General features: G+C 51.7%; 51 protein-coding genes and 1 riboswitch (2 of these 52 cut by a window edge). Of the genes, 32 read left to right on the forward strand and 19 right to left on the reverse strand.

All coding sequences use genetic code 11. From position 1 onward, the window contains the following. Window positions 1-465: the 5' portion of an autoinducer 2 ABC transporter substrate-binding protein gene (locus tag LDL70_RS17240; protein WP_075656504.1), read on the reverse strand. 582 nt of this gene lie to the left of the window's left edge; the window shows 465 of its 1,047 coding nt (coding positions 1-465); its start codon is at window positions 463-465; its stop codon lies beyond the left edge, outside the window. Window positions 466-705: 240 nt separating this feature from the next. Here LDL70_RS17240 and LDL70_RS17245 point away from each other — a divergent pair, with 240 nt between their 5' ends. The 7 genes from LDL70_RS17245 (at window position 706) to LDL70_RS17275 (ending at window position 7,596) form a co-directional block, all read left to right on the forward strand. Continuing rightward, window positions 706-1,458, forward strand: coding sequence for a DeoR/GlpR family DNA-binding transcription regulator (locus LDL70_RS17245; protein ID WP_022709629.1), 753 nt, complete (start codon window positions 706-708; stop codon window positions 1,456-1,458). Between the two features lie 98 nt (window positions 1,459-1,556). After that, window positions 1,557-2,687 (forward strand): HPP family protein, encoded by a 1,131-nt coding sequence (locus LDL70_RS17250; protein WP_116088327.1) that lies wholly within the window; start codon window positions 1,557-1,559, stop codon window positions 2,685-2,687. Between the two features lie 150 nt (window positions 2,688-2,837). Next, window positions 2,838-3,629 (forward strand): siderophore-interacting protein, encoded by a 792-nt coding sequence (locus LDL70_RS17255; protein ID WP_225688688.1) that lies wholly within the window; start codon window positions 2,838-2,840, stop codon window positions 3,627-3,629. Window positions 3,630-3,693: 64 nt separating this feature from the next. Beyond that, window positions 3,694-4,596 (forward strand): siderophore ABC transporter substrate-binding protein, encoded by a 903-nt coding sequence (locus LDL70_RS17260; RefSeq protein WP_370637865.1) that lies wholly within the window; start codon window positions 3,694-3,696, stop codon window positions 4,594-4,596. A gap of 279 nt (window positions 4,597-4,875) precedes the next feature. Beyond that, window positions 4,876-5,835, forward strand: coding sequence for an ABC transporter permease (locus tag LDL70_RS17265; RefSeq protein ID WP_225688690.1), 960 nt, complete (start codon window positions 4,876-4,878; stop codon window positions 5,833-5,835). A 109-nt stretch (window positions 5,836-5,944) separates the two neighbouring features. Then, window positions 5,945-6,841: an iron chelate uptake ABC transporter family permease subunit gene (locus tag LDL70_RS17270; protein ID WP_083647156.1), complete on the forward strand. Its 897-nt coding sequence runs from the start codon at window positions 5,945-5,947 to the stop codon at window positions 6,839-6,841. Beyond that, complete coding sequence (locus LDL70_RS17275; protein WP_022711980.1) at window positions 6,838-7,596, forward strand: ABC transporter ATP-binding protein; 759 nt, start codon at window positions 6,838-6,840, stop codon at window positions 7,594-7,596. Before LDL70_RS17270 ends, LDL70_RS17275 begins: the two co-directional genes overlap by 4 nt. A gap of 48 nt (window positions 7,597-7,644) precedes the next feature. Here the strand turns inward: LDL70_RS17275 and LDL70_RS17280 are convergent, their stop codons facing one another. Beyond that, window positions 7,645-8,622 (reverse strand): MBL fold metallo-hydrolase, encoded by a 978-nt coding sequence (locus tag LDL70_RS17280; protein WP_225688692.1) that lies wholly within the window; start codon window positions 8,620-8,622, stop codon window positions 7,645-7,647. 408 nt (window positions 8,623-9,030) lie between these two features. Here LDL70_RS17280 and LDL70_RS17285 point away from each other — a divergent pair, with 408 nt between their 5' ends. The 4 genes from LDL70_RS17285 (at window position 9,031) to LDL70_RS17300 (ending at window position 13,347) form a co-directional block, all read left to right on the forward strand. Beyond that, a complete protein-coding gene (locus LDL70_RS17285) occupies window positions 9,031-10,125 on the forward strand; it encodes a carboxynorspermidine decarboxylase (RefSeq protein WP_225689261.1) in 1,095 nt (364 codons plus the stop codon). Between the two features lie 137 nt (window positions 10,126-10,262). Further along, the gene (locus tag LDL70_RS17290; protein WP_225688693.1) at window positions 10,263-11,498 is read left to right on the forward strand and encodes a saccharopine dehydrogenase family protein; all 1,236 of its coding nucleotides are present in this window, start codon (window positions 10,263-10,265) and stop codon (window positions 11,496-11,498) included. Window positions 11,499-11,617: 119 nt separating this feature from the next. Then, a complete protein-coding gene (locus LDL70_RS17295; RefSeq protein ID WP_225688694.1) occupies window positions 11,618-12,187 on the forward strand; it encodes a hypothetical protein in 570 nt (189 codons plus the stop codon). A 113-nt stretch (window positions 12,188-12,300) separates the two neighbouring features. Next, the gene (locus LDL70_RS17300; RefSeq protein ID WP_225688695.1) at window positions 12,301-13,347 is read left to right on the forward strand and encodes a polysaccharide deacetylase family protein; all 1,047 of its coding nucleotides are present in this window, start codon (window positions 12,301-12,303) and stop codon (window positions 13,345-13,347) included. Window positions 13,348-13,604: 257 nt separating this feature from the next. Here LDL70_RS17300 and LDL70_RS17305 read toward each other — a convergent pair whose 3' ends face one another. The 6 genes from LDL70_RS17305 to LDL70_RS17330 all read right to left on the reverse strand — a co-directional run bounded on the left by LDL70_RS17305 (window position 13,605) and on the right by LDL70_RS17330 (window position 21,216). Next, complete coding sequence (locus LDL70_RS17305) at window positions 13,605-14,666, reverse strand: sn-glycerol-3-phosphate import ATP-binding protein UgpC (protein WP_225688696.1); 1,062 nt, start codon at window positions 14,664-14,666, stop codon at window positions 13,605-13,607. After that, complete coding sequence (ugpE, locus tag LDL70_RS17310) at window positions 14,666-15,514, reverse strand: sn-glycerol-3-phosphate ABC transporter permease UgpE (RefSeq protein ID WP_022711987.1); 849 nt, start codon at window positions 15,512-15,514, stop codon at window positions 14,666-14,668. Before ugpE ends, LDL70_RS17305 begins: the two co-directional genes overlap by 1 nt. Window positions 15,515-15,523: 9 nt before the next feature. After that, window positions 15,524-16,405, reverse strand: coding sequence for a sn-glycerol-3-phosphate ABC transporter permease UgpA (gene ugpA / locus LDL70_RS17315; RefSeq protein ID WP_028233882.1), 882 nt, complete (start codon window positions 16,403-16,405; stop codon window positions 15,524-15,526). Window positions 16,406-16,716: 311 nt separating this feature from the next. After that, window positions 16,717-18,027 carry a sn-glycerol-3-phosphate ABC transporter substrate-binding protein UgpB gene (ugpB, locus tag LDL70_RS17320; RefSeq protein WP_121993539.1) on the reverse strand — a complete coding sequence of 437 codons (1,311 nt, stop codon included), beginning with the start codon at window positions 18,025-18,027 and terminating at the stop codon, window positions 16,717-16,719. Window positions 18,028-18,603: 576 nt separating this feature from the next. Continuing rightward, window positions 18,604-19,530 carry a DMT family transporter gene (locus tag LDL70_RS17325; RefSeq protein WP_022711990.1) on the reverse strand — a complete coding sequence of 309 codons (927 nt, stop codon included), beginning with the start codon at window positions 19,528-19,530 and terminating at the stop codon, window positions 18,604-18,606. Window positions 19,531-19,785: 255 nt separating this feature from the next. Beyond that, window positions 19,786-21,216, reverse strand: a complete 1,431-nt coding sequence (locus LDL70_RS17330; protein WP_225688697.1) for an aldehyde dehydrogenase family protein — start codon at window positions 21,214-21,216, stop codon at window positions 19,786-19,788. A gap of 427 nt (window positions 21,217-21,643) precedes the next feature. On the opposite strand from LDL70_RS17330, the gene LDL70_RS17335 reads away from it, so the two are divergent. After that, window positions 21,644-22,729, forward strand: a complete 1,086-nt coding sequence (locus tag LDL70_RS17335; RefSeq protein ID WP_225688698.1) for an acyltransferase — start codon at window positions 21,644-21,646, stop codon at window positions 22,727-22,729. Window positions 22,730-22,798: 69 nt separating this feature from the next. Here the strand turns inward: LDL70_RS17335 and LDL70_RS17340 are convergent, their stop codons facing one another. Further along, entirely contained in the window at window positions 22,799-23,848 is a 1,050-nt protein-coding gene (locus tag LDL70_RS17340) for a dipeptidase (protein ID WP_225688699.1), read from the reverse strand. Between the two features lie 550 nt (window positions 23,849-24,398). Here LDL70_RS17340 and LDL70_RS17345 point away from each other — a divergent pair. From LDL70_RS17345 to LDL70_RS17375, 7 genes are all read left to right on the forward strand, one after another. After that, window positions 24,399-25,997, forward strand: coding sequence for an ABC transporter substrate-binding protein (locus LDL70_RS17345; RefSeq protein WP_225688700.1), 1,599 nt, complete (start codon window positions 24,399-24,401; stop codon window positions 25,995-25,997). Continuing rightward, the gene (locus tag LDL70_RS17350; RefSeq protein ID WP_022711996.1) at window positions 25,994-27,007 is read left to right on the forward strand and encodes an ABC transporter permease; all 1,014 of its coding nucleotides are present in this window, start codon (window positions 25,994-25,996) and stop codon (window positions 27,005-27,007) included. Before LDL70_RS17345 ends, LDL70_RS17350 begins: the two co-directional genes overlap by 4 nt. After that, window positions 27,004-27,906, forward strand: a complete 903-nt coding sequence (nikC, locus tag LDL70_RS17355; protein ID WP_116088316.1) for a nickel transporter permease — start codon at window positions 27,004-27,006, stop codon at window positions 27,904-27,906. Before LDL70_RS17350 ends, nikC begins: the two co-directional genes overlap by 4 nt. 8 nt (window positions 27,907-27,914) lie before the next feature. Then, window positions 27,915-28,742, forward strand: coding sequence for an ABC transporter ATP-binding protein (locus LDL70_RS17360; protein ID WP_075656534.1), 828 nt, complete (start codon window positions 27,915-27,917; stop codon window positions 28,740-28,742). Then, a complete protein-coding gene (locus LDL70_RS17365) occupies window positions 28,742-29,482 on the forward strand; it encodes an ABC transporter ATP-binding protein (RefSeq protein ID WP_225688701.1) in 741 nt (246 codons plus the stop codon). Before LDL70_RS17360 ends, LDL70_RS17365 begins: the two co-directional genes overlap by 1 nt. Window positions 29,483-29,573: 91 nt before the next feature. Further along, the gene (locus LDL70_RS17370; RefSeq protein ID WP_225688703.1) at window positions 29,574-31,085 is read left to right on the forward strand and encodes a serine hydrolase; all 1,512 of its coding nucleotides are present in this window, start codon (window positions 29,574-29,576) and stop codon (window positions 31,083-31,085) included. A gap of 164 nt (window positions 31,086-31,249) precedes the next feature. Further along, on the forward strand, window positions 31,250-32,167 hold the full coding sequence (locus LDL70_RS17375) for a LysR family transcriptional regulator (RefSeq protein WP_022712001.1): 918 nt from the start codon (window positions 31,250-31,252) through the stop codon (window positions 32,165-32,167). Window positions 32,168-32,193: 26 nt separating this feature from the next. On the opposite strand, the gene LDL70_RS17380 is transcribed toward LDL70_RS17375, so the two are convergent. From LDL70_RS17380 to LDL70_RS17390, 3 genes are all read right to left on the reverse strand, one after another. Then, the gene (locus tag LDL70_RS17380; protein WP_225688705.1) at window positions 32,194-34,242 is read right to left on the reverse strand and encodes a TRAP transporter permease; all 2,049 of its coding nucleotides are present in this window, start codon (window positions 34,240-34,242) and stop codon (window positions 32,194-32,196) included. A gap of 151 nt (window positions 34,243-34,393) precedes the next feature. Continuing rightward, window positions 34,394-35,383 carry a TAXI family TRAP transporter solute-binding subunit gene (locus LDL70_RS17385; RefSeq protein WP_075656542.1) on the reverse strand — a complete coding sequence of 330 codons (990 nt, stop codon included), beginning with the start codon at window positions 35,381-35,383 and terminating at the stop codon, window positions 34,394-34,396. Window positions 35,384-35,537: 154 nt separating this feature from the next. Beyond that, window positions 35,538-36,959 carry a short-chain fatty acyl-CoA regulator family protein gene (locus tag LDL70_RS17390; protein ID WP_022712004.1) on the reverse strand — a complete coding sequence of 474 codons (1,422 nt, stop codon included), beginning with the start codon at window positions 36,957-36,959 and terminating at the stop codon, window positions 35,538-35,540. Window positions 36,960-37,235: 276 nt separating this feature from the next. Between LDL70_RS17390 and LDL70_RS17395 the strand changes: the two genes are divergently transcribed. The 8 genes from LDL70_RS17395 to efeO (LDL70_RS17430) all read left to right on the forward strand — a co-directional run bounded on the left by LDL70_RS17395 (window position 37,236) and on the right by efeO (LDL70_RS17430) (window position 46,027). After that, window positions 37,236-38,750, forward strand: a complete 1,515-nt coding sequence (locus tag LDL70_RS17395) for an MmgE/PrpD family protein (protein WP_225688707.1) — start codon at window positions 37,236-37,238, stop codon at window positions 38,748-38,750. A 129-nt stretch (window positions 38,751-38,879) separates the two neighbouring features. Then, a complete protein-coding gene (gene prpC / locus LDL70_RS17400; RefSeq protein WP_225689265.1) occupies window positions 38,880-40,070 on the forward strand; it encodes a 2-methylcitrate synthase in 1,191 nt (396 codons plus the stop codon). Between the two features lie 23 nt (window positions 40,071-40,093). Further along, complete coding sequence (prpB, locus tag LDL70_RS17405; protein WP_225688709.1) at window positions 40,094-41,005, forward strand: methylisocitrate lyase; 912 nt, start codon at window positions 40,094-40,096, stop codon at window positions 41,003-41,005. Between the two features lie 120 nt (window positions 41,006-41,125). Continuing rightward, window positions 41,126-41,425, forward strand: a complete 300-nt coding sequence (locus LDL70_RS17410) for a zf-TFIIB domain-containing protein (RefSeq protein WP_075656552.1) — start codon at window positions 41,126-41,128, stop codon at window positions 41,423-41,425. Window positions 41,426-41,812: 387 nt separating this feature from the next. After that, window positions 41,813-42,634: an iron uptake transporter permease EfeU gene (efeU, locus tag LDL70_RS17415; protein ID WP_213600294.1), complete on the forward strand. Its 822-nt coding sequence runs from the start codon at window positions 41,813-41,815 to the stop codon at window positions 42,632-42,634. A 6-nt stretch (window positions 42,635-42,640) separates the two neighbouring features. After that, the gene (efeO, locus tag LDL70_RS17420) at window positions 42,641-43,822 is read left to right on the forward strand and encodes an iron uptake system protein EfeO (protein WP_225688710.1); all 1,182 of its coding nucleotides are present in this window, start codon (window positions 42,641-42,643) and stop codon (window positions 43,820-43,822) included. Between the two features lie 3 nt (window positions 43,823-43,825). Then, window positions 43,826-45,142 carry an iron uptake transporter deferrochelatase/peroxidase subunit gene (efeB, locus tag LDL70_RS17425; protein WP_225688711.1) on the forward strand — a complete coding sequence of 439 codons (1,317 nt, stop codon included), beginning with the start codon at window positions 43,826-43,828 and terminating at the stop codon, window positions 45,140-45,142. Between the two features lie 66 nt (window positions 45,143-45,208). Beyond that, a complete protein-coding gene (efeO, locus tag LDL70_RS17430) occupies window positions 45,209-46,027 on the forward strand; it encodes an iron uptake system protein EfeO (RefSeq protein ID WP_022712012.1) in 819 nt (272 codons plus the stop codon). Window positions 46,028-46,079: 52 nt separating this feature from the next. Here efeO (LDL70_RS17430) and LDL70_RS17435 read toward each other — a convergent pair whose 3' ends face one another. The 3 genes from LDL70_RS17435 to LDL70_RS17445 form a co-directional block, all read right to left on the reverse strand. Next, entirely contained in the window at window positions 46,080-46,439 is a 360-nt protein-coding gene (locus LDL70_RS17435) for a DUF1850 domain-containing protein (protein WP_225688712.1), read from the reverse strand. Then, a complete protein-coding gene (locus LDL70_RS17440) occupies window positions 46,439-48,544 on the reverse strand; it encodes a TRAP transporter permease (RefSeq protein ID WP_075656563.1) in 2,106 nt (701 codons plus the stop codon). Before LDL70_RS17440 ends, LDL70_RS17435 begins: the two co-directional genes overlap by 1 nt. Window positions 48,545-48,645: 101 nt before the next feature. After that, a complete protein-coding gene (locus LDL70_RS17445; RefSeq protein WP_028233887.1) occupies window positions 48,646-49,599 on the reverse strand; it encodes a TAXI family TRAP transporter solute-binding subunit in 954 nt (317 codons plus the stop codon). A gap of 507 nt (window positions 49,600-50,106) precedes the next feature. Between LDL70_RS17445 and LDL70_RS17450 the strand changes: the two genes are divergently transcribed. Further along, window positions 50,107-51,657: an acetolactate synthase large subunit gene (locus tag LDL70_RS17450; protein ID WP_225688713.1), complete on the forward strand. Its 1,551-nt coding sequence runs from the start codon at window positions 50,107-50,109 to the stop codon at window positions 51,655-51,657. A 147-nt stretch (window positions 51,658-51,804) separates the two neighbouring features. Here LDL70_RS17450 and LDL70_RS17455 read toward each other — a convergent pair whose 3' ends face one another. Continuing rightward, window positions 51,805-52,779: an SRPBCC family protein gene (locus LDL70_RS17455; RefSeq protein ID WP_225688714.1), complete on the reverse strand. Its 975-nt coding sequence runs from the start codon at window positions 52,777-52,779 to the stop codon at window positions 51,805-51,807. 78 nt (window positions 52,780-52,857) lie between these two features. Beyond that, window positions 52,858-52,956, forward strand: a riboswitch (TPP riboswitch). A 66-nt stretch (window positions 52,957-53,022) separates the two neighbouring features. Between LDL70_RS17455 and LDL70_RS17460 the strand changes: the two genes are divergently transcribed. Together LDL70_RS17460 and LDL70_RS17465 are read left to right on the forward strand one after the other, a co-directional pair. After that, window positions 53,023-53,802, forward strand: a complete 780-nt coding sequence (locus tag LDL70_RS17460) for a 3-oxoacyl-ACP reductase (protein ID WP_225688715.1) — start codon at window positions 53,023-53,025, stop codon at window positions 53,800-53,802. Continuing rightward, on the forward strand, window positions 53,802-55,091 hold the full coding sequence (locus LDL70_RS17465; RefSeq protein ID WP_225688717.1) for an LLM class flavin-dependent oxidoreductase: 1,290 nt from the start codon (window positions 53,802-53,804) through the stop codon (window positions 55,089-55,091). The genes LDL70_RS17460 and LDL70_RS17465 overlap by 1 nt, the downstream gene beginning before the upstream one ends. A gap of 124 nt (window positions 55,092-55,215) precedes the next feature. Here LDL70_RS17465 and LDL70_RS17470 read toward each other — a convergent pair whose 3' ends face one another. From LDL70_RS17470 to LDL70_RS17480, 3 genes are read right to left on the reverse strand one after another with little or no spacing between them, the layout of a single operon-like run. Further along, on the reverse strand, window positions 55,216-55,815 hold the full coding sequence (locus LDL70_RS17470) for an ATP-dependent Clp protease proteolytic subunit (protein ID WP_225688719.1): 600 nt from the start codon (window positions 55,813-55,815) through the stop codon (window positions 55,216-55,218). Window positions 55,816-55,856: 41 nt separating this feature from the next. Next, complete coding sequence (locus tag LDL70_RS17475) at window positions 55,857-56,213, reverse strand: SRPBCC domain-containing protein (RefSeq protein WP_075656575.1); 357 nt, start codon at window positions 56,211-56,213, stop codon at window positions 55,857-55,859. Further along, the gene (locus tag LDL70_RS17480; protein WP_225688721.1) at window positions 56,210-56,524 is read right to left on the reverse strand and encodes a helix-turn-helix transcriptional regulator; all 315 of its coding nucleotides are present in this window, start codon (window positions 56,522-56,524) and stop codon (window positions 56,210-56,212) included. Before LDL70_RS17480 ends, LDL70_RS17475 begins: the two co-directional genes overlap by 4 nt. A 157-nt stretch (window positions 56,525-56,681) precedes the next feature. Here LDL70_RS17480 and LDL70_RS17485 point away from each other — a divergent pair, with 157 nt between their 5' ends. Next, window positions 56,682-57,188 carry a molybdopterin-dependent oxidoreductase gene (locus LDL70_RS17485; RefSeq protein WP_151159648.1) on the forward strand — a complete coding sequence of 169 codons (507 nt, stop codon included), beginning with the start codon at window positions 56,682-56,684 and terminating at the stop codon, window positions 57,186-57,188. 8 nt (window positions 57,189-57,196) lie between these two features. After that, window positions 57,197-57,671: the start of a bifunctional diguanylate cyclase/phosphodiesterase gene (locus LDL70_RS17490; protein ID WP_225688723.1), read on the forward strand. The gene runs 1,457 nt beyond the window's last position; only the first 475 of its 1,932 coding nucleotides appear in the window; it begins with the start codon at window positions 57,197-57,199; its stop codon lies off the right edge, out of view.

Genomic DNA, 57,671 nt, shown 5'->3' on the forward strand with positions numbered 1-57,671 from the left:
CATCAGATTGGCACCGTAAGCCTTGTTGTCGAAGGCTTCGATGTCATAATCGACGTTTTTAATGTTGGATGCTTCGTGGGAGATAACCACGATGCCGCGTTCGCGGGCTTTTTTCAGAACCGGCTCAACCGCTTCAACCGAGAACGGTACGATGGTGATAGCGTCAACGCCCTGTGCGATCAGATTTTCAACGATCTGCACCTGAGCGGCCGCATCAGCCTGACTTGGGCCAACCATCCATACGTCATGGCCGGTTTCATCTTTAAACTGAGCCACACCGTCACGCATACGGTCGAACCATGCAATACCATCGACCTTAACAACGGTCGCAATGGTATATTTCTTGTCATTGGCTGTGGTGATGAGGTCTTTATTGACCTTGGATGTGTCGATTACACCTTCCGCGAAAGCGGATGGCATAGCGATGGACATTGCAACTGCAACAGAAGCGAGAAGTTTTTTCACGCGATCCTCCCTGAGAAACCCTACCTGTTAAACATCCTGTTATCCGATAATTTCCTTCACCCCCGGATCATGGAAATTATCTGACAATAAGACGGATATTATATTGTTAGTATCCGATCATTATGTTTGGATCGTTTCACTAAATAATTTAATGTGTCAAGTCTGCAAAGACTGCCGCTTCACGCAACGCACTATTTTTTGTAGGTGGGAGAGTAAAATGATTCAAAAAGGGGGAGAATCTTGAGCAGAACCAGCCGCAGGGACGAGCGTCTCACAGAACTCGCAGCATTGATGGAAAAACAAGGTGTGATGCGTTTGCGGGATGCGGCAGCGCAACTCGGTGTTTCTGAAATGACCATCCGTCGTGATATGGCGCAGCGGGATCTCAACGGCGGGGATCTGGCGCGCTCGGATAGTGATGTGCTCAAGGGGCTGAATTGTCTTGGCGGATATATTTTCTCTGCGCAGGATAATAATGGTCACAGCGATTACAGTCTTGACCACGAAAGTGATTGTCATGCAGGCGCCAAGGCGCAGGCCTGCGCGGAAGCTGCCGCGATGATTGAAGAACATGACACGATTTTCATCGATTGCGGTACGACCACACCGCATCTGGCGCGTCTGGTGCCAGAGAATAAGTCTGTTACGGTTGTTTGCTATTCGCTTAATGTTGCGGAAATCCTGTCATCCCGCGAGGATGTGCGCCTGATTGTGCTGGGCGGTCTGTTCCACCGTTCCGCTGCCTCTTTCTCCGGTGAGGAGGGGATTGAGACATTGAAGAAGATTATCATCAATAAGGCCTTTATCTCGGCGGGCGGTGTGCATGATGAACATGGCGTGACCTGTTCACATTTCCATGAGATTCCGGTCAAACAGATGGCAATTGCCCGCGCGATGGACTCTTATCTGGTGGTGGATGGTAGCAAATTCGGCAAAGTACGCTCGGCACCATTTGCGCAAATTATGCAATTCCGCAGGATTTTCAGCCATTAAAGCGGAGATTCTTAGTCAGTTATCTCTGGTTTGTCTGTTTATTAGGGTCTATGACTGCTAATCACGTTCAGCCCGAAATGTGATAGTGGTTTTCTCAAATGTCCTCGCCTGAAAAAAACGGCAGCCGTCTGAAACGCACGGCAGACCGTCTTTTTGCGCCCTTGCTGGCCGGTGCAACTTTTCGTTCCCGCCTGATTGCCAGTCTTGGTATTCTGCTCTGTGTTGTTGTGACCGGCATGGTCAGCGCATGGCTCTATGACCACACCACGCATTATGTATTTCTGATCGCACCGGTCGGTGCCTCGGCCGTATTGCTCTTCATCGTTCCGACCAGTCCGATGGCGCAGCCATGGGCAATTATCGGCGGGAACACGATTTCAGCCCTGATCGGCGTTATTGTCTATCAGTTGGTGAAAGAGCCGTTTCTGGCAGCCGGTCTGGCGGTTTCTTTATCTGTGCTTGCCATGTCGCTGGCACGTGCCATGCATCCGCCCGGCGGAGCGATTGCGCTTACTGCCGTCATCGGCGGTCATACGGTGACCGAGGCGGGCTTCTTGTTTCCGTTTACGCCGGTGGCGCTGGATTCTGCGATTGTGGTGCTGTTCGGCATTGTCTTTCACAGGCTGCTGAGACGCCCTTATCCGCACACAATACCGGTTATTAATCCGCACCAGACGCAGGATACGCCGACACAAATGCGCGGCGGCCCGACCTCCGCTGATATTGATGCTGCTTTGTCTGAAATGCAGGAGAGTTTCGACATCAGCCGTGAAGATCTGGAAGTTTTGCTGCGGCAGATCGAGATGCAGTCCGTCATGCGTAACAATGCTGCGGGTAAAGCGGGGCCCGATTGCGCGTCGATCATGTCACGGCACGTTGTGTCTGTGAAAGCGGATGATACGGATGATTATGCCCGTTCATTATTGCTCCGGCATAATATCCGCTCGCTGCCGGTGGTTGATGATCGCAATGTGTTGCTTGGCACGGTGGGCTTGCGTGAATTGCTGAAAGGCAAAGGGGCTGTTGCAGCGCTGATGACCAGTCCGCCTGTGGCTCAGCCGCAAGATACGGCTCTGAGTCTTTTGCCGGTGCTTACCAATGGCCGTTCTCATGCGGTGATTATTGTGGATCAAGACCGCCATGTGCAAGGTTTGATCTCGCAAACCGACCTGCTTGCAGCCCTCGCGCGACTGGTGCAGCCGGATATGCCGGTGAAAAGCTCCGGATAAGATAATACAAAGTTGATTTCTTTTATCCACTTATCTATAGCATAAGGCAAAGCGATGAGGCATCGTCAGAAATGATGTTTGCCTGCCGTGTAGCGAGTTTTGTACGCCCGATGGGGCGCACGGCGCTCTGAATGCCTATAGGGAGTGAATATGCAAATGACACCGGATCAGACGACACCAGTCCAGACATCGCCGGCAGGCCGTCCGCAACTACGTCAGTGGGAACTGACTGTAACCGCTGTGGCGGATGCTCCGGCCAATATGCGCCGTGTCACTTTTACCGCGCCGGATATTGCAGAATTCACCTATCGTGCCGGACAGGCCATTGTGATGATGCTGCCGACCGGCGATGGCGAATTTGGCCGCCGTGACTATACAATCCGCAGTCTTGATAAAGAAAAAGGCCTGCTGGATGTGGATTTCTTCATGCATGGTGACGGCACACATCTGACACCCGGACCGGCATTTGCCCGTGATGCCAAAATCGGCGACAAGATCAGTGTGCGTGGTCCGCGCGGTGGTGCCTCTTTCCGTGAGGATGCTGACTGGCATCTGATTACCGGTGATGAATGCTGCATTCCGGCGATTTTCCATATTCTTGAAACCATGCCCGCAAAAGCGCAGATGCATGTTCTGATCGAGGTGGACAGTGTGGCCTCGCAGATCGCGCTGAATGATGTCCGCGAAGGATTGTCAGCGACACAGATCACATGGCTGCATCGCGGCAATCAGAAAGCCGGTCCGAGCGATCTGATGGCAGAGGCGGTTGCCGGCTTCATGCTGCCGCATGGCCGTGGCCATGCCATTCTGATCGGTGAAACCAGCAATGTGCGCAAGCAGCGCCAGAATCTGATCTCGCGCGGCCTGACCCGCGAGCAGATCGCTTCTGAAGGTTACTGGCGTCCGGGTCGTATCGGCGGCCATGACCATGTTGAAGACTGATACGTGAAATTTCGAAAATCTGCCGGATAAATCAGGCTATTGAAGAGGAAAAGCAATGAAACGGATGACAGGACTTTTCGCAAGCATCGCTGCCGGTGCCCTAATGTTTGCAGGCGCGGCTCTTGCCGGTGAAGTCACCGTGAAACACGCACAGGGTGAAACCAAACTGCCGGATGTTCCGCAGAAGGTTATCACTTTTGACCTTTCATCCCTTGATACGCTGGATGCATTGGGCGTTAAGGTTCTGGGTGTTCCGACCATCAAAAAGCAGGATTACCTGACCAAATATGATGCCGATGAATATATCAAGATTGGTACATTGTTTGAGCCGGATTATGAAGCTGTCAACGCTGCGCAGCCGGATCTGATTATTGTTGGTGGTCGCTCCGCTGCCAAATATGCTGAACTGGCAAAAATCGCGCCGACAATTGACCTGACTGCCGACGCTGCAAATTTCGTAAAAAGCTCGGAAGACAATGTTCGCACTCTGGCCAATATTTTCGGCAAAGACAAAGAAGCTGAAGATGCGCTGACCAAGCTGAATGCCAAAAAAGACGAGCTGAAAGCGCTGACTGCAAAAGCAGGCACCGGTCTGCTGGTTCTGACAACCGGCGGTAAGATCAGCGCCTATGGTCCGGGCTCGCGCTTTGGTGTGCTTTATGACGATCTCGGTGTGAAGCCTGCTGCTGATGATATCAAGCCGGGCGGTCACGGCCAGCCGATCTCCTTTGAATATATCCTCGAAAAGAATCCAGACTGGCTCTATGTGATCGACCGTGACGCAGCGATCGGCCGTGAAGGTGTGGCTGCCGAGAAATTCCTCGACAATGCAGTGGTTGCCCAGACCAATGCCTGGAAGAACAAGCAGGTTATCTATCTCGACGGCTCCGCATGGTATCTCAATGCCAGCGGTCTGACCTCAATGGGCAATATTGTCGATGAACTGATTGCCGGTTTAAAGAAATAAGCCTGCGGAAATAAGATTCCGGACGGCTTTACGGATAAGCGGAGTAAATATGTCGTGTTTTGACTTTACCCCGCCGGTTCTTTCAGGTTAAAGCATCCGGATTGTCTGCAAGGATATCAAAAAAGGCGGCAATGCATTGTCACTGCTGCCTTTTGTTTGTCCTGTATTATGCCCGCCGCTGACCGCAATTGTCAGAGCCTCTCTGTCTGCGGAATAGCTTGTTGTGTGTCTGTGCATCCTGTTCCGTTTTTGGGATGCACCTAGAACGGTTGCCGCCTTGTGAAACTGATCGCTGCAACATGCCTGCTGGTTCTTCTTGCCCTGATAAGTCTGTTTATCGGGGTGAGCGACGTGTCTTTACAAAGCCTGTTCGGCGATGAGACCGCACGGCGTGCGCAATTCGTACTGGTGGAGACCCGCATTCCGCGCGCACTTGCGCTGATCCTTGCCGGTGCAGGCATGGCCGTCTCCGGTACAATCATGCAAATTCTCGCGCGCAACCGTTTTGTAGAGCCGTCAACGGCCGGTACGGTGGATTCTGCCTCACTCGGTATTCTCACCGTGATGATCCTTGCACCCGGTTTGCCGGTCTTTGGCAAAATGCTGGTTGCAACCAGTTTTGCACTCGCAGGCACTGCGCTGTTCATGCTGATTTTGCGTCAGATTCCGCTGCGCTCGCCGGTGATTGTACCGCTTGTCGGCATTATGCTCGGCGGTGTGATCTCGGCAATCACCACATTTTTTGCCTATCGTTTTGATTTGCTGCAATCCATGGGCGCATGGACGACGGGTGATTTTTCTGCCGTGCTGCGCGGGCGCTATGAGCTGTTATGGCTGTCTTTCGGCCTGACCATTGCCGCCTATATTGCCGCTGACCGTTTTACTGTTGCGGGTATGGGCGAGGCATTTACCACCAATCTCGGTCTGAATTACCGCCGCGTGATGACTTTGGGGCTGACCATTGTCTCCATGGTCACGGCCTGCGTGGTGACGACTGTTGGTATTGTGCCGTTTCTCGGTCTGATTGTGCCGAATGTGGTGAGCATGGTGATGGGCGACAGTATGCGCCGTTCGCTGCCGTGGATTGCGCTGCTTGGTGCAGGACTGGTGCTGATCTGCGATATGATCGGCCGCACGATTAACGCGCCTTATGAAATTCCTGTCGGTACAATTCTTGGCGTGCTGGGCAGTGCCTTCTTCCTGTATCTCGTTTTAAGGAAGTCCGCCCGTGGTGCATGAAACAATTTATCCGGTGCACAGTGAAGGCACGTTGCCGGTTGAAAATCCGGCCAATCGCAGAAGCGCTGTGAAGCGGCTGATCTTGCTTGGTGCATTGGCACTGATTGCGATGGCGGCTTTCATGACCATTGGTGCCAAGGGCAGCTGGAGCTTTGTCTTGCCGTTTCGCGGCACCAAGCTCGCGGCCATGATTTTGGTGGCCTATTCGATCGCTTTGTCGACGGTTTTGTTTCAGACCATTACCAACAACCGGATTCTCACACCTTCCATCATGGGCTTTGACGCGCTTTATGCGTTGTTGCAGACGGTGCTGGTGTTCTCGCTGGGTGCTCATGCGGTTTCAATGGCCAATCCGAAGCTGATGTTTCTGGTTGAAATCGCTTTGATGATGGGCTTTTCCGGTCTGCTCTATCGCTGGCTGTTTGCCGGTGAGGGGCGCTCGCTGCATCTTTTGATGCTGGTGGGGATTATTTTCGGCGTGTTTTTCCGCTCCGGTACCGGCTTTATGCAACGGATTATCGATCCGAATGATTTTGTTGTGTTGCAGGACCGGTTATTTGCATCATTCAACACGATTGACAGCCAGCTGCTCGGCCTCTCATCCCTTGTTGTCGGGCTGGTGTCTGTTGCGGCATGGCGCATTGGTCACCGGTTCGACATTCTGTCACTTGGGCGCGAGACAGCCATCGGCTTGGGTATTAATTACAAGCGCACAACAATGATCATTCTGATGATGGTGGCTGTGCTGGTTTCGGTGTCCACTGCCTTGGTGGGGCCTGTCACTTTCTTCGGGCTGCTGGTGGCCAATCTGGCCTATATGATTATGCCGGTTACCCGTCACCGTTACACAATACCTGCTGCTGTGCTGCTGGCTGTGATCGCTTTGGTTGGCGGGCAGCTTATTCTCGAGCGCGTTTTCGCTTTCAATACCGCCTTGGGTATTGTGATCGAATTTGTCGGTGGTCTGTTCTTTATTCTGATGCTGGTACGAGGAGTTGCCCGATGATCGAGGTCAAAGCCGTCAGTAAAACCTATGGCGAAACTCTGGTTGTGAATGATGTCTCACTGACATTGCCATCCGGCGGTATCACATCAATTATCGGCCCCAATGGCGCGGGAAAATCCACGCTGTTATCGATGATAAGCCGCCTTATTCCGGCTGATCAGGGGCAGGTGCTGGTCGACAATATGGATGTGGCGCGTACCGCCGGCGATGTGCTGGCCAAGCGTTTGTCGATCCTGCGTCAGGAAAACCATATGACGGCGCGTCTGACTGTGCGCGATCTGGTGACCTTCGGCCGTTATCCTTACAGCAAAGGCAGGCCGACTGCAGAAGATGCGCAATTCGTGGCGCGTTCTATTCAATATCTGAATCTGAATGATCTGGCTGATCGTTTTCTTGATGAGTTGTCCGGCGGTCAGCGTCAGCGTGCCTATGTGGCAATGGTGCTGTGTCAGGATACGGATTATACGCTGTTTGACGAGCCGCTGAATAATCTCGACATGAAACATTCTGTCGAGATGATGAAACTCTTGCGCAAAGCAGCGGATGATCTGGGCAAGACGGTTGTCGTTGTGCTGCATGATATCAATTTCGCATCCTGCTATTCCGACCATATTGTTGCAATGCAGCACGGCAAGCTCTTCTGTCAGGGTACGCCGGAAGAAATCGTTTGTCCTGTGGTGCTGGAATCTATCTATGGCACCGTGTTCAAAGTGCAGGATGTGGAAGGCAAGCGCATCGCTACCTATTTCATGTAAAATCACGCTGTTGATGAAAAACAGCGTGATGTATTTTGCTGCGCGCGCCTATAAATCGAGCTGATAGCTCTCAGGAACATACCGGTACCCCTGATCCATTGCCTGCAAATAGCCGATAGCCGGAAACGGCATATGATAACCGATAAATGGCAGGCGTTCCGAAGCGATCATATCAAAGATGCGCTTGCGGGTTGCAGCCGCCATTTCTTTGTCGGCATCAAAAACCACATGCCATTCCGGTCTTTGCAATGTGATGACGAAATGATTGGCTGTGTCGGCAATCAGGATGAGCTGCTTGCCGCCGGATTCAACGCGGAAAGCCATATGGCCGGGTGTATGGCCGAAAGCAGCAAGTGCCGTAATACCGGAAACAACAGCATCTCCGTCTTTAAGAAAACTGGTTTTGTCTGCCAGCGGTTTGACATTGGCGAGAACAATTTTCTGCACGCCTTCGGCCGGTGTGCCTGCACGGTCAGGACTGGTCCAGAAATCATATTCTGCCTGACCTGTAATATAGCGCGCATTGGCAAAGGCGGGAGCGCCGTTTTCCATTAACCCGCCAATATGGTCAGGGTGGAAATGAGTGAGTACCACAATAGTGATCTGTTCCGGTTTGTAACCGGCAGCTTCAATCATTGCCGGTAATTTTCCCTGTCCGTTTTCGCGGGCAGCGGCACCCATGCCGGTATCAAACAGGATCAGTTCTGAGCCGGTATTGATCAGTGTCGGTGTGAATCCGTTGACGAAACGATCAGCAGGCAGAAGATTGGCCTTCAACAAGTCTGCAACCGCTTCTTCCGGCTGATTGATGGCATAGGTTTTTTGCGGGGCTTCACCGGCGCGCAGGCCATCCAGTAAGACTGTGATCTGAAAATCACCGAGCATGAAACGGTGAAAACCGGGTGATGAGACACCGGAAAGCGGTACATCAGCAAAGGCCGCACGGGTTAAAATCTGCGGCGCAGCAAGGCCGGTGAGTGTTGCAGCCGTGGCAAGGCTGAAGATATTTCTGCGGGTAAGGGACATTCAATTACCTCATATCATTGGTTTTGATCGGGTCGAAAGAATGCTGCATTATCCGTCAGGATTGCGGGGCTGCCAACCGCACAGACAGATTTTTTAAATTTTTCCGGTAATAGCTGCATATTTGCGGGCACAAAAAGCGATTACGGCAAAGCTTTGTCAGCCCTTATTTAAAACGTCATATTAAGCCCCTATATAAAGGCAGATATAATCTGACACCCAAAGCACAGGCGGACGGAGGTTTTTTATATTGCGATCTGTATAAATTTATAAAATCAGTTTCGATTTTGAAGATTATGCAGTAAAGAAAGCTACCGCAGTCCGGCAGTCTTGCCGCGCGGTCTCCTGTTAACAGGATAAATTTCCCCGCCAAAACACGTAACAGTAACGGACCGGACAAACGAATTGACGATCAAGACCCCGTATTACCTCATTGATAAGACCAAACTTCTGCCAAATCTGGAAAAGATTAAATATGTGCGTGCGCAGTCCGGCGCGAAATCGCTGCTGGCACTGAAATGTTTTGCCACATGGTCCGTGTTTGATCTGATGAGTGAATATATGGACGGTACAACATCGTCTTCGCTCTATGAAGTGCGCCTCGGCAAAGAGAAATTTGCCGGCGAAACACATGCTTACAGTGTTGCCTATGCGGATGATGAAATTGAAGATGTGCTCGCGAACAGCGACAAGATCATCTTCAATTCCATTGGTCAGCTGACCCGTTTTGAAGAAGTATCCCGAAACCACATTCGTGGTCTGCGCGTGAATCCGCAGGTTTCCACTTCCGACTTCTCATTGGCCGATCCGGCGCGCCCGTTCAGCCGTCTTGGCGAATGGGATGCTGCGAAGATCGAAACCGTGATGGATAAAGTCTCGGGCTTCATGTTCCACAACAATTGTGAGAACGATAAATTCGAGCGTTTTGATGAGATGCTCGGCATTATTGAAGAGCGTTTCGGCCATCTGATTTCCCGCGTGAAGTGGGTCAGCCTCGGCGGCGGTATTCACTTTACCGGCGAAAACTATCCGCTGGATCAGTTCTGCGCGCGTTTGAAAGCTTTCTCCGAGAAATATGGTGTACAGGTCTATCTGGAACCGGGTGAAGCTGCGATTACCAAATCCGCTACGTTAGAAGTGACCGTGCTCGATACGTTGTTCAACGGCAAAAATCTTGCGATTGTCGACAGCTCGATCGAATCCCATATGCTCGATCTGCTGATCTATCGTCAAACCGCGAAACTGGAGCCGAATAAAGGCGATCATGAAATCATGATCTGCGGCAAGTCCTGCCTTGCCGGTGATATTTTCGGTGAATTCCGTTTTGAAAAACCGTTGCAGATCGGTGACCGTCTCTCCATTCAGGATGCGGCCGGTTATACAATGGTCAAGAAGAACTGGTTTAACGGCGTTAAAATGCCATCCATCGTTGTCCGTCAGCTCGACGGAACTGAAGAGCTTGTCAAAGAGTTTACCTTTGACGACTTTGCTGCCGCCCTTTCCTGAGGCAGATACTATAAAATGCAACCGATGCGCTTTGTGCGGAGCAATCTGTACAGGGCGTATCATTGATTAGTGCATAATCATCATTGGAAAAATTTGTGATTATGCCGAAAAGGCTACTATGGAGCGTACCGCGTGAAATGAAAAAAAATGTCCTGATTATTGGTGCCGGAGGCGTGGCGCAGGTTGTGGCGCATAAATGTGCGCAGAACAACGATGTACTGGGTGATATTCACATTGCTTCGCGAACGAAATCAAAATGCGATGATATGGTCGCAAGCGTTCGTGAAAAGAAAAGTATGAAGGTCGAGGGCGTATTGGAAGCCCATGCACTGGATGCTCTGGATATTGAAGCCACGAAGGCACTGATTACCAAGACAAATTCACAGATCGTGATTAATGTCGGTTCGCCTTTCATCAATATGTCGGTGCTGCAGGCCTGTATCGAAACCGGCGTGGCTTACATGGATACTGCTATCCATGAAGAACCGAACAAGATTTGTGAGACCCCGCCGTGGTATGCAAACTATGAATGGAAGCGCCGCGAGCTTTGCGCTGAAAAAGGTATTACTGCTATTCTCGGTATCGGCTTTGATCCGGGCGTGGTGAATGCCTATGCGCGTCTGGCCAAAGACGAATATTTCGACAAGATCACCGATATTGATATCATCGATATCAATGCCGGTTCCCATGGCCGTTGGTTCTCCACCAATTTCGATCCGGAAATCAATTTCCGCGAATTCACCGGTCGCGTTTATTCGTGGCAGAAGGGTGAATGGCAGGTCAATAAGATGTTTGAAGTCGGCAAGGAATATGATCTTCCTGTCGTCGGAAAGCAGAAGGCCTATATGACCGGCCATGATGAAGTGCATTCGCTGGCACGCAATATCGAGGGTGCGGATGTGCGCTTCTGGATGGGTTTCGGCGATCATTACATCAATGTCTTCACCGTGCTGAACAATCTCGGCCTGTTGTCCGAACAGCCGGTTAAAACCGCTGAAGGTCTGGAAGTTATTCCGCTGAAAGTGGTCAAAGCTGTACTGCCTGACCCGTCATCACTGGCACCGGATTATACCGGCAAGACCTGTATCGGTGATCTGGTTAAGGGCAGCAAAGACGGTAAAGACCGTGAAGTCTTCATTTATAATGTGGCAGACCATAAGGATGCCTATAATGAAGTTGGTTCACAGGGTATTTCCTACACTGCCGGTGTTCCGCCGGTAGCGGCTGCCATGCTGGTTGCGAGCGGTGAGTGGGATGCCAAGACAATGGTCAATGTTGAAGAACTTGATCCGCGTCCGTTCCTGACCACAATGAGCAAAATCGGTCTGACTACTTGGATCCGTGACGAGCAGGGCGAACGTCAGATTTTCTGATTTTGATCTGTTCCGGAATTAAATTAAGCTCAGGGGCGAAAGTCTCTGAGCTTTTTTATTGCGCATTGTTATAAGAGCGATAGTATTGCGGCAGTTCTGTCCGGTTAAAATGAGGCGCAATGATGGGTTATTCTGTTTTATCGCATTTAAAACATCTTGCTGCGCCGCTGGCAGCGTTGATGGTGCTTTCCGCTTGTAGTGTTTCAGTTGATGAGGGCAGGCCGCAGCGCCCGCCAGTCCGGCCGGATCGTCCGCAAATGTGTACGATGGAATATGCACCGGTCTGCGGTGTGCGTAACGGAAAAACCCGTACATTGGGCAATAGCTGTCAGGCACGCGCTGAGGGCTATCGCATTATCAGCAATGGCGAGTGCAGACCGTCACAATCGCGCCCACCGCAGTGGCAGCAACATCCTGATCGTCCCGGCGGAGCTATGCGACCGGATTATCCAAGCGGAGCTATGCGACCGGATTATCCAAGTGGAGCTATGCGACCGGGTCGCCCGTCAGGGAACTGGGGCGGCAATAGTGGCGGAAACTGGGGTGGTAATAACCGTCCGCAAACCGCCTGCACACGTGAATATGCGCCGGTTTGTGCCACCAGCCACGGCCGCAGCCAGACATTTCCGAATGCCTGTGTCGCGCGCAATGCCGGTTATGAAAATATGCGCAACGGAGCCTGCCGTTAACTCGGTCTTACCGCTTGTAAAATATACAAGATTTAAAGCTGCGATATGCGCTTATACTATCGCAGCTCTTCTTTGAATATTTTCGGCTGGTGACAGACAGGATGATATACGGATTGCATGAAGCAAAACGTCTGCTGAAATACTCCGTTATCCGTGCAGGGCTGGATGCGATCTCCGCGCTGCATCTGGGTAAAATTCTGCCGTCTGCTGCTCAAAACGGCCTGATTTTTACGCTGCATCATGTACGGCCGGAAAACGCCGCGCAGCATTTCTCTCCCAACGCAATTCTCTCGGTCACGCCGCAATTTTTGGAACAGGCGATACAGGAAGTTCTGCAGGCAGGAATGATCCCTGTTCATGTGCATGATTTGCCGGAGCTGCTGGCGAATAATCCTGAAAATAAGCGCTATGTCTGTTTTACGCTGGATGACGGCTACCGGAATAATGCTGATTACGCAGCCCCGATATTCAGGCGTTATAATATCCCCTATACAATTTACATCACGTCGGGCTTTGCAGAACGTAAGAATATTCTGTGGTGGGAAGTTATTGAACAAATCCTGCGTGACAAAGACAGTCTGACATTTGATTTCGGCGCAGGCGACAAAACCCTGTCGTTAAAAACGCGATGGGAGAAGACAAAGGCTTTTGCCCGCTTCGCTTGTTATGTCGACAGTCATGACGAAGATGAAGCGGTGAGCCATATTGCGGATCTTGCTGTGCAGAGTGGTATTGATCCGTTACGCCTCACGCGCGATCTGACGATGGACGTGCCGGAATTGCGGGCCTTGCAACAGTGTGACAACGGGTTGGTGCATTTTGGTGCACATACGGTGAGCCATATTAATCTCAGTCGCGTTGATCATCAGCGCAGGAAATATGAGATTGAAACATCCGCACAATGGCTGAAAGATGAGCTGGGTGCGGCTCCGCAATCATTTTCCTATCCATATGGGTGGAAGACAGCGGTGAGTGAAAATACTTTTGCTGCGGCGCGTGAGTCGGGTTTTGCAGTGGCTGTGACAACGCAACCCGCGATGCTGAATGCAGCTTGTTTGCAGCATCCGCAATCATTTCCGCGCGTATCATTAAACGGCTATTTTCAGAAAAAGCGCTATGTGAGGGCGCTTATTTCCGGCATTCCCTTTATAAACACATGATAATTTAGAGATAGCCGCATTATGAATATTTATGATGTGCTCTATCAAAATTATAAATTTAATTATGGCGCATTAAAAAGTTAAGCTTCTTACAAAGAAGCAGCAATCTGATTGCAAACTTCTTGGGATTCCCGAACAGGGTAGCCATGAGAGTTCATACGGGGGCATGATTATCATGGTGTCGCCGATTGCCAGCAAGCGCAGGCATCGGCGACAATAATCCCGAAATTGCTTTCGGGATCACCAATTTCATAACATCAAACGGTCAGTTCAATGCGGTTGCCATCCTTGTCGAAGCAATGGAGGGCGGATTTTGTTGCGCTGACTTTCAGCACTTCACCACTTGCAATCGTGCTGCGTCCGGCAACGCTGAAAATGATGGCTGTGTCATCTGCAAGACGGGCATGGACATAGCTTTCCGCACCCACGAGTTCGACGGCATCAACAGTCACATCCGTGGTGAAGGCCGCATTTTCTGTGCCAATCATAAAGCCTTCCGGACGCACGCCGACAGTTGCAGTGCCGGTCGGTACAACCGAGCTGAGCTGCTGCATCCATGTTGCATCTTTACCGGAAGCATCTTTGCAGGACAGCAGGTTCATCGAAGGCGAACCGATGAAAGTTGCAACAAAGGTTGTTGCAGGCTTTTCATACAGCTCGATCGGTGTGCCGACCTGCTCAATATGACCGGCATTGAGCACCACCAGACGATCGGCCAGTGTCATGGCTTCCATCTGGTCATGGGTTACGTAAACGCTTGTTACGCCGAGGGAGCGCTGCAGACGCTTGATTTCCACACGCATATGCACGCGCAGCTTGGCATCCAGATTGGAGAGCGGCTCGTCAAACAGGAACGCAGCAGGCTCACGTACAATCGCACGACCCATGGCAACACGCTGGCGCTGACCACCGGAAAGCTGACGCGGTTTACGCTCCAGAAACTGCTCGATTTCCAGCGCTTTAGCCGCTTTGGTAATGCGCTGTTCAATCTCGGCCTTCGGAGTATTGCGGTTCTTCAGACCATAGGCCAGATTCTGGCGCACAGTCATATGCGGATAGAGCGCATAATTCTGGAACACCATCGCAATATCGCGTTCTGCCGGTTCCAGCTCATTCACCACGCGGTCAGCGATCGAGACAGTACCGGAAGTAATGCTTTCCAGACCGGCAATCATGCGCAGCAAAGTGGATTTGCCGCAGCCGGACGGGCCGACCAGAACAACCAGTTCACCATCGGCGATATCCAGCGAGATGCCTTTAATGGTCTCGACATGACCGCCATAGACTTTTTTTACATTTTGAAGAGAAATGCGGGCCATTATTTTTCCGTTTCAACAAGACCTTTGACGAACCATCGCTGCATCAGAACCACGACGATGATCGGAGGGATGATCGCAAGGATCGTTGTCACCATCACAAAATGCCATGGTGTTGCGGCATCGGCGAAGTCCACCATTTTGCGCAATGCGATGATGATTGTGTTCATCTTTGCATCATTGGTGACCAGCAGAGGCCAGAGATATTGTGTCCATCCGAAAATGAACAGAATAACAAAAAGTGCTGCAATATTGGTTTTGGACAGCGGCAGCAGAATGTCTTTCATAAAGCGCCACGGTCCGGCATTATCAATGCGGGCTGCTTCCACAAGCTCTCCCGGAATAGTCAGGAAGAACTGGCGGAACAGGAATGTCGCCGTTGCTGAAGCCATTAATGGCAATGTCAGACCGGCATAAGTATCGATCAGTCCGAGATCCACAATCACTTTATAGGTCGGCAGAATACGCACTTCCACCGGCAGCATCAGCGTGATGAAGATCATCCAGAAGAACACCATGCGGAAGCGGAAGTTGAAGAACACAATCGCAAAAGCAGAGGTGAAAGAAATGATGATCTTACCGATGGCAATCGCCAGCGCCACGACTGTCGAGTTGAACAGCAGGCGTTCAAGGCTCACACCTACGGTGCGTTCGACACCGCCGGTCATCGCATCACGGTAGTTTTCAATAAAGTGGTCACCCGGCCAGAGCGGGATCGGAGGGCGGAGGATTTCCGCCGACGTCATGGTTGAAGCCACAAATGTATAATAGATCGGGAAGGCAACAATGATGATGCCGATAATCAGCGCCAGATGGCTGATTGCGATAGTAACGGGATTACGTTCAATCATTGTCTGACCTCAGGAATAATGCACGCGCTTTTCAACAAAGCGGAACTGGAACGCCGTAAGGGCAATAACGATCACCATCAGCACCACGGACTGTGCTGCAGAGGAGCCGAGGTTCAGATTGACGAAGCCGTCATTATACACTTTGTAGACCAGAGTTTCGGTGGACTTGGCAGGGCCGCCTCCGGTAACCGCATGGATGATACCGAATGTGTCGAAGAACGCATAAACAGTATTCACAACCAGCAGGAAGAACGTGGTCGGTGCCAGAAGCGGGAAGGTGATCGACCAGAACCGTTTGACACCGCGTGCGCCGTCAATGGCCGCTGCTTCCAGCAGGGATTTCGGGATCGCCTGAAGACCGGCAACGAAGAACAGGAAGTTATAGCTGATCTGTTTCCACGAGGCGGCAAAGATAACCAGTGCCATCGCCTGATCGCCTTTGAGCAGCGGATCCCAGTCAAAACCGGCATTGCGCAGCAGATAAGCGAGAGTTCCCATCGCAGGGGAGAACATGAACAGCCACAAAATACCGGCAATGGCTGGTGCCACGGCATAAGGCCAGATCAGCAGGGTGCGGTACAGATTTTTACTGCGCACGACTTTTTCCGCAGCGGTTGCCAGAAACAGGGCAACAGCCATCGACAGCAAAGCAGTCGCAATACTGAAAAAGATCGTAATCTGGAAAGAATGCAGATAATTCGGGTCGGCGAACAAGGCCTGAAAATTTTTCAAACCGACAAAAGCGCTGCGCAGACCAAACGGATCTTCACGCATCATCGACTGATAAATAGCCTGACTGGCCGGCCAGAAAAAGAACACGAATGTGAGTATGAGCTGCGGCGCAACTAATAAATAGGGTAGCACCTTGTTGGGAAAAACAACACGCTGCACAAAGATCTCCTTCAAATTGCAGCGCCACACACCGAAAAGGTGCTGAAGGGGCACAGCAAGATTTTTGAAATGTTACACAATTTCTGATGCTCTTGGCAGGCAGAGACTGTGCTGTCAGCTCAGAGCATTTCCGTCCTGCGCGGACATCATGAAATACTCTGCCTGATCGTTTTACACGCTTCCGGAGACGGTAAGACTTTTCCGGAATGTGCCCTGACATATAAGCCAATCCTCAACGCAATCCTGAAGATGGGTTTATATGCAGAGTGAAGAAAACCGCGCATCCTTTGCAGGATGCGCGGCTATGAGTATTAGCGGTTTACAGCTTCAGCAATGGCTGCATTGCCACGCTCAACGGCGTTTTTCAGCGCAGTTTTTGCATCCTGTTTACCGGCCAGCATCGCTTCATATTCTTCATTGAGAATATCACGTACCTGCGGCAGGTTTACGAGACGTACGCCCTTGGAATTGGCGGTCGGCTCTTTGCCCATCATCTGCAGGATTGGTGTTTCACGACCTGGATTCTTTTCGTAGAAACCGGATTTCTTGGTTTCTTCATAGGCTTCCAGTGTTACCGGCAGATAGCCGGACACCTGATGCAGGCGAGCCTGAATCTTGGTCTGGGACAGGAAGTTGAAGAACTGGGCAATGCCCTTATATTCTTCATCGCTCTTGCCGCCGAATACCCAGAGGCTGGCGCCGCCCGGAATAGTGTTCTGCGGACGACCTTCACCTTCATAATAAGGCAGCTGGCCGATACCGTAATTCATGCCGGATTTAACCACATCGCCCAGACCACCGGAGGATTCTGTCAGCATAGCGCATTCACCGGAAGTGAAGAGCTGCTTGGCTTCCGATGTGCGGCCGCCGTAACGGAACGCGCCGTCTTTGGCGAGATCAGCCAGACCCTGGAAATGCTGCTCGAACAGAGGCGCATTGATTTCCAGTTTTACGTCCAGACCGGCAAGGCCGTTTTCATTGGTGCCGTAAGGAACATTGTTCCATGCAGCGAAGTTTTCTGTCTGGATCCATGTCAGCCATGTAGAGGTATAACCGCAGGCTGCTGCGCCGCTGGATTTGATCTTACGTGCTGCTTCAAACACTTCAGGCCATGTTTTTGGCGCAACTTCAGGATCAAGACCGGCCTTTTTGAAGGCGTCTTTGTTGTAATAGAGGATCGGTGAAGACGAATTATACGGGAAGGACAGCATGGTGCCGTCTGCTTTTGAATAATAAGCGGTGATACCGGCAAGGTATTTGGCTTTATCAAATGTGAAGCCGCCTTTTTCCAGTACTTCGGCAACCGGCATAACCGCGCCTTCAGCACCCATCATCACACCGCTGCCTGCATCAAAAACCTGCAGAATTGCCGGTGCCTGCTTGGCGCGGAATGCAGCGATACCCGCATTCAGAGTTTCAGGATAGGTGCCCTTATAAACAGGAACGATTTTGAATTCGCTCTGGCTTTCATTGAATTCTTTGGAGAGCTGTTCAACAACTTCGTTGTTGGAGCCGGCCATACCGTGCCACCATTGCAGTTCGGTAACCGCAAATGCGTTGGATGCGAATGCAACGGACATTGTTAATGCCGCTACTGAAACAGTCATCAGACGTTTGGACATGACTTCTCCCTGAAGGTCCCTGAAGATCAATGAAACGGAATATCGCTGAGCCGGTGTTATGTGTACGCCGTTCAGACGAGAGTTCCGTGGTTGCCATTAAGCTCTTTCGTTTTAGCGCATATAACATTTAATACGAAAGAGAAAAGCACAATTACGAAAGCTATTCACGCATAATTCTATGCGCAGACACATTTTGGCGAAGAGTTTGTCACAAAACAAGCGATAATAAAATTGCGTGCCATAAAGTTCGTGATTTCGGGAAAATGCTGCGGGCAGGGTGATTCTTTGCCGCTCACGGGCGGAAAATCCATAATTCAGGCAGAAAAAAAGCCGGACTAAAAAGCCCGGCTGAATTTAAGAAGACATTTAGATGCCTTCGAGGGGAACACTTGCAGCGCGAAATGGGAGGAAGCGCGCCAGCAAGTGACCTTCATATGGAGCAAGCGTTAAATAAGTTCAAGGTCATGTTCACAGTTTTTTTGACCAAAACGTAAAATAATTGCGCCTGTGTATTTCAGCCACAGTTTTTGCAGGGCGCTTTGATATGTCTATGCATATAAACGTCCAGACAAGTGGTCAGCCGCGCCTTGCCTGCATAATGCCGGCGATGACGATGAGGCCGCCACAAATCTGCCAGATACTCAGCGGTTCTGACAGCAGGATCCATGCCAGAATTGCTGCCACAACAGGCTGGATCAAAAGTGTGAGCGAAGAAAACGCAACCGGCAGCCATGCAATGGCAAATGTAATCAGGCTTTGCCCGGCGGCTTGCGTCATCCATGCCAGGGCGCAGACAACAACCCAGCCAAACAAGGTCAGCGGGAAATATTGCGTTTCAAAAATCAATGCGAGCGGCAGAATAGTCAGGGTTGCACTGATTGTGGTGCAGAGCATGATCGTTGAGGTGGAAAAACGGCGGCGCGTGAAGCCGAGCATCAGAATATAAGCGGCATAAAGAATGGCAGCGCCCAGAGCCACGGCATCGCCTTTGAGGCTGCTGTGGCCGGAAAGGTCGGGGCCGCCTTTGAGGATCAGCACGCCAAAAATTGCAATAACAAGACCGCTGATGAAAATCCGGCTGATTTTCTGTTTCAGAAACAGCCAGCCGCCAAGCGCTACAAAAATCGGGGACAGGTTCACAATCAGCGTCGAATTGGCAACGGATGTCATGGTCAGCGAAATATGCCAGACCACCAGTTCCAGCCCGATCAGAATGCCCGGAACGGCAAGGATTGCCAGATCACCAAGAGAAGCCGGTTTGACCTGATCCACACCATGCTTCATCCGGTTATTCAGGATCAGCATCGGGATAATCGCCAGTGCCAGCCGCCAGAAAGCCGTAACAATCGGGCCGGTTTCGGCAAAACGCACCAGAATAGGCGAACAGCTGATGAGCAGCCCGCCAAGCAAAAGCGCGATAATCGCTTTTCTCTGTGTCTCAGGCGTGCTTTGCAGCAGGCCGGTTGCGTTGATTGGCGCGGCTTCGGAGGGTGACTTGTTCATGTTTAACCTGCCGCTCCTTATGAAGCAGCCTTATATGTGAGAATGCAGCATAAGTGCAGGCATCTGCTGGCAGGATATGCTGGCCGTATTTTGAGTGATCCGCTGCCTGCGACATGCTTTGTCATCGGAGAGAGTATCTCTCAGTTGCGCGCTTCGGCAGATAGTCAGTCTTTATGTGATATATATCAAAACAATTATATAAAACAGCGCGTCTTTTGACGGACGCGCTATTTCTTATCTCTCTATAGCGGGTGCTTATTCTTCAAAGCCGACGATACCTTTGATTTCGACAAATTCACGCAGGCCGAAAACGCCATATTCGCGACCATTGCCCGACTGTTTGTAGCCGCCGAAAGGTGCCGCACCGTCCCATGGCGCATCATTAATATAGACATTGCCGGTGCGCAGACGCTTGGACAAGGCTTGCGCTTCTTTCAGGTCACCCTGAATATAGGACGCAAGGCCGTAGACCGTATCATTGGCCATTTCGACCGCTTCATCCAGATCATCATAGCCAATCATCGACAGAACAGGGCCGAAGATTTCCTCGCGGGAAATGCGCATATCATGGCCGACACGGGCAAAGATGGTCGGGCGCACATAATAACCGGCATTGAGTTCCGCAGGGCGGCCGGTGCCGCCGGTTACCAGTTCCGCACCTTCATCAATGCCGGCCTGAATCAGATCCTGAATCTTGTCGAACTGCAACTGGCTGACGACCGGACCGAGATCGGTATTGGCGGAATTCGGATCGCCGGTGCGGAATTTTTCTGCTGCATCGCGGGCGATTGCAATCGCATCATCCATAGCTTCCTGCGGTACCAGCATGCGGGTCGGTGCATTGCAGGACTGACCGCTATTACCGAAGCAACGGGTGACGCCGGTACGCACGGCCTTATCCAGATCGGCACTGCGCAGGATAATGTTCGGGGATTTACCGCCGAGTTCCTGATGTACACGTTTTACGGTCGGTGCTGCGGTCTGTGCAACGCTGACACCGGCGCGGGTAGAGCCGGTAAAGGATACCATATCCACATCTTTATGACCGGAAAGTGCGACGCCGACAGTCGGGCCGTCACCATGAACGAGGTTGAACACGCCTTTCGGCACGCCGGCTTCATCCATGATTTCTGCGAACAAAATGGCACTGACCGGTGCAATTTCTGATGGCTTCAGCACCATTGTGCAGCCGGTAGCAATGGCTGGTGCAACTTTGGCAGCGATCTGATTGATCGGCCAGTTCCATGGCGTAATCATTGCCACCACGCCGATCGGTTCATGCACAACGCGGGTTGTGCCCTGCATATAGGCATATTCAAAAATTTCAGCGGCTTTAATTGCTTCCATCAGATGGGCAGTGCCGGAACCGGCCTGTGCAGCCTTAGCCATGGCCAGCGGTGCACCCATTTCCTGCGAGATTGCGGCGCCGATTTCATCCGAGCGGCGGATGAAAATTTCGAGAATGCGCTTAAGCAGAGCGAGACGCTCTTCTTTCGTGGTGACGGAGAAGCTCTCAAAAGCGGCTTTGGCGGCGGCTACTGCCTTATCGACATCGGCAGCGGTGCCCATTGCGATTTTGGTAAAAGGCTGCTCGGTTGCAGGATTGATGACATCCAGTGTTGTAATTGGGCTTATTGCCGGATCAACCCATTCACCGTTGATATAAAATTTGAGCGCGTGATCCATAGTTCCCATCCTGTCATGCTGTTTATGCGGTTTTTTAGAAATTTTGCGCGCAGTTTAGACCTAAACCCCGTGATTACAACTGCATAAACGGCATGGGGTGATGAAATTTTCCGCTCTTAAAGATCGTTACAATGTAATTATTTCCGATATTTGCGCTTTGTTTTTCTGTATTATTATTAAGTAATGATACGTATTATTTATATTTAAAGTATATATTGCGCTATTGACTATTGATAAATTGAATAATTATAGAAATATAGTTTTGGCAATTTAAAAATTATATTTAATTAATTAACTTAATTATAAAATTATATTTTAATAATGCATTATCGAATGTGTTTTTACTTGGAGCCTTGCCGGAACAAAAACAATAAATGCGCCGCAACGGACTGTGCGTGCATTTGATACATGTGATCGGGTGAGGCAAATGCAGACAAACACTGTTATTCAGAGTGAGAAATTCAACTCTGTGCAAATCTTGCGCGGCCTGGCGGCATTGCTGGTCGTTATCGGGCACACATTACAGCATCCGATGGATGAACCGCCGCCGATACTGGGCGTTTTGGGTGCTTTTGGTGTTTCAATTTTCTTTGTAATCAGCGGATTTATTATCAGCTATATTCATCCGCGTGACTTCGCACCTGCAGGTTTTTTGTGGCGGCGCATTATACGCATCGTGCCGCTTTACTGGCTCTGCACAATATTTCTTGCGCTCTGCGCGGTTTATTTGCCGAGCTTGTTTAAGTCGACAAGTTTTACGCCATATTATTTGTTTAGCTCGCTCGCTTTTATTCCGGAATTGGTGCCGGGGACTGTTGATGACTGGCGCCCTTTGCTGAAGCCGGGCTGGTCTCTCAATTATGAGATGATTTTCTATCTCATCTTTATTTTGTTCTGGTGGTGTGAGAGCAGTTTGCGGCGCACAGTCTTTATGAGTCTGGCACTCGGCGTGCTGATTGCAGGTGCGTTTTTTGTTGAGCGAAACAGCAGTGTCACAGCTTTTTATCTTAACTTTAATCTGATGCCGTTTCTTGCCGGTATGTGGCTTGCTGAAATGCAGCGCCGCGGTTTCTGGAGTGATTTTTCCGTCAACTCCTTGCCGGTATTGTTGTTTTTCGTGACGCTCAGCATAGGTTTGCTGTTCAGTGTTGATCTGACGGTGTTGCCGCTGTTTATCGAAAATCTTGCTTATCTGACCGCATCCGTGCTGCTTGTTGTAACGGCGCTTTGTACGGATCGCTGGGTCAAAACTTTATCGCCGCGTAATCTGTTTGTGCAAATTGGCGACAGTTCCTATTCGCTCTATCTGACACATATGTTTGTCGTTGGTGCGGGCTGGGCGGTCTTCAACCGGCTTGGTTTGGGTGGCTGGGCTTTTCCGCTGGCGGTGGTTGCAATTATTATTGCAAGTCTTGTCGGCGCGAAGATTTCTTATCTGATTATTGAGAAACCGTTTATGCGTTTGGGACGTAAAAAAGCAAAGCTGCAATATCGGGTGCCTCAGCCGTCTTAACATCACGAAAAAGGCCTCCGCTGTATAGCGGAGGCCTTTTTCAATTTTGCGGTTATAAATGCAGCAATCTTACGCCCAGGTTTTTTCGAGGACGCGGATCCAGTTTTTATAGGCGATCTTGTCGATGGTTTCCTGATCGTAACCGGCTTTGCGCAATTCGGCGATCAGCAGCTGCAGATCAGCGGCGCTGCCCAGAGCATCCGGAATGGTCGTGCCGTCAAAGTCGGAGCCGAGAGCCACATGGTCAACACCGATACGATTGATGATGTAATCAATGTGGCGAACCATTTCGCTGAGTGGTGTGGCCGTGATTTTCTGACCGTCTGCACGCAGGAAGGACACGCCGAAATTGATGCCCATCAAGCCGCCGGTTTCCTTGATCGCATCCATCTGTTTTTCGGTCACATTGCGGCTGTGGGTGCACAATGTGTGTACGTTGGAATGGCTGGCAACGAGCGGTGCATCGGAAATCGCTGCAATATCCCAGAAGCCTTTGTCGTTCATATGCGACAGGTCAACCATGATTTTCAGCTCGTTACAGGCGCGGATCAGGGCTTTGCCCGCATCGCTGAGGCCCGGGCCGATATCCGGTGTGCTCGGGAAGCGGAACGGCACGCCATATGCGAAAATATTCGGACGGCTCCAGACCGGACCCAAAGTGCGCAGGCCTGCCTGATGCAGCACATAAAGTTCATCCAGATCAGCGCTGATGGCTTCAGCACCTTCAATATGCAGTACTGACGCAAATGCGCCATTGGTCATCGCGGTGCGGATATCATCGGCAGAACGGCAGATTTTCAAGCCGCCTGCGGACTTCGCTTCAATCTTCGCCAGAAGCGCAGCCATGCCAAGGGTGATTCTTAAGGCGCTGTCGTGTTCCGGCGTCGGATAATCGCCGTTTGCGTCTTTTTCCATCGAAGGGGACGGCACATAAATTGCGCAGAGGCCGCCTGCGAGGCCGCCCTTTTTAGCGCGCGGAAGATCAATATGACCCACCTTTTCGCCATCAATAAAGCGGTCGACCGGATTGGCTTCGCTTGATGACCACAGACGCAGCAAAACGTCATTATGGCCATCAAAGACAGGGGTGAAATTGTCTGCCGTTGAAGAACTGGACATGGGAAAGGGAACCTTACTTTTCTGGCTGGCGACATAAAATATGTCGCAAACAGAAACATTTAGCGGATTAAATCCTGTTATTGCATCTCGTTAGCAACGGTATTCCTCTGAGATTTCAGGGAGGCACCTGCGATTCTGCGGTTTTTCATCGCGGAAATACAAGTCGTCGCGTGATTTGCGAGACTGACCATTTTGCAACCAAATTGCAAATGCCTTTTCTTGCAGGGGATAGTCCTCTTCTGCATATTAATTTAAATTAGAAAATAACAAAGTTTTGAACAAGATTTTGCATGCAAACCATGCATAGCCACTGGCAAAATCTGCATTGGCCGCGTTATTGGGCTTCATGATAACTGAACCGGACATTAGACGGTTTTCTTATACACATTGTTTTGATGCAGTTTCGGGTGGATCGGAACGGGCAAAAATCGGTCCGGTGGACGATCTCCCGCGAAGATAACTCATTTTCAAAGCTGTTAGAAAACTTAACCACTGGCAGGGGCAACCCGGCCGGTTTCTTGCGTTTACGGATAGGGAAGAGGAAATCACCGTGATTTCAAGACGTAATTTTTTGGCGGGCGCTGCTGCTGTTCCGTTCCTGTCATATGCCGGCATGCTGCCTGCGATCGCTGCCGGTCGTCAGGACATTCTGGTTGTGGCCATGCAGCTGGACAACATGACATCGCTCGATCCGCATGAGAGCTTTGAAGCTGTCGGCAGCGAAATCTGCAACAACATGTATCAGCGTCTTGTGCATCCGAGCTTTGAAAATCCTGAAAAGATTGAAGGCGGCGTAGCCACTTCATGGGAAGCTGATGCTGAAGGTAAGGTTTATACTTTCAAAATCAACCCTGAAGCAAAATTTGCGACCGGCAATCCGATCACCGCTGAAGATGCTGCGTTCTCGCTGCACCGCGCGATCAAGATGAACAAAGGCCCAGCTTTCATCATCGGCCAGTTCGGTCTGACCCCTGAGAATGTTGAGAAAGCTGTTGTCGCGACCGATGCCGGTACGCTGACTATTTCTCTCGACACCCCGACTTCCCTGTCCTTCCTGCTTTATTGCCTGTCTTCCAGCGTCGGTAGCGTTGTTGAGAAGAAACTGGTGATGGAAAATGCAGCCGGTGACGATCTCGGTAACGAATGGCTGCGTAAAAACAGCGCCGGTTCCGCTGAATGGACTCTGGCTGCATGGAAGCCAAGCGAAAGCGTTATGCTGAACCTGAACCCGCACGGCGCCTATAAAGGCAATGTAAAGCGTATCGTTCTGCGTCACGTTGCTGACCCTTCGTCCCAGCTGCTGATGCTCCAGAAAGGTGACGTGGATATCGCCCGTAACCTGACTTCCGAGCAGCTGCGCGTGATCCAGAACGACGAAAACTTTACGCTTGTGCGTAAAGGTATTGCCGGTATCGGCCTGATGTCGCTCAACCAGAAAGTTGAAAAACTGACCAATCCTAAGGTTTGGGAAGCAATCAAATGGGCGATCGACTATAAGGGCATTCAGGAAAATATCGTGCCTTTGACCCACCAGATCCATCAGACCATTATTCCTGAAGGTTTCCCGGGTGCAGTTAACGACACACCATTCCAGAAAGACACTGCGAAGGCAAAAGCTCTGATGGCTGAAGCAGGTCTCACTGATGGTTTCACCATCAGCATGGATCATTATTCCGCACAGCCTTGGCCGGATATCGCTCAGGCCATTCAGGCAAACCTCGCAGAAATCGGCATCAAGCTGGAACTGCGTGCTGCTGAAAACCGTCAGGTTCTCACCAAAATGCGTGCCCGTGAACATGAAATCGCCCTGACTTCATGGGGTTCGGACTATTTCGATCCGAATACCAATGCGGACGTATTCTGCAACGTGACTGACCTGTCGGACGATGCAAAGAGCAAGCCTTTCGCATGGCGCTCAAACTACCAGAACGCAGATTTCGCGAAGAAATCGCTGGCTGCCCGCGATGAAAAAGATCCGGCAACCCGCGTTAAGCTTTACGAAGACCTGCAGCGCGAATTCATGAACAACAGCCCGTTTGTTGTCATGCTGCAGACTGTAATGACTGCTGCCTGCCGTAAAGATGTTACCGGCATGCGTCTCGGCGTTCTGTCCGATACCCACTCTTACGCAGGGATTGCGAAAGCTTGAATAAGAGACTGAAAACTCTGACTGGTACTCTGAGCAGCGTGTTAATCACGCTGTTCGGACTTGCTATTGTCACTTTCATGATCGGCCGCGTTATGCCGGTTGATCCTGTGATTGCAGCCGTCGGCGATAATGCGCCGGAGGCTGTTATTCAGCGTGTGCGCGCGGAGATGGGGCTGGATCAGCCGCTCGTCGTGCAGTTCTTCCATTATATCGGTCAGGTTTTGCAGGGTGATCTCGGCAATTCCATTCTGACCCGCAACCCTGTTACCACGGATATTGCCCGCTATTTTCCGGCAACCCTTGAACTGGCCACCGCAGCGCTCCTCCTCGCTGCTTTGATCGGTATTCCTCTGGGTGTCTGGGCAGCGGTGCGTCAGGGCACTCTGACGGATCAGACGATCCGTGTTATCTGTCTGGCCGGCCACTCCGTGCCGACCTTTGTGCTGGCGCTGATTTCGCTTCTGGTTTTCTATGCCGCGCTCGGTATCGCACCGGGACCCGGCCGTCAGGATATTATTTTTCAGGACATGATCCCGCATGTCACTGGTATTCTGACCATTGATACGCTGATCGACGGCGATATGGATGCTTTCTGGGATGCGCTCGCGCATATGGCCCAGCCGGTTATCATTCTCGCTTATTTCAGCATGGCCTATATCACCCGTATGACCCGTGCATTCATGCTGGATGCACTCAAAGGTGAGTTTGTTGTTACAGCCCGCGCCAAGGGCCTGTCCGGCACCGCAGTTATCTGGAAACACGCTTTCCCGACTGTGGCCGTACAGCTGGTGACCGTTCTTGCACTGACCTATGCCGGTCTGCTTGAAGGTGCCGTTGTAACCGAAACCGTGTTCAGCTGGCCTGGTCTTGGTCAGTATCTGACTGTTTCGCTGATGAATGCAGACATGAACCCTGTCGTCGGCGCCACTCTTCTGATTGGTGTTATCTATGTCGGGCTCAATCTGCTTGCTGACATTCTCTACAAGGTACTGGATCCACGCGTCAGATGATTTTTTCCAATTTTCATAACTGGGCGCTGGACGAAACTCCGTCCTCGCCGTCGCAGGCTCTCTGGGGCCGGCGCTATCGTATCTGGCTCAATCTGAAGTCAAATCCGCTGGCGATGATCGGCCTGTTCATCATTGCGGTCTTTGTTTTCATCGCCATTTTTGCGCCATGGCTGGCACCGCATGATCCGAGCATTCAAAATCTCGGCAATCGTCTTGCGGCACCTTCCGCTCAGCATTGGTTCGGTACGGACGAGCTGGGACGCGATATTTTCTCGCGTATCCTATATGGTGGCCGCGTAACACTCGGCATGGTTATTGCCGTTGTTATTCTGGTTGCGCCGCTTGGTCTGATTATCGGCTGCGTTGCAGGTTATTTCGGCGGTATCGTCGATACAATCCTGATGCGCGTAACCGATGTGTTCCTCGCTTTTCCGCGTCTTATTCTGGCTCTGGCTTTCGTAGCCGCGCTGAAACCGGGCGTTGAAAGCGCGATTCTGGCGATTGCACTCACAGCCTGGCCGCCTTATGCACGTCTGGCCCGTGCGGAAACCATGACCATCCGCAACACTGACTATATCGCAGCCTATCGCCTGACCGGCGCCAGCCCTGCACGTATTATCGCCCGTCATATCGCACCTTTGTGCGTACCGAGCCTGATTGTACGTATTACGCTGGATATGAGCTCGATCATTCTGACCGCTGCAAGCCTTGGCTTCCTCGGTATGGGTGCGCAGCCGCCGTCACCGGAATGGGGTGCGATGATTGCAACAGCCAAACGCTTCATTTTTGAGCAGTGGTGGGTTGCTACAATTCCGGGTATTGCGATCTTCCTCGTTTCACTCGCGTTCAACTTCCTCGGCGACGGCCTGCGTGACGTCCTCGATCCGAAGCAGAATTGAGGGATAAAATGCTGGTAGATATTCAAAATCTGAGAATCGCATTTGAAACCCGCACCACCCGTTTTGAGGCGGTGCGCGGTCTCTCTCTGCAGCTTGGCCGTGAAAAGCTGGGTATTGTGGGTGAAAGCGGCTCGGGCAAGTCTCTGACTGCCCGCGCTCTGATGAAACTCCTGCCGAATATTGCGGAAGTCAAAGCTGATCGCTTAAGCTTTGACGGACAGGATCTGCTGACCGCATCTGAAAAACAGATGCGTCAGATCCGTGGTAAACGCGTTGGTTTCATTCTGCAGGATCCGAAATACTCGCTGAATCCGGTAAAGACCATTGGTGTGCAGGTGGCGGAAGCCTGGCGCACACACAAAGGCGGCAGCAAAAAACAAGCTCTGGAAGCGGCAATTGATCTGCTCGATCAGGTGAAAATCCGCAATCCGCGTGAAGTGGCACATACCTATCCGCACGAAGTATCGGGCGGTATGGGGCAGCGTGTCATGATCGCTATGATGCTGGCACCGGATCCGGAACTGTTGATTGCCGATGAGCCGACTTCGGCGCTTGACGCAACCGTGCAGGCTGAAATTCTGCGTCTGATCGATGATCTCGTCGACAGCCGCGGCATGGGGCTGATCCTCATCAGCCACGATCTTCCGCTTGTTTCCCATTTCTGTGACCGCGTTATGGTCATGTATATGGGACAGGTGATGGAAGAGCTGAAAGCATCAGAACTCAATAATGCTCAGCATCCTTATACCAAGGGTCTCCTGAACTGTATTCCGTCGCTGACGCATCCGCGTGATCGTCTGCCGGTAATGACCCGTGATCCGGAGTGGCTGAAATAATGATTGAAGTTGATAATCTGAAAATTCAGTTCGGTGACAAGCAGGTCGTTAAAGGCGTTTCGTTTAACGTCGAAAAAGGCGGCAGCTTCGGTATCGTGGGCGAGAGCGGTTCGGGTAAGTCGACAATCCTGCGTGCGATGGCCGGTCTGAATGAAAGCTGGAGCGGACGTATTGCCTTTGACGGTAAAGACGCGCCGCTGAAGCGGACACCGGAATTTTTCCGTTCTGTTCAGATGGTGTTTCAGGATCCGTTCGGCTCCCTGCATCCGCGTCAGACCATTGACCGTATTCTGAGCGAGCTGTTGCTGGTTCATAAGATCGACAATGTTGAAGGACGCATCAAGCAGGCTCTGTCCGATGTGGCTCTGCCGCAGACGGCACGTTTCCGCTATCCGCACCAGTTGTCCGGTGGTCAGCGTCAGCGCGTGGCGATTGCCCGTGCTCTGATTGCAGATCCGCAGGTATTGCTGCTCGATGAACCGACTTCGGCACTGGATGTTTCTGTTCAGGCGGAAATTCTCAACCTGCTGTCGGATCTGCGTGAAGAACGCAATCTGACCTATGTGCTGGTGAGCCATAACCTCGCAGTTATCGCCCATCTCTGCCCGGAAGTGGGCGTGATGCAGAATGGTGTGATGGTGGAACAGCTGACAGCAGAAGACCTGCGTTTAGGCCGCACCATCCATCCGCATACTACAGAGCTACGCGAATTGAGCGTAACGGTTGAAGAACCAAAATAATGAGAGTGTAACAGGCCGGATTTTCCGGCCTGTTCTTTATGCAATATTGAATTAAAAACCTGCATGAACAGGGGCATGGGAAGAAGCGATCATGGCTATGAACTGGGACGCCGCCTTATCAACCGCACAAAAACTGGCTGCACAATGGCCTGCCAATGAGCCGGGAGGCGTGATTATCGGCTTTGATGCCGATGGTATCCGTTTCAGCACTGCCAGCGGTGTGGAAAGTCTGGCAACCCATAAGCCGTTTTCCGCTGACAGTGTTGTGCGCTATGCTTCTGTGACCAAGCATGTCTTTGTTTCTATGGTGCTGAAACATGCAGATAAAATCAGCCTTGATGATCCGCTCGGAAAACATCTGCCGGAGCTGAAAAAGCCTTTGAGCGAAGTGAGTGTCGGTCAGGCGCTGGATATGAGCGGCGGTCTGCCCGACACGCGCGAATGTCTGACTTTGCTCGGCCTGTCGATTTATACGGAAACCCATAATGACCGGCTGATGGACTTCCACGCGACGATGGAACGCCTTAATTTTGATGCCGGTACGCAGGTCTCCTATTCCAATACCGGTTACCGTCTGGTGGAAATTGCGCTGGAGCGTCTGGGTCTGCGCTTTGATGACTATCTGCAAAATGAAATCGTACCTTTGCTCGGCGTACAGCTGAAAGCACCGGATGTCTGGAATGATCCGGTGGATGGTCTGGTGCCGGGTTATTGGCCAAGATTTGATAATGATGGTAAAAAATGGCAGCTGAGTTCAGCCGGTCTTTATATTTCCGCAGCGGGCAGCCTGACCGGCAGTGGTACAGCGCTGGCGACTTGGGCGCAGGCATTGATGTGCGGCAAGGGCCAGCTTTCCGGTGTGATTGAGAAGATCAGCGAGCCACGCAAAATGGCTGATGGTCGTCTGTCTGCCTATGGTCTCGGTTTTGTTGCTTCTGAACTTGATGGTCTGAAGCTGGTTGGCCATGGCGGATCGCATCCGGGCTATAAGAGCTATGTGCTGATCTGCCCTGAGCAGCAGTGTGGTTTTGTTGTTGTAGCCAACCGTGATGACGCCAATGGCAGTAAAATGGCGCAAGCTGCAATGGCCGCTCTTGCAGGTCGTTCGTTACCGCAGGCCGGAAGTACAATTCCGGATGGTTTTTATGTCACCGAAACCGGTCATCACTGGGTTGAGATGAAGGGCGGTAACGTCACTTATATCGACAATGAAGATGCGCTCTATGATGAAGGTAATGGCTGGTTTTCATCGCGCTCGGCTACGTCACCAATCCTGCTGCGCTGGACAGGTGAAGTGCTGGAAGGGGAACTTGGCCATGCGCCACGCCGCCTCTATCAGGTAACACCGAAGCCTGCGGGCAACGAGCTCGACGGTAGCTGGAAGTCGGTTTACGGCGCTGCGTTTGAAATCGTCAACGGCACAGTAATTATGGGTGTCGGCCCAGTGCAGCAGACAATGCCTGTCACCGATCTTGGTAATGGCCGTTATCTGTTTACGCTTCATGACGGCCCGTGGGTGAAACGGGTTTGCATCAACCGATTGAGCGATAATCGCGTTGAACTGGTGCTGAGCCGCAGCCGTATGCTGGAATATACCCGCTAATCTTCAGTAACTGAAGTGACTGCCGTTCTCTGATATCTGCGGATATTTAAGAGAGAGGCCGTTTTTTATGTTTCTGTTCAAATATGCTGACATATCGTATAAGGCCTATTCTGAACCTGCATGCCTGTATGCAAAACAGGCAATCATGACGAAGGATCCGTATTGTGGAAATTAAGTGGGTTGAAGACTTTCTGGCGCTTGCTCATACTTTAAATTTCTCCAAAGCTGCAGATGAACGCCACGTTACCCAGTCTGCTTTCAGCCGCCGTATCAAGCAGCTGGAAACATGGCTCGGTACGACCCTGATTGACCGTGCGACTTATCCTTCGCGGCTCACCGAGGCCGGTGAGAAATTTATTCCGGTGGCGCAGGAAACACTGAAGTCACTCTATCAGGTGCGTCAGGGCTTTCAGGCAAACCAGACACTGGAAGCACAAACGATTTCTTTCATCGCATTGCATACATTGTCTTTCACATTTTTCCCGCAATGGGTGAAGGAAACCAGTGATAATACCGCACCGGTTTTCACACGGTTGCGGCCGGATACAGGCAGTGTTGAAGGCAATGTGAATGCGCTTGTTGACGGCGATTGTGATTTTCTGCTGACCTATGTGCATCCGTCTGTGCCACTGCTGCTCGATGCTGCAGACTTTGATTACAAAGTTGTCGGCTTTGAGCAGATCATTCCGATCAGCGCACCGGATGCTGATGGCAACCCGCTGCATATGGTTGGCCGCGGCGAGCAGCCGTTTGATTATATCGGCTATGAAAAATCATCGTTCTTCGGTCATTTGCTGAGTGAATTATTTGCGCTGAAAATGCCGGAACATCGTCTGGTTCATGAAGGCAGTATGTCCATCGGGCTTAAAGGCATGTCGATGGCCGGATGGGGCGTGGCATGGGTGCCGCGCAGCCTTATTGCCGAAGAGCTGGCCACCGGCCAGCTGGTGCATGGTGCGGATATGTCATGGAATATTCCGCTGGAAATCCGTCTTTACCGCTCCAGAAACAATCAGCGTTCTGTGATTGAGAAATTCTGGAACCGGTTGCCGGATTTGAAACAGACAAAAGATGACCATTAAAAAGGGCGCTTTAAGCGCCCTTTTTATTATACCGGCTGTGCCTGCCGCACACCTGCCACTTGTCGCATCAGCACAGGAACGAGCAGTGCCAGACCCAGCAGGGATGTATAAATTTCCGGTACGACCAGCAGGATTGCTGCAATAATCAGCAGCACCTGTTCCCAGCGTTTGGTACGCACCATCATAAAGCCGGACAGCGCACCGCCCAAGGCGGTAATCCCGATCACGCAGCCGATAAAGGCGGTGAAGAATTCGCCCCATGAGAAATTGGCATTGACCAGCAAGAGTGACGGCGAGAATACAAACACAAACGGTACCAGCACTTTACCCAAACCTAAGCGGAAGGCGGTATTACCGGTTTTAAACGGATCGGCACCGGCCATCCCCGCCGCCGCATAGGCTGCAAGCGCCACCGGCGGCGTGATATCGGCCAGAACCCCGTAATAAAACACGAAGAAATGCGCAACAATCGGTTCAACACCCAGCAGTGCCAGTGTCGGTGCGGCAATGGTTGCCATGATGATATAATTTGCCGTTGTCGGAATACCGCAACCCATCAGAATACAGACAATGCCGGTCATGATGAGGGTAAACAGCAAGGTCAGCGTTGAGGCACCGATCAGCGCGGCAGGCAGGAATGTGCCAAACCATGCGGCAATATCCGCAGCTGTTGTGGTCACAATATAGGAGATTTTAAAGCCTACACCGGTGAGCGTGACCACGCCGACAACAATGCCGACCGTTGCCGCTGCTGCACCGACCGCGAGGGCATATTTTGCACCATCGCGCAGGCTTTCAAAAATCTCTTTGACGGACATACGCTTGCGCGGATTGAGCAGACCGACGGCAATACACAGCGTGATCCCCCAGAACGCGGCGAGATAAGGTGTGTAACCGGACAGAAGTACGCCAACCAGAACGACAAGCGGAATAACCGTCGGCCAGTCACGTTTGAAAGCTTCTTTCAGATCAGGCATTTCATCCGGTGTCATGCCGCGCAGACCTGTGCGCTTGGCTTCAAAATGCACCTGCATCAAAACGCCGAAGAAATGCATGAAGGCCGGAACAATCGCGGCAATAATAATGGTGGTGTAAGGCAGATTGAGGAACTCAATCATCAAAAAGGCTGCAGCGCCCATGATCGGCGGGGTGATCTGACCACCGGTCGAGGAGGCGGCTTCAACTGCCGCTGCGAAATTGCGTTTATAGCCAAGGCGGATCATCGCCGGAATGGTGAGCGAGCCGACGGTTACTGTATTGGCAACAGAGGAGCCGGAAATCATACCAAACAGCGCCGAGCCGAAGATCGAGACCTTTGCAGGGCCGCCTGCATAGCGCCCTGCAACCCATGCGGCACAATCAAGAAACAGTTGTCCGAGACCAATACGGGTGGCAAAAACACCAAACAACACGAAGTGGAACACATAGGTAGCAACCACGCCAAGCGCGATACCGTAAACACCCTGTGTTGTCAGATAAAGATGGTCAACGATCTGAGAAACGGACGAACCCGGATGCACCAGAATGCCGGGCATGGACGGGCCGAAATAGGCATAGAGCATAAACAGCACTGCGATAATCGGCAGCGGCCAGCCGACCGAGCGGCGTGTGGCTTCCAAAAGCACGATAATCAGCAAACCGCCAAGCATCACATCGGTTGTTGTCGGATTGCCGACGCGGAAAGCCAGATCATCCAGCGGGATGAGCGGCACATGCATCACAGCAATGACAGCACCGATAGCCAGCGCCCAGTCGATAATGGAAATGCCGAGCGGCCGCAGCAAAGTGGATTTTGCCGGTTCCGTATAACCTTTTGGTGAAAACGGAAACACCAGAAACACCAGACCCAGCACGAAAGCCAGATGGATGCCGCGATGCATGGTTTCAGACAGAATACCAAAACCGGCCGTATAATAGTGAAACAGTGAGAGAATAATCAGCAATGTGCCGACTATCCGGGCAGTGACAGGCAACAACGGACGAAAGCGGATTTCTGAATCGAATTTCTCTTCGAGTTCGCGCGCTTTTTCTTCATCCAGCTCCATAGGTTTCAACGATTGTTGCTCTGTGGTCATGGGGAAATTTCCTGAAAATATGGCTAAAGGCGCTGGCGTTCACGGCTGACTGTAGCAGCCGGACGCACTCGCCCGTCAAAATGCGTATTGTAAACCTGTGAGAAAATCCTGCACCGACTTTATGAGAGTCTGGTGCAGGATAAACGATTTTTTATTTCAGCAGGCCGGCTTCTTTGTAGAAGCGTTCAGCACCCGGATGCAGCGGAATACCAAGGCTGGTCACTGCATTCTGCAGGGTAATCATTTTACCCTTTGCATGGCCGGCGTCCAGCGCCTTGCGGGTTGCGTCATTCCACATGGTCTTGGTGATGTTATAGACCAGTTCATCGGACTGTTTCGCACTTGTCACCATCTGAGCGGCAACGGAAATTGTATCGGTTGCACCGACATCTTTATAAGTATCGGCCGGTACAGTATCCTTGGCGAAGAAGCTGTATTCTTTGAGGATTTTCTCCATTTCCGGTCCTTCAATCGGAACCAGAGAAATACCATTGGTGCTGGCGAGTTCGGAAATCGCACCGGTCGGGTAGCCGCCAACGAAGAAATAAGCATCCAGCGCGCCGTCTTTCAGGCGGTCACCGGCAGGACCCGGTTTCAGATACTCGGCCTTCACGTCTTTTTCTGTCATGCCATAGGCACCAAGTACAATACGGGCATCGACAATGGTACCGGAACCCGGTTCATCAAGTGAGACGCGTTTGCCTTTGAGATCAGCAACAGATTTGATGCCTGCATCTTTACGGGCAACCAGATGCACGGTTTCTGGATAGAGTGTTGCGATCAGACGCAGATCTTCTACCTTGCCTTTGCCTTCATAAAGGCCGGTGCCGGTATAGGCCCAATAGGCGACGTCAGACTGGGTAAAACCGGCTTCAAGACCACCGCTTTGTACTGCATTAATATTGGCGACAGAACCGTTGGAAGAGACTGCGGTTGCCACCAGACCCGGAACGCCCTGATCGCCATTGCCGGAGATCGCATTGGCGATCAATCCGCCGATCGGATAATAAGTGCCTGCGGTACCGCCGGTGCCGATACGGAAAAACGAAGGTGATTGTGCAGTTGCAATGGTTACGCCGAGTGCTGCCGTTCCCAAAACAGCTGCGGCCATAAAGCGGCGAAAATTTTTGCCAAATTTCATATTCTCTCTCCCTCTGGAATATCCTCTGCAGTGAACATGAAAAGGCCGGCGCGACTTGTCAACCTTTCTGATATAGATAGAAACCACATTATACTTTAGTATAATAAGAAAAAACTCCTTTGAATTCAGTGCTCTGACGGGAGGCAATCACTTCTCAGGCGGTCATATAAGGAGCAAAATTCGTCTGCGCCTCATCAACCTGTATAGTGGAATAGAGCGGCGGGAAGGCACGTTGCGGGCATTTTTGCCGTTCGCAGATTTTACATCCTGCGCCGATCGGTGTGCGTGCCGCCGGATCATCAAGGATCATACCTTTGGAATAGACCAGCCGGTCGGCATGATGCAGATCACAACCCAATGCGATGGCAAAGCTTTTTGACGGCGCTTTATAGCCGCCCTGCCGGTGGCGGATCATTTTGGCAATCCAGAAATAAGTGCGGCCGTCCGGCATTTCGGCCTGCTGAGTCAGAATACGGTCCGGTGAGGAAAAAGCCGCATAGATATTCCACAGCGGGCAGGTGCCGCCAAAGCGTGAAAAGTGAAAATCGGTCGCCGACTGGCGCTTGGAAATATTGCCCGCACGATCCACGCGGATGAAGAAAAACGGCACGCCGCGTGCCTCAGGCCGCTGCAAAGTGCTAAGCCGGTGGCAGATGGTTTCGAAACTCACTGCATATTTTTGTCCAAGTAATTCAATATCATATCGCAACTGTTCTGCACTTTGCAAAAAATGCATATAGGGCATCAGCACGGCACCGGCGAAATAATTGGCAAGCCCGATCCGCGCCAGCACCCGTGCTTCAGGGCTGGAAAATGCCGTTTTTTCCAGCAACTGATCTAGCAGATGTTTCTGTTCCATAAAGGCGATTTGCGTTGCCAGCTGAAAGGCCTGCTGTCCTTCATCAAGACGCGGGGAGAGAGAGAGCAGGCGGGTGCTGCTGTCGTAATGACGAACCTTGTCTGAACTGTCGGGACCCGATTGCTCAACCAGCCGCACGCCGTGCATTTGCATCAGCCGCTCTGCCAGTGCATGTTTCATTTTGCCGACAGGAAGGCCGAGTTTGTGGCTCAGCGCCTCACCTTCATGGTCGAGTTCCGGAATATAATTGCGGTGTGCATAGAAATATTCGCGCACTTCCTCATAGGGCGTGGAGAGCATCACCGGCAGATCAGCGGAGCGGTCATTGCCAAGCTGGTTTGCAAGATATGCAGATTGTTCCTGCGCTTCGCCAAGCTGTTTGTGCATTTCCACAATCAGCCGTCCGACAGCGGGCATATTGGCGGCAAGTTCGCGGATTTCAGTTTTGCCGAGCTGCTCATTCAAACGCGGATCAGCAAAAACTTCGCGCAAATCACTGAACAGCCGTGCCTCATCAGCCTCAGAAAAAAGCTGAACATCTATGCCGAAGACCTCATTGAGCCTTAGCAAAACCTGCACGGTCAGCGGGCGCTGATTATTCTCGATCTGATTGAGATAACTCAAAGAAATCCCTAGGCTTTTCGCCAGAGACATCTGGGTGAGCTGACGCTCTTCCCGCAATTTTCTCAATTTTATGCCAACAAAAGTCTTACGCATTCTTCAGGCCCTCCCGACCTTTCAGATCAACGCTATTCTCGTCATTCCTTTTATTTGCATGCGGTTTGCGAAACTGTGACGACTTCGCAAGTTTCACAATTTCACAAAAAATCACCGCCGTCACTTCGCTTTTTCAACCATAGGCGCAAAGATTTGCCGCTGTATAGTTGGTTTACAGAGTGCATTCGGCTTCGCAAGTTACACAATTCACTGCTGTCGGAGGACGGCAGAAACGGGTTGTCATAGTCTTTGGCTAAGACAGAGAGGGATTTTTCTGTGAAACTCCATAAAGTGCGTACCTATAAATCGGCTGAACATCTGGCGCGTGAAGATCAGCTGGCATGGAAATTTGCCGCTATGGCTGCCGATGATGTGCCGCTGGATGATGATGTTGTTGAGATGATCGGCAACCGTATCATCGACAATGCGTCTGTGGCGGCGGCATCATTGATGCGCCGTCCGGTTGTCAGCGCAAGAATGCAGGCACTTGCCCATCCTTATAAGCGCGGTGCCACTGTTTTTGGGTTGCCTGCTAATCAGCGTGTATCACCGGAATGGGCGGCATGGGCGAATGGTGTTGCAGTACGCGAACTGGATTTTCACGATACATTTCTCGCAGCTGATTATTCCCATCCGGCGGATAATATTCCGTCGATGCTGGCGGTTGCGCAGCATTGTGGCCTCAACGGTTCTGCGCTGGCACGCGGTATTGCTACCGGTTATGAAATTCAGGTCAATCTCGTGAAAGGCATTTGTCTGCACGAGTTTAAAATTGATCATATTGCACATCTCGGGCCTTCGGCTGCGGCCGGTATCGGCACCATGCTGGGTTTAAGCACTGAGCAGATTTATCAGGCTATTCAGCAGGGTCTGCACACCACAACAACGACGCGTCAGTCCCGTAAAGGCGAGATTTCCAGCTGGAAAGCCTATGCGCCAGCCTTTGCCGGTAAAATGGCGGTGGAAGCTGTTGACCGCATTATGCGCGGCGAGGGCGCACCTTCTCCTGCATGGGAAGGTGAAGACGGTTTTATCGCATGGCTGCTCGGTGGCCCGAAAGCCGAATATTTTGTGCCGGTACCGGAAATCGGTGAGCGCAAACGCGCGATCATGGATACTTATACGAAGGAACATTCGGCAGAATATCAGAGTCAGGCGCTGATTGATCTGGCGCGGCGGATGCGCTCAAGTGTCAAGGATTTCGCCAAGATTGTCAGCATTGTGCTGCATACCAGCCATCATACGCATTATGTGATTGGTACCGGCGCCAATGATCCGCAGAAAATGGATCCGAATGCCAGCCGCGAGACGCTCGATCATTCGATCATGTATATTTTCGCGGTCGCATTGGAAGACGGCACATGGCATCATGAACATTCCTATGCACCGGAGCGTGCCAAGCGTCCGGAGACAGTTGCGCTGTGGCACAAGGTCAGCACGGTGGAAGATCCGGCATGGACAAAGCGCTATCACAGTCATGATCCGAATGAAAAAGCCTTTGGTGCCCGCGTGGTGATTACCATGCAGGATGGTTCGGTGATTGAAGATGAGCTGGCACTGGCCGATGCGCATCCGTTGGGCGCCCGCCCGTTCAAACGACCGGATTATGTCCGTAAATTCCGCACACTGGCTGAGGGTATTATCGGGCAGGAAGAACAGGATCGTTTCATCAAAACCGTTGAACGCCTGACTGAACTGACTGCCGATGAACTGGCCGGTCTCAATATCACAGCGCTGCCGGGCAAATGTGAACCGGGCAAAGCGCATGGCATTTTTGACTGGCAGAGTTGAGTGGGTCTCTGCGGGTGCCGCATTTGATGGCACCCGTTATCCGCAACGCACAATCTGAGTTGCAGGCATAGTCTCCGCAATGATCCGGGAGGGATCGGAGATGGTGCTTTGCAGCCAAGGGAGAGAATGATGAGCATTGCAGAAAGTGAAACAAATGCACCGGTGACACCGCCAAAAAAGAAATCCGTGGCACTGTCCGGCGTGGTTGCCGGTAATACTGCCCTTTGTACCGTGGGGCGCAGCGGTAATGATCTGCATTATCGCGGCTTCGATATTCATGATCTAGCCTTGCAATGCGATTTTGAAGAAGTCGCGCATTTGCTGGTGCATGGTACGCTGCCGACCAAACGCGAATTGATTGCCTATCAGCAAAAGCTCAAAGCCATGCGCGGTTTGCCGACCAATGTGAAGGCCGCGCTCGAATTGCTGCCAGCCGCCAGCCATCCGATGGATGTGATGCGTACCGGCGTTTCCGTCCTCGGTTGCGTGCTTCCGGAAGTCAGCGGGCATCCTCAGGCTGGTGCCAAAGATATCGCCGACCGGTTGATGGCTTCCCTCAGCTCGATGCTGCTCTACTGGTATCACTTTGCCCATCATGGCCGCAGGGTGGAACTGGAAACTGATGATGACACAATCGGTGGTCACTTCCTGCGTGTTCTCCACGGCAAAGAACCGACACCGGCAGCCGTGCGGGCGATGAATATCTCGCTGATCCTCTATGCGGAGCACGAGTTTAACGCCTCTACTTTTACAGCTCGTACCATCGCAGGCACAGGCTCAGACGTCTATTCCTGCATTGCCGGTGCTATCGGTGCGCTGCGCGGGCCGAAGCATGGTGGCGCCAATGAAGTGGCGCTGGAAATTCAGCAGCGTTATGCCGATCCTGATGAAGCGGAGGCCGATATTCTGCGCCAGCTGGAGCAGAAACAGGTAGTGATCGGTTTCGGTCATCCGGTCTATACGATTGCCGATCCGCGTAATGAGATTATCAAGAAAGTCGCGCTGGAACTGTCGGAAGAAGCCGGCACAACCAAAATGTTCGACATTGCCGAGCGTATTGAAACGGTGATGATGGACAACAAGAAAATGTTCCCGAACCTCGATTGGTTCAGTGCTGTTTCCTACCACATTCTCGGTGTGCCGACCACAATGTTTACGCCGCTTTTTGTGATTGCCCGCACCTCCGGCTGGGCAGCGCATATTATCGAGCAGCGTATCGACAATAAAATCATCCGTCCGTCCGCGAATTATATCGGCCCTGACAATCTGACTTTTGTGCCGATTGATGAACGATCCGCATCCACTCCCAAGACTATTTAACTGAGACAGCCCGAGTGAGTATTATGCCTTATTTATCTGCTTCCGATCTGCCAACTAAAGCCGCCGGTGAGCGGTTCCGTGAATTGATGAACAGACCCGGCATTGTGCAATTGCCGGGTGCGCATAATGGTATGGCCGCCATTCAGGCGCGTAATGCCGGTTTCGAAGGGCTTTATCTCTCCGGCGCGGCTATGACGGCCTCAATGGGCGTGCCGGATCTCGGTATTATCACCGTGGACGAGGTGGCGTTTTTCATTCGTCAGATTGCCCGCTCCAGTGGTCTGCCGCTCGTGGTCGATGGCGACACCGGCTATGGTGAGGCGCTCAATGTGATGCATATGGTGCGCACATTTGAAGATGCAGGCGCTGCTGCCGTACATATTGAAGATCAGTTATTGCCGAAAAAATGCGGCCATTTGAATGATAAAAAGCTGGCGGGAGCCGAGGATATGGCCGCAAAAGTGGCTGCTGCTGCCAAAGCACGCCGTCATCTCTATCTGATTGCCCGTACCGATGCCGCTGCCAGTGAAGGCATGGACGGTGCTGTGGCACGTGCCAAGCTTTATATGGAAGCTGGTGCCGATGCGATTTTCCCGGAAGCGCTGAACACGGCTGAAATGTTCCGTGAATTTGCCAGACGCATGCCCGGCGTGCCGCTTTTGGCTAATATGACCGAGTTTGGCCGCACACCTTTCTTCACCGCGCAGGAATTTGAAGAGATGGGTTATAAAATGGTGATCTGGCCGGTGTCCTCTTTGCGCGTTGCCAATAAAGCGCAGGAAAAACTCTATGCTACGATCAAGCGGGATGGCGCAACAAAAGCCATGATTGATGAAATGCAGACCCGTGCCGAACTTTATGATGCAATCGGGCTGAACCAGTATGAGGAACTTGACCGCACGATCATCAAAAGTATTGTTCCGTCAATGGATTAAGCGGAATTTGTTTGATGAGATGAAATATGGGCGGGCAGAGATAAAACTGTGGTCTCGCACTTGAAAAACCACAATTCGCAACCCAAGTGCAAATCCTGACCAATCAGGAGGCCCTTAATAATGCTTTGCCCTATCGATAATACCGAGCTTGTCATGTCTGACCGGCAGGGAATTGAAATCGACTATTGCCCGAAATGCCGTGGTGTATGGCTGGATCGTGGTGAGCTGGACAAGATTATTGAGCGCTCAGTTCCTGCAGAACCTGTGCGCACAGCGAGCAAGGATGATCACCGCTCCGACAGCCGCGGTCATGACCGTGATCGCGATTATGACCGTGACCGCCGTGATCATGATGATTACGGCCATGGCAAGCCATATCGTAAAAAGAAATCGCTGCTGGGCGAGTTGTTCGACTTCTGATCTGGCAAGCTATTACAAGCAGAAGCCTGCACCGGAATCACCGGTGCAGGCTTTTTTGTTTTTAGGAGCATGATGCCGGTAAAAACGGCTACTCGTTTGCAGGTAAACAGGCGGCATCATTATGATGATTGTATTTTTATAAGTTTTTAAAAAGGGATAGCGATTTTCTGCCGGTCTTCGGGTTTTTAGAAAAATCTGCCCGCTCCCATGTTTTTGCGTTGTCGGAAATAGCAGTTTCATGTAAAAGGTGACTTTAATTCACATGTTTAACTGTCTTTGCTTAGACCTCTGCTTTTACTGAATTAGTGATCGTTCCGGCCGGGCATTTTCATTGTTGCGCAGGCTTTTCCGGCTTGCATTTGTTTAAACGACACTGAGAGCAAGCCGATGTTGGCACCGTTTCTGATTATGTTGCGTGAGGGGCTGGAAGCTGCTCTTCTCACCAGTATTATTGCGTCTTATCTGAACAAGACCGGACGCTCATCCTATATGCCCGCCGTCTGGATCGGCATATTTCTGGCTATTGCGCTGTCTTTTCTGGCGGGTGCCGCCTTGCAGATCATCAGCGCTGAATTTCCGCAAAAAATGCAGGAATTGTTCGAAGCCATTGTCGGCTTTGTCGCGGTGATTGTGCTGATGTCCATGGTGCTGTGGATGAAAAAAGCCGCACGCTCTCTCAAAGATGAATTGCAGCATTCCGTCGAACATGCACTTGCCGCGAAATCAGCGACATGGGCCCTGATTGGCATGGTGTTTTTTGCCGTGGCGCGCGAGGGGCTGGAATCCGTGTTCTTCCTGCTGGCGATTTTTCAGCAGAGCGAAGGCTATGCGGCACCGCTCGGAGCATTTCTGGGTGTAGCTGTTTCTGTCGTGCTCGGCATGTTGATTTATCAGGGCGGGTTGCGCCTGAATTTACGGCTGTTTTTCCGCTGGACAGGCATTCTGATTATTTTCGTTGCTGCCGGTTTATTGTCCGGCTCACTTCGCAGCCTGCATGAGGCTGGCATCTGGAATTATTTGCAGGCACCGGCATGGGATCTGAGCCATGTGCTGCCGCTGTCTACACCGCTCGGCACATTGCTGTCCGGCCTGCTCGGCTATCACGATACACCGGCGATTGGCGAAGTGATTGCCTATTTTATCTTCCTGTTTGCGGCACTGGCCATTTATCTGCGGCCGGTACCTGCACAAAAAACCGCTGCTGCGTAAGAGGCTATGATGAGTAAGAATCCATCCGCACCTTCATCAGGCCTTATGAAACTGGCTGTTGCCGGTTCTGCTGTTTTGGCAGTGGCTGCAGGCGGGTTGTTTTATTATGCAACCATCACGAAAAACACGACAGGCAATGAAAAGCTGATCCCGATTGAGGTTGGTGCCAAAGCCTGTGAGCCGATGAATCTGACCTTGCCGTCCGGTTTTCACAGTTTTGAAATTCACAACCGTTCCGACCGCCCTGTTGAGTGGGAAATTCTCGACGGTGTGATGGTCGTAGAAGAGCGCGAAAATATTATCCCGGGCATGAAATCCGTGCTGCGTGCGCAGTTGCTGCCCGGTGAGTATGAGATTACCTGCGGTCTGCTTTCCAATCCACGTGGCAAATTGACGGTAACGCCGTCCGAACATTCGAAAGCAGCTGTAGCGGCCAAGCCGGATATCCGCGCTTTCATTGGTATGCTCTCGGAATATAAAGTGTTTCTGGTTATGCAGAGCAATGCGGCGCTTAAAAATACGCAGGCATTGCAAGCAGCAATTGCCGCAGGCGATGTGCAGGCAGCGCGCACGGCATTCTCGCAGGCGCGTGATGCCTATGAACGCACAGATGTGCTTTCCGGCCGTTTCTCTGATCTGGCGTCTAAGATTGATCCTCTCGCTAATTATCTGGAAAAACGCGAGGAAGACCCTGCATTTACCGGTTTCCATCGTATTGAATATGGTCTGTGGGCGCAGAACAATACCGCAGGACTGGAGGTTTTTGCCAGCCAACTGGCAACTGATCTGACAGAGCTGAAAGAGCGCCTGAAAACCACGAAACTGACACCGGATATGCTGCTGCGCAGTCTTGCAACCTATCTGAACCAGCAGGCTGAAGGTGCCGTTATTGCCGGTGATAATGCCTATTCGCATCTTGATCTGGCTGACCTGACGGCAAAACTCGACGGCGCGGAAAAAATTCTCACTTTGCTGAAACCGCTCAGTGAAAAACCGGCAGCAAGCGAAACACAAAATGCGCTTTCTGCCTTACAGGATGTGCGACAGGAACTGACGACCTTATCGGCAGGAAATCCTGAGCGTTCCTATGCGGAAATTGATGACGCAGCCCGCCGCGCTTTGGCGAAAAAAGTGAAAACACTCAGCCAGAAAATCACCGCACTGATGTCTGCAATCGGATTGGAGTAAGTGATGAAAAAGGAAGAGAATAAGCTCACTGCAAACCGCCGTAATGTCCTCAAAGGATTGGGGCTGGCCTTAGGCAGCACAATGACTGCGGGGACTGCAGGTCATGCGCAAGCCTCATCGGCTCCGGTTGAGCATCATGTGACCGATGCGCCGGTCGGCAGCAATGGTTTTCATCAGCGCCAGCCTTTTTATGGCATTCATCAGTCCGGTATCACCAATGCCCGTCCTGCCCATGGTCTGGTTGCGTCTTTCGATGTACTGGTGAAAACGCCGGATGATCTGGAGCGGTTGTTTCGCACTTTAACGCAGCGCATAGTTTTTCTCACGCAGGGCGGCACACCGCCGGAGCTTGATCCGAAACTGCCGCCTGCGGATTCCGGTATTATCGGCCCTGAAATCCGGCCGGATAACCTGACGATTACGGTAGGTCTTGGCGATAGCCTGTTTGAGCATCATCCGTGGCTAAAAGCCCATAAGCCGAAGCTTTTGCAGCGCATGACCAAGTTCCCGAATGATGCACTGGTGGCTGATCTTTGCCACGGCGATCTGTCGCTGCAATTTTGCGCGAATACGCCGGATACCAATATTCACGCTTTGCGCGATATTCTCAAAACCATGTCCGATCTGGTTTTCCTGCGCTGGAAACAGGAAGGCAATGTGCCGGTGATCCCGCCTTCGCCTTCCGGTGAGGTTGAAAGCGCACGCAATTTCTTAGGCTTCCGCGATGGTTCTGCCAATCCTGATGCCGGTGACAGTGCATTGATGAACCAGCTGGTCTGGGTAGGGGAGGCCCATCAGGAGCCGGATTGGGCAGCCAATGGCTCCTATCAGGCGGTGCGTATTATCCGTAATTTTGTGGAGCGTTGGGATCGCACACCTTTGCAGGAGCAGGAACTGATTTTCGGACGTAAAAAAATGTCCGGTGCGCCGATGGATGGCACCAAGGAAAGTCAGGTGCCGGACTATTCCAAAGACCCTGAAGGTAAAGTCACGCCGATGGATGCGCATATCCGTCTTGCCAATGACCGCAGCCATGCCACGCAGAAAAATCTCATTCTGCGCCGTCCGTTCAACTATTCCAATGGTGTTACCAAGTCCGGTCAGCTTGATCAGGGACTGCTTTTCATTTGCTATCAGGCTGATCTGGAACAGGGCTTTATCGCTGTGCAGCGCAAACTCGATGGCGAGCCGCTGGAAGAATATATCAAGCCGGTCGGCGGCGGATATTTTTATATTTTACCGGGTGCGGTGGACGAGAAGGATTATCTCGGCAGCACTCTGGTTGAGGCAATCCGCAACCATCCGGATAACAAGGTTTAACCTACAACCGTTTGTAAGAACGGCTGCAACTCTAAAAACATGAAGCGTATCAGAAGGACGTCTGTAATGAAGTTTGGATCTTTACTTGCCGCCTCGGTACTTGCCTCCTGCCTGTCTTTTCAGGCTTTTGCGCAGGATACCACCTATGACCTCGTTGAGCCGCTGGCAGAATATAAAATCTATGTCAGTGAAAAAGTGCAGAAGTTGGAAGAAGACACCAAGGTCTTTACCGATGCTGTGAAAGCCGGTGACGTGGAAAAGGCAAAATCGCTCTTTGCGCCAACCCGCCTGAGCTATGAAGCCATTGAACCGATTGCAGAACTGTTCAGCGATCTGGACGTGGCAATTGACAGCCGCGCTGACGACTGGGAAAAGGCCGAGCAGGATCCGGGTTTCACAGGCTTCCACCGTATTGAATATGGTCTGTGGGAAAAGAACTCGACAGAAGAGCTGACGCCGGTTGCTGACAAGCTGATGGCTGATGTGAGCGAGCTGAACAAGCGTATTGCTGATCTGACTTTCCCGCCGGAAAAAGTTGTCGGTGGTGCGGCAGTGCTGATGGAAGAAGTGGCAGCCACCAAAATTTCCGGGGAAGAAGACCGTTACAGCCATACAGATCTTTGGGATTTCAAAGGCAATTTTGACGGTTCCCGCAAGATTTTTGATCTGGTTCGTCCGCTGATTGAAGCGAAAGAAGCGGAATTCACCAAGAAAGTGGATGAAAACTTCAACACGGTTTCCCAGACACTTGATAAATACAAGGAAGGCGAAGGCTATCAGAGCTATGACAAGCTGACTGAAGCAGATCGCAAAGTGCTCTCCATTGCAGTGAATACGCTGGCGGAAGACCTGTCGACATTGCGCGGCAAGCTCGGTCTGAACTGATCTGAGTATTGTTTAAAAAACGCCCGATACCATTTCTGGTATCGGGCGTTTTTTATTGGCATTGCGTGATTTTAATCGGCTGTTCTGCAGTCGTGCCAAGCTCGTGGCATTGGCCATTTGCACAGAGTTTCCAGCCGCTGACCGTCTCACCGGAGGCTGCCAGAACCAATTCCTGACGCGGCGGGATTTTCGGCACATAATGATACCATTCATCCCGTAACACAGCGCCTTCCGGTGGTTCCATACCTGCACCGGAGCCTTGCACACGGGCTTCTGTGAGCACAAAACCTGCCGGTGTAATCTGCCAGTCTTCCTGCCAGGGTATTTTCTCGACACTATGTGTCCATTGCAGCATGAAAGATGTGGTCGCTATCCGCAGCACACCGGCTGCGGATAGTGCACAGAGTGCCATCAGGCGGCTTTCATCTGTGGCTCTCTGGTATTCCACCAGTGCCACAGCAGGAAGGCCATACAGGCAGCAAAGCCGATCTCATCACTGAGCGGATAGGTTGCCAGCATCATCGCGGCCGCTGCAAATGCCCAGACGCGTTCCCAGATTTTCAGGTGACCGCGCAAGTAACCAATCGCTGCTGCGCCCCACATTACAATGCTGAGCAGAGCTTTGCCGATCATATAGGCAACAGCAGGCCAGAAGCCCATGCTTTCTGCCAGCGGGCCGCCATCCTGCAACATGATAACCGGCGCATAAACCGCCATGAATGGTACGGCAAAGCCGGCAACCGCAATACGCACGGCCTGCATCCCGATTTTCATGCCGGACTCTTTCGCAATCGGCGCAGCAGCAAAAGCTGCCAGTGCAACCGGTGGCGTCAGATCGGCCATGATCCCGAAATAAAACACGAACATATGCGAGACCAGCAGCGGCACATCCAGCATCAGCAAAGCGGGGCCTGCAATGGATGAGGTGATGATATAGTTCGGAATTGTCGGAATACCCATGCCGAGGATCAGACAGGTAATCATGGTCAGCACGAGAGACAGGAACAGGGAGTTTTCACCCACACTCACAATCACACGCGCAAAGCTTGATCCGGCACCGGTGAGTGCCAGCACGCCGATAATCACACCGACAAGCGCACAGGCGATACCAACAGGCAAAGCATTTTTTGCACCTTCTGCAAGGCTTTCAAGGCAAAGGCGCAAAGTCGCGCGGCCACCGCGAATGGTGAAATTGACAAGAACCAATGCGGCAATCAGCAACAGGATCAGCGTGATGCCGCGAATTTCCTGTCCCAGAATATTAAAGCTGGTGCCGAAGGCTGCTGCGGACATCAGACCCAGTGCAACCCAGAACAGCACACGCACTGCCATTGGCATATTGGCAGAGACCGGTACGCCGAGAATAATCAGTGCGGTCAGCCCCATACCCACGGTTCCGGCGAAGAGCGGCGTATAGCCGGAGAACAGCAGCCAGACCAGTGCCACAAGCGGCAGGATCAGATACCAGTGCTTGCGCAAAGCACCGAGTGCACTTGGCAATTCGGCCTTTGACAGGCCTTTAAGACCAAGACGTCCGGCTTCCAGATGCACCATAATGAAAACTGTGATGAAATAGAGCACTGCCGGTACAATCGCCGCCTTGACGATTTCGAGATAAGGCAGACCCAGCGTTTCCGCCATGATGAAAGCGACAGCGCCCATCACCGGCGGCATAATCTGGCCACCCATCGAGGCAACGGCTTCCACGCCACCTGCAAAAGCAGGCTTGAAGCCGGAGCGTTTCATCAGCGGAATGGTGAAGGCACCGGTTGTTACCACATTGGCCACGCCGGAACCGTTGATGGTGCCCATCAATGCGGAAGAGATTACCGAAACTTTGGCAGGGCCACCGCGCGACGAGCCGACAGAGCCCATCGCCACATCATTGAACAGCTGGATCATGCCCGCGCGTTCAAGAAACGCGCCGAACAGAATAAACAGGAAAATATAGCTGGATGAGACGTAAATCGGCGTGCCGTAAATACCTTCTGTTCCCAGAAACAGCACTTCAACGACCTGTTCAAAATCATAGCCGCGATGGTTGAGCGGTGAGGGCAGATACTGGCCGAACAGACCATAGGCCAGAAAGATCAGACAGATCAGCGGCAATGTCCAGCCCATCATGCGCTGCCCTGCCCAGAACACCAGAGCAACGGCAAGCACACCGATCACAATATCCTGCATTTCCGGCTCACCGGCACGCAGGATCAGATCATTATAGAAAACCCAGTGATAGAAGCTGACGGCAAAAGCCAGAATGGCAGTTGACCACATCAGCAATTTTTTAAATGAACCGCGCGGAGCTGCATTGGCATAAAGGCCAAACAGCAGCAGCAGCAAAAAGCCGACGTGAACGGAGCGGACAACCTGACTTGGTAGAGGTGAATAAGCCGCAGTCCAGAGCTGGAAAACGGAGAAAGCAACGGCAATGCCAAACAATATTTTGGCGCCGGTGCTGACACCCCAACCCGGAATATGCTCGGCCGATTCAACCGCATTGTTTTCTGAAGATGACATAAATTTAAAACCGCAAAAAATGACAGGAACAGGCGGTCAGAAAAGGCTGCATATTCTGCAAAATACAGAATATGCAGCCTTAAAATCCGCTTCAGGCGTGATTATTCAATGCCTTTTTCTTTGTAATAGCGCATCGCACCCGGATGGATCGGGGTTGGCGATACGATCGTGCTCTTGTCGAGTTTGATCATTTTGGCTGCGGAATGAGCTGCAGTCAGCTGATCCAGATTTTCAAACAGACCTTTGGTCATTTGATAGACCAGTTCTTCATCCATATCCGGACGCACGATCAGATAATTGATGACCGATGCCGTGGTCACGTCTTTGTCCTGACCGGTATAGGTATTAGCCGGAATAGTGTTGACCTGATATGGCGCCCCGATTTTTTCAATAATATCGGCAGGCACTTCCACCACATTGATCTCAACCGCATTGGCCAGATCGCGCAGCGATGCAACGCCAAGACCGGAGGACTGCAAAGTGGCGTCCAGCTGACGGTTTTTCATCAGTTCCACGGATTCCGCAAATGGCAGATATTCCACTTTGCCGAGATCGCTGTAAGAAAGACCGGCAGCGCCGAGAATGGTTTTCGCATTCAGCTCGGTGCCGGATTTCGGCGCGCCGACGGACAGGCGTTTGCCCTTCAGATCCGCCAGCGTTTTAATGCCGGATTCTTTGGAAGCAACGATTTGCACATAGTTCGGATAAATCGCGGCCATTGTGCTGATATTTTCCAGCTTCTTTTTAAAGCCGGCTTCTTCATTGCCTTCCCACGCATCGCGCAGGGAATCGCCGAGTGTGAAAGCGATTTCGCCACGGCCGCTATTGATCAGATTGATATTCTCAATTGAGGCTTTGGTTGCCTGCACAGACGGACGGGCATCAGGAATGCCGGAATAGATTTTTTCAAGGGCAACACCCATCGGGTAATAAACGCCGCTTGTGCCGCCGGTCAGAATATTGATGAAATTCTGCGCATTTGCTTCAGCTGCGGCAAATGTCAGTGTGACTGCTGCAAAGGCTGATAAAAGTGATTTTTTACCCAAATAACCCATGAAATCCTCCATATTTCACTCATGGGCGGCTCTTCCTCAGTCATCAACTCTCCCGGTTGTGACTGTGACCGCCCGTATAATATCTTGCTGTAAGCCGGTGGTTCAGAACAATCCCCGATTAACATCACCAAGACATTTAATGTACAAAAAGAGCCCTAATCATCCTAAAGTATTAGACAGACAGATAAAATGTAAAATAGAGGCTCTGTTTCGCAGGTGATTTTTTATGAAGTCGCCATATTGTGCAACCAAAAATTTGTGATTGGCCTGCCTGCATTTAAAAACATGTCATATTGAATTTTAAATAACTGATTTTATTAAATTTATTGAAACATGATGCTTGTGCATAAAATTATTCCGAAACACTGATAGGCAAATGGAATAGTTTTGCGCAAAGCTTGCGACATGAGCGCAAAGCCGGATATAGCTGTTGCGGCTCACAGTGATGGCGCATGGAGGAAACGCGTGATCTCTAGACTGTGAGAGCAAGCATAATGGGAGTGAGAAATGAACGGTGCTGATAGCCTTTGCGACACCCTGCTGGCGCATGGGATCGATGTCTGTTTTGCCAATCCGGGCACATCAGAAATGCATTTTGTGGCTGCGCTGGATCGCAAGCCGCAGATGCGCTGCGTGTTGGGTCTGTTTGAAGGCGTGGTAACGGGTGCTGCCGACGGCTATGGCCGTATGGCGGATAAACCGGCAGCAACTTTGCTGCATCTGGGTTCCGGTCTTGGTAATGGCGTTGCCAATCTGCACAACGCGAAACGTGCAAAAACGCCGATTGTGAATATTGTCGGCGATCATGCAACCTATCATCTGAAATATGATGCACCGCTGACCAGTGATATTGAATCGCTGGCGCGTCCGGTTTCCGGCTGGGTGAAAACGTCTAAATCCGCAGATGATATTTCTGCAGATACCGCTGAAGCCTATGCCGCTGCCTGCAATGCACCGGGACAGGTGGCAACGCTGATCCTGCCTGCCAATACCGCATGGACTGAAGCACCGCAGCAGATTGTGCAGCCTTTGAGCCGTCCCGAGCGTCGTAAAGTTGATGCGGAGGCCGTGCGAGAAGCAGCTCAGGCATTGCGCAACGGCAAGCGCACACTCATCCTCCTCGGTAATCTTGCTCTGCGTGCCAATGCGCTGGAAATCGCCAGCCGTATTGCGCAAGTGTCCGGTGCGCGCATTCAGGCTCAGCAATCCAATGGCCGTATTGAGCGCGGTGCAGGGCGTGTTGCGGTTAATCGTGTGCTTTATCGCGTGGATGATGCACTGGCCGATCTGGCCGACATCGAACAGGTTGTGCTGCTCGGCGCGAAAATTCCGGTCGCCTTCTTCGCCTATCCGGGCAAACCAAGCACCTTCCTGCCGGAAGGCTGCGCTGTGGTCGATTATGCCGGTGAAGCCGACGACCAGCTCTATGCATTGCAGGCGCTGGCCGATGAAATGAACATTCCGGCGTCTGTTACTCCGTTGCTCAATCAGCGTGGTGAGAAAGTCATGCCGACCGGCACGCTGGATGATGATAAAATCAGCGCGATTGTTGCGTCACTCCTGCCGGAAAATGCGATTATCGTTGATGAATCCATTACATCCGGTCGTGAAATGTTCGGGCTGACGCATAATTCAGCGCCGCATGATTTTCTGCAGTTGACCGGTGGTGCAATCGGTATCGGTCTGCCGCTGGCAACCGGTGCGGCTGTAGCCTGTCCGGATCGTCAGGTCGTAGCTTTGCAGGCTGATGGCAGCGGTATGTATACGATGCAGGCGCTGTGGACTCATGCCCGCGAAAACCTGAATATCATCACCATCATTTTCGCTAATCAACGTTATGCGATCCTGCATGGTGAATTGCAGAATGTTGGTGCCGGTGCACCGGGACGCAATGCGCAGCGCATGTTCGATCTGGTCGAGCCGACGATTGACTGGGTAAGCCTTGCCAAAGGTGTTGGTGTTGAAGGCGCACGCGCTACCACAGCTGAGCAGTTTGCTGATTTGTTTGCCGCAGCAAGCAAACGCAAAGGCCCGTTCCTGATCGAAGCGATGATCTGAAATTATAGCATTTCCAGCAAAAGTGCGTAGCGCCTACGCGGGGAAATCAGTTCGCCGGACTGATTTCTATTCCCGCTTCGATGCATTGGATAATGCGTAAAAACAAATAATTTAAAGTGACGGCGGGTTTATAATCCGCCGCATTTTTCAAGCCTGAACTGCGCTTTCCGAGCGTTCCTTAATGACATTCAGCACAATGGAATGGAAATCATTGAGGAAAATCTGTCCCCACCAATCGCAGTAAATATTGATCGGCGTTGCAATTCGGTATTGGGTTTTTAGTGTCAGACGCGTGCGGTTTTCATCAATCGGCTCCAGCAGATATTCACCATAATCCAAGCCCAGATAGTCACTATTGACGCTGATATGCGCTTCAACAGCTTTCGGGATTGAGGTGTCGCTGAAACGGAAATCCCAGCGCAGATAGCGGTTTTCCTGCCAGCCGGTAATAACTTCTTCAAAATTAACACCTTTGCCCCATTTCAAATGACGCACGGCTCCCACACCGGAGCCGGTAATCCGCGCATCTTCGGGCTTCGGCACACCGACAATGCTGTGGCTGAAAGTCATGCCCAGTTCATCGGGGCGGATGTCGGGAATTTCCAGCGTATTGTTCCAGATCACATCAGCAGGGGCATTGATCTCAATGACGGTTGTGACCGAACTGAAATGATCCTGATATTCAATCTGATTTTCCAGCGGCAGAGCGAGAAAAGGCAGGGCAATCACAAATGTGACACTGCGTTTAGCCTGATAATTACGTAAGAGCCGCATGGTAACATAAACGCCAAGCGCTGTGCCTGCGAAAAGAAACGGCGCGGCCATGGCCACACAAATACCGGCCTCACCGAAGATAATCATCGAGATGAGGATAAAGCCCAACATGCAGAGCATGGCGGTTTTCATATGCTTGCGAATACTGCCTGTGCCTTGCGGGTCAATCTGAATAATCAGCAGGCTGGTAATCGCCATCGGCATCAGGATCAGGCCGGTGATAAAGGCCATGCCGCTGCCTTCGCGGATCAGCCATATGAGGATGTATAGCAGCACCGCATAGAGCGTTGTTGCAATGATGCTGAGCCAGAACCGGTCGGATGAAGGGGCAGTGTTATTTTCAGACATAGGGTTTCTTATCCGGCTTGATCCGTCAGAACAACCACGGAGGCTTGTCCGCAGTGATTAAACTTGCTAGAGCATTGCGTGAATGACACGGGGTGTCCTGTTTTACAGGGCTGAGATTTTAAACCCGTTGAACCTGATCCAGCTCATACTGGCGAAGGGATGTCTGTGTGCCCAGCCGTATTCGATGCGGTGCAAGCCCTTATTCCCTTGGCCGTCCGTATTCTTTTAGGCGAGGGAAATTATATGTCTGATCCAGTTAATCTGTCACTTCACCAGCAACTCGTGCTTGTTACCGGCGGCGCGCGCGGTCTGGGGCGCGATCTCGTTAAAGCCTTTCTGCGCGAGGGCGCACGCGTTGTGATTAATTATCACACCAGTGCGGATGCGGCAGCGGAACTGGCTGCTCTGGCACCGGAAAAGACACTGGCGGTACAGGCCGACGTGACCGATGTTGCTGCCGTGCAGGCACTGTTTGCCAAGGCTCAACAGCATTTTGGGGTGCCGGTGACAACTGTCGTCAATAATGCTTTGCCGGCTTTCAGTTTCAACGGTGATGCCCGCGCCCATGCGGATGTGATCAGCTGGGAACAGATGAACCAGCAGATGGAAGGCATTGTGCGCGGTGCACTCAATACCACGCAGGCCGCTCTGGCTGGCATGGAGCAGGCCGGTTTCGGCCGTATCATCAATATAGGCACCAACCTGTTTCAAAATCCGGTTGTGCCGTACCATGATTATACAGCGGCTAAAGCCGCTCTGCTGTCACTGACCCGCACACTTGCGCAGGATCTGGGTGAGAAGAATATCACCGTCAATATGTTGTCCGGCGGTTTGCTGCGCACGACTGATGCGTCTGCTGCAACACCGGAGGCAGTGTTTGATTATATCGCCTCTGCCACGCCGTTGCGCCGTGTAACCACGCCTGCGGAATTTGCCGATACGGCTCTGTTTTTTGCCTCGCCATGGGCGCGTTCCGTGACCGGCCAAAATCTGGTTGTGGACGGCGGTTTGGTGAAAAACTGATGCGGGAAATGCACCTCAATCTGTTTATCTTCGGTTGCGGACATCACCGTGCTGCATGGCGGCATCCGCAATCGGCGGTCGAACAGCTCAGTGATATCAGCTATTACACAAATCTGGCGCAGATTGCCGAGCGCGGTAAATTTGATGCGATTTTCTTCGCCGACTGGCATGCGATTGATAATATTGCGGACGGGCCGCGCAGCTATTTTGACCCGCTGACTTTGCTGGCAGCGCTGGCACAGGTCACGGAGAAAATCGGTCTTATCAGCACGGTTTCCAGCACATTCACCACACCGTTTCATGCGGCGCGTATGCTGGCTTCACTGGATCATCTGTCGAAGGGGCGCATCGGCTGGAATGTGGTGACATCCATGTTTGACAGCGAAGCGCGTAATCATGGCTATGATGCCATGCCGCCCCATGAATGGCGCTATGGCCGTGCGGCAGAGTTTATCGAAGCGGTGCAGAAATTATGGGATTCATGGGATGCGGATACGATCACTTGTGATCGTTCCGGTGACTATGCATGTAAAGATGGCTTACGAGCGATCCACCACAAAGGCGAGCATTTCTCGACGCAAGGGCCGCTGACCATTCCGCGCCCGCCGCAGGGACATCCGGTTCTGTTTCAGGCCGGTGCATCGGATCAGGGCAGGGCATTGGCCGCGACAAAAGCCGAGGCGATTTATGCGGTGGCTTATGATCTGCCGGCGGCGCAGGATTATTACCGTGATATTCAGCGCCGTGCAAAACTTGTTGGGCGGGAGAAGGGCATTCCGGTGATGCCGGGTCTGGTGACTTATGTGGCTTCCACGCAGGCAGAGGCGAAAGCCAAGCAGCGGGAACTCGACGAGCTGTTGCCGACAGGAGATTCCCTTCGCCAGCTTGGGATGTTTATCGGGCAGGATTGCTCCGGCTGGGAACTGGATGCTCCGGTGCCAGCTTTGCCGCCGCTGGAGGACTTCACTGGGCCGAAAGGGCGCTATGCAACAATCCTGCGGATTATTGAAACAGAACAGCCGACATTGCGGCAATTGCTCGGACGTCTGGCGGCAGGCGGCGGGCATTGCACGATTGTCGGTACTCCTGAGGGAATTGCTGACCAGATGGAATTGTGGTGGCGTAATGAAGGGGCGGATGGTTTCAACCTGATGCCGCCGTCATTGCCTTCCTCGATTGAGGATTTTGTCGAGCAGGTGGTACCGGTTCTGCAAAAACGCGGCTTGTTCCGCACAGATTATCAGAAGGATACACTGCGTGGGCATCTGTCTTTGCCGCTCAATCACTAGAGCGATTTACGTTTATGTTGGATCGCAGTGTTCGCTCTAGATTCCTTAGCCTGTCGCATTATCCCGACGTCAAGTTGATCCAGCTTGACTATGAAATGCTCTAGTTTCTGATGAAGGCAGCCGGTCAGAGTGACCGGCTGTCGAGAATTTTATCAATCAGACCCCATTCCAGTGCTTCCTGTGCATCCATGAAGCGGTCGCGATCCAAAGTTTGTTCAACCTCTTCATAGCTGCGGCCACAATGTCTGGCGTAGAATTCAATGACGCGATGTTTGGTTTTGCGCATCTCTTCGGCCTGAATGAAAATATCGGATGCCTGCCCCTGAAAACCGCCAAGCGGCTGATGCACATGCAGGCTGGCATTGGGCAATGCTGCACGAAATCCCGGCTCTCCGGCCATCAGCAGAAATGAGCCCATGGAACGGGCGGTTCCCATGCATAATGTGTGCACCGGCGCGTGAATATAATGCATGGTGTCGTAAATGGCCAAGCCACTGGTGATCGCCCCGCCGGGGGAATTGATATAAAGGCTGACCGGTTTGTTCGGGTTTTCCGCTTCCAGAAACAGCAATTGTGCGCAGACCAGAGCGGCCACAGTATCATTGACCTCGCCATTGAGAAAAATGATCCGCTCGCGCAGCAGGCGGGAGTAAATGTCGAAAGAGCGTTCCCCTTTTGCTGATTGTTCAACAACCATAGGGACGAGTTGCATCATCTCGCGCATCGGCAAGCTCCGTTCTTGAGAGATTATAAGGCTGTTATATTTTACGCGGCACGCATGACAGACTGCATATTGGTATTAGCTGCCTGCGGTTTGAGGCGCAGGCGTGCATCATCAAGCTCATGGATAATCGTGAGATTGGTGCCGCCATTATCATTGGCGGCAATCTGAAAAGTGACGACACTTTCAAGATATGGTGGTTCCGTTTCCCGCATTCTGTAAGAGGCTTGTTGCTGCGGAATAATGGCAGAAGGTTCTGTCTCACTCAGACCGGCGTCCGGCAGCCAGTTTGCCCGCAGTTCAGGAATGCTGATCGCACGCCAGACTTTTTGCGGACTGGCATCCAGATCATATTCAAAGACAAGGCGGACTGCATTTTCTGTATGCTCTTCCTGTGTCATTGATCCATATCCTTCAGCAGGGTATTGAGGGCATCAACACGTGCAGGCCAGTAAGTGCGGTATTTTGCAAGCCATTGGGCGATGAGGGCAAGCCCCTCAGGATCAACCTCGTAATTCACGAAGCGTCCCTGCCGTTCTTCCCTGATCAGTTTAGCGCTGCGAAGAACCGCAAGATGCTGGGACATTGCCGGCTGGCTGATGTCCATACCTTCGCGCAGGGAGCTGGCATTCATACTGCCGGTTGCCAGTTTTTCAAAAACAGCGCGTCGTGTCGGATCGGCCAGAGCCTTGAAAATATCGTTTTCTGTCATGCCTAACAGATAAGCATACACTTATGTGATTCGCAAGGACGCGTTAAAAATGAACGGCTAATTTACCTTAAAACAAATAGATTGGGATGTGCATATTTTCCCATGTACTGATTGATGGATTTCAATATATTATTCTAAATTATCAGGGAGAAATATAATGATCTTAAAGCGCTTGGTGATCTATCTGATTCTGACCTGTATGATGGTTTCCGGTGCCGCTGCCGGTTCACTCGCAAAGCCGGAAGGTAAGCCGATATTGATGATATCCGGTGCGATTGAAAATAAGAACAACGGCGATACCGCAGAATTTGACCGCGACATGCTGGTGGCAATGGGGATGCAGGTCACAGAGACCGCAAACCCGTGGTATAATGGCCGTACCCGTTTTGAAGGTGTGTCTCTTGACAAGCTGATGGAAACGGTCGGTGCCAAGGGCACAACTGTTACAGCTGTGGCACTGAATGATTATGTGACGAAAATTCCGTTAGAAGACTTTAAGAAATTTAAGGTCATACTGGCCATGAAGCGTGACGGAAGTTTTATCACGGTCCGCGAGAAAGGGCCGCTTTTCATTATCTACCCGTATGACAGTGATCCGCAATTGCAAAGCCAGACTTACTACACACGCTCCGCGTGGCAGGTGGCGAAGCTCATAGTCGAATAGAGGCTTGTGTGAGACGCATACTCGGTATTGTTATTTGCTGTTTTGTATTGGCAACAGGCTACATAGCCTATGTCATTGCTGAGCGACAAACTGCACTGCAGAAGGTTGCCCGTTATAATGACTCCTGGGCTGTCAGCCAGATGGTGTCAGAATATTTGCGCCTTGAACAGCAACTTGCCGCTTATGCTCTCGGTCTGAAAAATGCGGATATTGACGAGATTTCGCTCCGGCTTGATATCATGATCAGCCGCATGGAATTTGTGCAGCAAGGTACCTTGCAGGAATTCGTCAATAAAGACCCATCCCGCTATCTGGTTATCCAAAATCTCCGCGCGGCGCTTAATAAGCTGGATCATCAGCTGGCGGAACTTACACCGGAACGGGCGAAAGAGCTTTTGCCGGAAATGAGCCAGCTGGTCGGGCCGCTGACTGGGCTGGCATCTTCTTCTGTTGAATATGATGTGAGCGTGATTGATGCCGCAC

Origin of the sequence: Pseudochrobactrum sp. XF203 (assembly GCF_020341615.1) — a bacterium.
GTDB classification, from domain to species: Bacteria; Pseudomonadota; Alphaproteobacteria; order Rhizobiales; family Rhizobiaceae; genus Pseudochrobactrum; species Pseudochrobactrum saccharolyticum.

Coding starts and splice junctions, on each gene's coding strand:
- LDL70_RS17250 (WP_116088327.1), top strand. CDS start 1,557: ATGTCCTCGCCTGAAAAAAACGGCAGCCGTCTGAAACGCACGGCAGAC.
- LDL70_RS17255 (WP_225688688.1), top strand. CDS start 2,838: ATGCAAATGACACCGGATCAGACGACACCAGTCCAGACATCGCCGGCA.
- LDL70_RS17260 (WP_370637865.1), top strand. CDS start 3,694: ATGACAGGACTTTTCGCAAGCATCGCTGCCGGTGCCCTAATGTTTGCA.
- LDL70_RS17270 (WP_083647156.1), top strand. CDS start 5,945: ATGGCGGCTTTCATGACCATTGGTGCCAAGGGCAGCTGGAGCTTTGTC.
- LDL70_RS17275 (WP_022711980.1), top strand. CDS start 6,838: ATGATCGAGGTCAAAGCCGTCAGTAAAACCTATGGCGAAACTCTGGTT.
- LDL70_RS17280 (WP_225688692.1), bottom strand. CDS start 8,622: ATGTCCCTTACCCGCAGAAATATCTTCAGCCTTGCCACGGCTGCAACA.
- LDL70_RS17290 (WP_225688693.1), top strand. CDS start 10,263: ATGAAAAAAAATGTCCTGATTATTGGTGCCGGAGGCGTGGCGCAGGTT.
- LDL70_RS17295 (WP_225688694.1), top strand. CDS start 11,618: ATGATGGGTTATTCTGTTTTATCGCATTTAAAACATCTTGCTGCGCCG.
- LDL70_RS17305 (WP_225688696.1), bottom strand. CDS start 14,666: ATGGCCCGCATTTCTCTTCAAAATGTAAAAAAAGTCTATGGCGGTCAT.
- ugpE (WP_022711987.1), bottom strand. CDS start 15,514: ATGATTGAACGTAATCCCGTTACTATCGCAATCAGCCATCTGGCGCTG.
- ugpB (WP_121993539.1), bottom strand. CDS start 18,027: ATGTCCAAACGTCTGATGACTGTTTCAGTAGCGGCATTAACAATGTCC.
- LDL70_RS17325 (WP_022711990.1), bottom strand. CDS start 19,530: ATGAACAAGTCACCCTCCGAAGCCGCGCCAATCAACGCAACCGGCCTG.
- LDL70_RS17330 (WP_225688697.1), bottom strand. CDS start 21,216: ATGGATCACGCGCTCAAATTTTATATCAACGGTGAATGGGTTGATCCG.
- LDL70_RS17335 (WP_225688698.1), top strand. CDS start 21,644: ATGCAGACAAACACTGTTATTCAGAGTGAGAAATTCAACTCTGTGCAA.
- LDL70_RS17340 (WP_225688699.1), bottom strand. CDS start 23,848: ATGTCCAGTTCTTCAACGGCAGACAATTTCACCCCTGTCTTTGATGGC.
- nikC (WP_116088316.1), top strand. CDS start 27,004: ATGATTTTTTCCAATTTTCATAACTGGGCGCTGGACGAAACTCCGTCC.
- LDL70_RS17360 (WP_075656534.1), top strand. CDS start 27,915: ATGCTGGTAGATATTCAAAATCTGAGAATCGCATTTGAAACCCGCACC.
- LDL70_RS17365 (WP_225688701.1), top strand. CDS start 28,742: ATGATTGAAGTTGATAATCTGAAAATTCAGTTCGGTGACAAGCAGGTC.
- LDL70_RS17370 (WP_225688703.1), top strand. CDS start 29,574: ATGGCTATGAACTGGGACGCCGCCTTATCAACCGCACAAAAACTGGCT.
- LDL70_RS17380 (WP_225688705.1), bottom strand. CDS start 34,242: ATGACCACAGAGCAACAATCGTTGAAACCTATGGAGCTGGATGAAGAA.
- LDL70_RS17385 (WP_075656542.1), bottom strand. CDS start 35,383: ATGAAATTTGGCAAAAATTTTCGCCGCTTTATGGCCGCAGCTGTTTTG.
- LDL70_RS17390 (WP_022712004.1), bottom strand. CDS start 36,959: ATGCGTAAGACTTTTGTTGGCATAAAATTGAGAAAATTGCGGGAAGAG.
- prpC (WP_225689265.1), top strand. CDS start 38,880: ATGAGCATTGCAGAAAGTGAAACAAATGCACCGGTGACACCGCCAAAA.
- prpB (WP_225688709.1), top strand. CDS start 40,094: ATGCCTTATTTATCTGCTTCCGATCTGCCAACTAAAGCCGCCGGTGAG.
- LDL70_RS17410 (WP_075656552.1), top strand. CDS start 41,126: ATGCTTTGCCCTATCGATAATACCGAGCTTGTCATGTCTGACCGGCAG.
- efeU (WP_213600294.1), top strand. CDS start 41,813: ATGTTGGCACCGTTTCTGATTATGTTGCGTGAGGGGCTGGAAGCTGCT.
- efeO (WP_225688710.1), top strand. CDS start 42,641: ATGATGAGTAAGAATCCATCCGCACCTTCATCAGGCCTTATGAAACTG.
- efeB (WP_225688711.1), top strand. CDS start 43,826: ATGAAAAAGGAAGAGAATAAGCTCACTGCAAACCGCCGTAATGTCCTC.
- efeO (WP_022712012.1), top strand. CDS start 45,209: ATGAAGTTTGGATCTTTACTTGCCGCCTCGGTACTTGCCTCCTGCCTG.
- LDL70_RS17435 (WP_225688712.1), bottom strand. CDS start 46,439: ATGGCACTCTGTGCACTATCCGCAGCCGGTGTGCTGCGGATAGCGACC.
- LDL70_RS17440 (WP_075656563.1), bottom strand. CDS start 48,544: ATGTCATCTTCAGAAAACAATGCGGTTGAATCGGCCGAGCATATTCCG.
- LDL70_RS17445 (WP_028233887.1), bottom strand. CDS start 49,599: ATGGGTTATTTGGGTAAAAAATCACTTTTATCAGCCTTTGCAGCAGTC.
- LDL70_RS17450 (WP_225688713.1), top strand. CDS start 50,107: ATGAACGGTGCTGATAGCCTTTGCGACACCCTGCTGGCGCATGGGATC.
- LDL70_RS17455 (WP_225688714.1), bottom strand. CDS start 52,779: ATGTCTGAAAATAACACTGCCCCTTCATCCGACCGGTTCTGGCTCAGC.
- LDL70_RS17460 (WP_225688715.1), top strand. CDS start 53,023: ATGTCTGATCCAGTTAATCTGTCACTTCACCAGCAACTCGTGCTTGTT.
- LDL70_RS17465 (WP_225688717.1), top strand. CDS start 53,802: ATGCGGGAAATGCACCTCAATCTGTTTATCTTCGGTTGCGGACATCAC.
- LDL70_RS17470 (WP_225688719.1), bottom strand. CDS start 55,815: ATGCGCGAGATGATGCAACTCGTCCCTATGGTTGTTGAACAATCAGCA.
- LDL70_RS17475 (WP_075656575.1), bottom strand. CDS start 56,213: ATGACACAGGAAGAGCATACAGAAAATGCAGTCCGCCTTGTCTTTGAA.
- LDL70_RS17480 (WP_225688721.1), bottom strand. CDS start 56,524: ATGACAGAAAACGATATTTTCAAGGCTCTGGCCGATCCGACACGACGC.
- LDL70_RS17485 (WP_151159648.1), top strand. CDS start 56,682: ATGATCTTAAAGCGCTTGGTGATCTATCTGATTCTGACCTGTATGATG.